Raw genomic sequence first — 57,671 nt, 5'->3', positions numbered from 1 at the left:
AATTTACGTGAGAAACAAAACACGGTTAAAGTCAAAGAAGCACAACTTGAAAAATTAAGCTTGCGTGCCCCTTTCTCTGGAACCTTAGGTTCGCGGCAAGTTAGCATTGGTCAGTATGTGAAGGTTGGCCAACCGCTTGTGCGCCTTGTTGCTAATCAAAAATTACGCGTTGAATATACTCTGCCAGAACGTTACCTGCCTCGTCTTCAAGAAGGACAACAAGTTGCAGTCATTTCTGATGCTTTTCCAAACAAAATATACAAGGGAATAGTTAATTATATTGACCCCGCTGTAGATAAAGAAACAAGAACCATTGCTGTGGAAGCCTTAATTGATAACTCAGAACATCTTTTGTCTGCAGGTTTATTTGTACGTGTCACCCATGAGTTTGGTGAGAAAACAAAGCGACTTCTCGTTCCCGAGGAAAGTTTAATTCCAACGATTAACGGTCAAAAAATCTTTGTCTTACGTAACGATAAGGCAGTGGCTGTGCGAGTAAAAATCGGTGCTCATCACGATGCAATGACAGAAATTCGTAGCGGCTTAAAAGCTGACGATATTGTCATCGTACGTGGACAACACAAGCTTAGGGAAGGCAGTCGCGTTATCGATATTCACCATGGATAGGAAAGTATTGTGATTTTTTCAGAACACTGTATCAAGCGTCCCGTTTTTACCATCGTTTTATCCCTGCTTTTGGTCATTTCAGGGTTCCTACATTACAAAAAGCTCGGGGTAAGACTTCTACCCAATATCGACAAACCGATTGTCCACATTGCCACAGATTATCAAGGCGCAAGCCCCGAACTTGTAGAGAAAGAAATAACCATTCCCATAGAGAATGCATTATCTGGAATTTCAGGTATTGACAGCATACGCTCCACTAGCACATTGGGCAAGAGTCGCATCAATATTGATTTTCAGCTCGGTGTCGATATTAATGACACCATTAGTGATATCCGTAATAAATTATCAACCATTCAGGCAAAATTACCTCAGGATAGTCGTCCACCCACGGTCAGCAAAAATGATGCCGATAGCAACCCTGTCGTTATGCTAGGGTTTCACGATGACAGCAAAACTCCCCTTCAGATCACAGATTACGTCGATCGCTTCATCAAACCTGTTTTACAAGAAATAAAGGGGGTTGGAGAAGTCGTTGACCATGGTGCTCGTAACTACGCAGTTAAAATAGCCCTGGATCCTATCAAAATGGCTGCCTATCAGGTCACTGTAGCGCAGGTAAAGCGCGCCCTTACGCAACAAAATATTGATGTACCTAGCGGTCAAATTAAAAGTAGCAATCGTTCTTATACCGTGGTGACACATGCGCGTTTACGGGATGCCAAACGCTTTGCTGATCTGGTTATTGCCCAACATAGTAATCAACCAGTTCATTTAGGTGAAATTGCTGCGGTAACTGTGGGTAGTGAAAATGAAGATAATTTACTGCGTATCAATGGCAAACCCGCTGTTGGGCTTGCCATCCTAGCACAATCAACAGCAAATCCAGTGGACGTTGCTAAGGAAGTAAAAAAAACCATAGCTAGTTTGCAGCCAACGTTACCTCCACATTTCGATATCCAGGTGGTTTTTGATTCAACGCTCTTTATTAAACAATCGATTCATGAAGTTTATAAGAGTTTTCTTGAAGCGGTGCTGTTTGTCGCTATTGTTGTTTTTTTATTTTTAGGCAATTTACGTGCTGCCATCATCCCTATTATTACCATCCCTATTTGTCTCATTAGTGCATTTTGGCCTATGTATTTATTAGGTTTCGAGCTTAATACGATTACATTGTTGGCCATGGTTCTGGCAATCGGTTTAGTTGTTGATGATGCCATTGTTGTTTTGGAAAATTGCCACCGACATATGCAAAGTGGTCTAAATGCAAAAGAAGCGGCAGTTAGAGGGAGCAAAGAAATTGTTTTTGTTGTCCTAGCCATGACCATTACCTTAGCAGCAGTTTATGCGCCTATGGGTTTTGTTTCCGGTTTTACTGGTAAACTATTCCTCCAATTTGGGATCACTCTCGCCATCTGCGTTCTCATCTCTGGTCTTATTGCATTAACATTATCACCAATGATGTGCTCTTCACTACTAAGAGACGGGAATGGTCGCTATAGTGCATGGTTGAACAAGCAATTTGAGAAACTGGGAGGCTATTATTTTTATAGTTTAAAACATGTGCTTACACACCCTGTTAAGCTGGCTGTGGTGTTATTAAGTACTTGTTTGCTTGGCGTTTTTAGCTATCAACAGTTAGGCGCCGAATTAGCTCCCGTTGAAGATCAAGGTTATATCATCGGTGCTCTCTCAGCACCGACGAATTCAAGTCTTCATTATACTGATCAATACACGCGTGAGCTTGAGTCGATCTATGAAGCTATTCCTGAAAAAGGAATCTATCTGGCTTCTGTAAAGCCAGCTTCTGCCTTTACCGTGTTGCGACTTAAGCCCTGGGAAGATCGGCAACGTAAACAGAAGGACATCAGTAACGAACTCAGTGAAAAAATGCAACGAATCACGGGTGTAAATGTTTTTCCTGTAAGTCCCAATCCTTTGGGTCAACGTGTAGGTAATAGTCAATTCAGCTTAGCTCTTTTAGGTAATACATCTTATTTAAGGCTTAATGAAATGAGTAGCGAAATTATCAAAATTTTGGACGATTACCCGGGACTTAGACATCTAAAAAGTACATTAACCCTAGACAGTGAACAAATTGAAATAGAAATTGATCGCCAATTGGCAGCCGATCTGCAAGTGAATCTGGCTGATGTTGCAGAGTTATTATCCACAATGCTTGGGGGTAGTAATCCTGCTAATTTCACCTATGAAGGCCAAGCGTATAAAATAATTCTACAAGTACAACAGGCAGAGCGTCGCGATGTTGCCGTATTGAATAAACTTTATGTGCAAAGTGGACGCGGTAGAATGATTCCTTTGTCAAGTTTAATCCGAGTGCATAATACGATAGGGCCAGATAGTTTGCCGCATTTAAACCGCATGCGCAGCGCCAATATCACTGCTGAACTTGGACCTAACGCTCATTTTGATGAAGTGATCAGGGATGTAAAACATTTGTTACACGAAAAGCTCCCGGATGATATCCAATATCGGTTTACAGGGGTAGCAAAAGACTATATCGAATCTGCTGGGAGTAGCCTCTATGCTTTTTACCTTGCTTTATTATTTATTTACTTAGTGTTGGCGGCGCAATTTGAAAGTTTTATTGATCCCTTCATCGTGCTCCTTAGTGTGCCTTTAAGTTTAGTCGGAGCCGTCTTAAGTCTCTATATTTTTAATGAAAGTTTATCTATCTATAGCAATATTGCCATGATAACCCTCATTGGGTTAGTGACTAAACATGGCATTATGATCACTGAATTCGCAAACCAGCAACTTAAACTCGGGCAAAGCAAACTCAATGCTGTTCTTAAAGCAGCTCATATTCGCCTTCGTCCGATATTGATGACCACCTTGGCGATGATTCTTGGTGCACTTCCGCTAGCTATCGCCGTGGGGGCGGGAAGCGAGGGTCGTCAACAGCTAGGCTTAGTTATTATTGGCGGTATGTTAGTGGGTACATTGTTCTCGTTATATATTGTACCTTTTGCTTATTTAATCATTTCTAAGCGTAAAGTCGCATTACCGTCAGAAATGTCTCAGGCCTCTACTATATCTGGGGAAGTACAAACGACCTGAATGTCTTGTTTGCCTCTCACCCGCCGCGCTATGCGCGTCGACCTCTCCCACAGGGGAGGCATTTTCCCTCACTTTAGCTTAGTGGATTGACCAGTTGCAACGAGCAGGTTCATCAGTACTATTGAATAGCAGAAGGAGCTGGGGAGTTTTCTGTGCATGAAAAAATTCGATTCTATCCCATGGCAAGGCGTTCTGCGACAGAAAACATCATTTTCATTGGTAAATCATAGCTAGTTCGGTAACGCAAGCGTTCACGGTTAGGTCAACTTCCATGTTTTCATGCGTAGGCCCTGCCTGTGCCTTCCTTAGATAAATTTGCTTTTTCCACAAAAGATCGGTATCTTATGCCTTTCGTTTTAGCTTGATGGTTTATCCATATGCAAGAAACGCCTAAGTCCTTCGATTTCTCTGGACTCTCGCCAGAAGAGATCGGCCGCCTGCTCCAGCAATATCATCTTCGCTTAACTGTTAATGAAGCACTGACCATCCAAAATCAATTGTTAAAACGCCCTCCAACATATGCAGAATGTGTATTATGGTCCATCCAAGGATCGGAACATTGTTCTTACAAAAGTAGTCGCAAACATTTACAGCGCTTCAACACCCAAGCCCCTCACGTCATCCTTGGCCCCAAAGAAGATGCAGGCATTGTTGCCGTGGCACGTGATCATGAAAACAGACGCTACGGTATTGTTGTTAGTCATGAATCCCATAACCATCCCTCACAGTTAGTTCCTTATGAAGGTGCTGCAACAGGTGTTGGCGGCAATGTACGTGACGTCTGCTGTATGGGTGCGGAAGTCATTGCTGTAGCCGATTCCCTACGATTTGGTGATATTAACCGCAATAAAACAAAATGGATTCAAGATGGAGTCGTTCAAGGTATTGCAGGCTATGCAAATCCCCTTGGTGTTCCTAATATCGCCGGGGATACATATTATGATGAAGCTTACAATGAGAATTGCCTCGTCACGCTAGTTACTTTAGGTGTGATCAGGGAAGATGAGATCATTCATTCCTATGCCCCTCCTCATGCGATTGACTATAAATTTGTCTTGATAGGTAAGCCCACAGATAATAGTGGCTTTGGTGGCGCTGCTTTTGCCTCTGCCACCTTAAGTGAAGAACAACAAGAACAAAATAAAGGTGCAGTCCAAGAACCCAATGCATTCTTACAGCGCCATTTACTGAAAGCTAACTACGCTTTCTTTGAATTGCTTCGCAAAAAGAATCTCATTAGTCGCGTTGGCTTCAAAGATCTGGGCGCCGGTGGCATTGCCTGTGCAAGTGTAGAATTGGCCGAGGCGGGAGGATATGGTGCCGAACTTGATCTCGAGCTTGTACCTACCAGCATGAACAATTTACCTCCTGCGGTTATTCTATGCTCTGAAACGCAAGAACGTTTCATGTGGATAGTCCCTGATGACCTCGTTGATTGCTTGCTAGCCCATTATAACGAACGCTTTGCATTGCCAGACATCTGTGAAGGCGCACGTGCCACGGTGATTGGTAAATTAAGAGATGATGGTATGTATGTGGTTAGATACCATGGTGAAGAAATTGTTTCAGCAAAAGCCCAGGACATTACACGGGGTATCCTTTATGAACGGCCATATCATGCAAAAAAACAGCCCCATGAAGAACCACCACCCTTTTATACGAATGACCTAAATAATATTCTGCTTAGGCTTTTAGCCCACGAGAATATTGCCTGCCGTTCCCCCATCTATGAGAGCTATGATAAACAAGTCCAAGGACGAAGTGTCATCGAACCGGGGTGGGCTGATGCTGGCGTTATGGCACCGTTTAATGAAGAGAAATATCCCTTAGAAATTCGTGAAACAGGAATCGCGCTCTCTCTGGATCAGAACCCTCGTTACTGCAAAATTGACCCTTACTGGGGAGCTGTTAATGCAGTTATTGAAGCAGTGCGCAATGTCGTGGCTGCTGGAGCCTGGCCCTTGTCTTTATCGGATTGCCTCTGTTTTGGTAACCCTGAAAATCCTGAGCAAATGGCCGAGTTTGTCGAAGCTGTATCAGGAATTGTTGATGCCTGCGCAGCAGTGCGCATGATAAACGATCGTAAGGTGAGTTTACCTATCATTTCCGGCAATGTTTCATTTTATAATGAATCAATACAAGGCGCTATTCCACCAAGTCCTATCATCAGCTGTCTTGGTGCGATGACCGATGTCACCAAAGCTATAACGTACGATTTTAAAAAAGCGCATTCAGTTCTGTTATTGATTGGTGAGCGCAAAGATGAATGTGGAGGGAGCATTTACTATCAACTCCATGGTCACCTGGGCAATCGCTTACCCAGACCGGATTTAACTTCATTTTCTGATGAGATCGCGGGCGTATTCAGCGCCATCCAGGAAGGTGTGGTTCTCTCTGCGCACGATATCTCAGAAGGCGGCATCGCGGTAACCCTGGCTGAGATGAGCTTCAAAAACAACATTGGTGTGAATGTTTTTATACCCGGGAAGTTAGCAGAAGATAAAAAATTATTTTCTGAAACTGGGGGCTTTGTTCTTGAAATTTCTCCTGAAAATTTAAAACAGGCAAAAGAGATCCTGAGAGCACATTCTGTTTCTTTTATTCCTATTGGAGAAACAACAGCAGATCCTGTGCTTGTAATGAATGGGCTAATTAATTTACCTATCAGTATGGCCCGTGCCGCATGGGAAAATGGTTTACGTGGGAGACTAGTATAAAATGTCAAGCATTGATTATAAGGCGGCAGGCGTGGATGTTGATGCCGGTATGGAGGCTGTGAACCGCATCAAAAAATCAGTAGAAAGCACCTTTTCTCCCCATGTTCTTACACCGATTGGCAGTTTCGGTGCAATGTATGATCTTAAGCCGCTTATGCAGACTTATCAGCATCCAGTATTAGTGCAAAGTATTGATGGCGTGGGTACTAAAATAATGGTAGCCAAAATGATGCAGAAGTTTGACACCATTGGTATTGATCTGGTCAGTGCGACAACGAACGATATCGTTGTCATGGGTGCCAAACCCCTCACACTACTTGATTACATCGCCAACGATAAATTAAGACCTGAAATTGTGGAACAAATTGTAAAAGGGATTGCTGTCGGCTGCCGGGAAAATGGTATATCGCTCATTGGTGGTGAAACAGCAGAGATGCCAGGCACTTATCTTTCTGGAGAGCATGATTTGGTTGGGGTCATCACCGGTGTTGTTGAAAAGGATAAAGCTATCCTGGGTCATGATATTACATCTGGAGATATTGTTGCTGCTTTTCCATCAAGTGGTTTACATACCAATGGCTACTCCCTTGCCAGAAAATTACTCTTTGATGTTGCAGGCTTTGACGTGGGCTCACGATTTCAGGATTTTTCTCACACCATCGGTGAAGAGCTTTTATTACCCCACATTAACTACACTCGTCCTATTTTAGAATTATTGGATAAGAACATCGCCATTAAAGGTATGGCACATATTACCGGCGGCGGTCTTCTGGAGAATTTACCACGAATTTTACCAGCCGGATGCGCCATAGAAATTCAAAAAAGACAAATCCCCGAACGTCCGATTTTTAATTTGCTACGCAAACTTGGCAACTTAGATGATCACCAGATGTACCGCACGTTTAATATGGGAGCAGGCTTGGTTTTGTGTTTCTCACCAGAGGAATTTTCTGCTATTCGTGAGGTATTACGTGACTTCGAAGCCTTCCCGCTTTATGAAATTGGCCGAGTGGTAAGCGGTACCAGAGAGGTGAAGTTACTATGATAAGAATTGGTTTAATCCAATTTCCCGGATCCAATTGTGAGCGTGAGACAGCACTCGCGGTAAAGCGCGCGGGAATGGAACCAATTGAATTTTTGTGGAATGAAGATTTACAAAAACTTCATACGCTTGATGGCTACATTCTAGTCGGTGGCTTTTCATATGAGGATCGTTCGCGTGCAGGGATCATTGCCGCTCTCGACCCCGTGATAAAGGAAATCAAGGCGCAAAGTGCTACCGGCAAACCCGTTTTGGGCATTTGTAATGGGGCACAAATTCTTGTGGAATCAGGAATGGTACCTGGCCTCAATCAGGCAGACATGACCATTGCCCTTGCAGAAAATAAACGCGTATCAGAGGGAAAAATCCTAGGTAAAGGTTTCTATAATGCTTGGGTCAACATGCGCTTAAACAACCATGGTCAACCTAATGCGTTCACTCGCCATTTAACTCCTCAGGATATCATCAATCTACCTGTGGCTCATGGAGAAGGCCGTTTTGTCATGCCGGAGGCCTTATTCAAAATGATTACAGAGCAAGATTTGAATCTTTTTCAATACTGCGATTCGCAAGGAGAAATTGTCGAGAACTTTCCTATTAATCCTAATGGGTCTATGGGTAATATCGCTGCCATCATCAATAAGGCTGGTAATGTGCTTTCCATGATGCCGCACCCAGAGCGAACGATGAGCGGTGATCCTATCTTTGCTTCCATGCGTGATTATATTGTTGAAAAAAAGAATATCAATATTCAGTCCACGCAGGTCTCTATACCATCGCATAAACCGGTCTCGTCCCTATATATATCGCCGACTTCCCGCGGCTTGACCGCGGGATCCAGCGAGCTTGCCAGATCCATGGAGCCCGCGGTCAAGCCGTGGGAAGTCGGGAGTAAGCGAATAATTACTCAAAAAGACAGCAATATCCATGAGTGCGTGGTCAAACTCATTATCACCGATAATCACGCTCTAACCGTTGAAAAAACATTAAGAAAACTGGGCTTCCCGGTCACTGTAAGCCGGTTTAAGCATTGGGAGATTAGCTGTGATTCGGCAGAGACTGTACAAGAGGCCAAAAAAAGTGGGGTGTTGTATTGTGAAAGGAAAGAACGGGAAATTTTAGTATCTGAGCTTGGATTAGACCACGGATTGACTTATCTGGTTCGTGCCAAAGACGATTTGCCTGGACAACAAGCGTTACAAACACTTAAAACTCATTACTCTCTGTCACAAATTCAAAAAATTACTGCCGGGATTTTATGGCAATTTAAAAGTGACAAAGAAGATATCCACAAACTAATGAACGATATTCTGTCAACGAACATCTTGAGGAATCAATATGCACACGCATGCTATCACTACAGCTAAATATCATCGGGAAATCGAAGCAGCCATCCCATTTTGTCTCGCACAAACGAACTTACCTATCAACCAAAGAACTCAGGGCAAGGTCAGAGATTTTTACGATCTGGGTGAGCACGTCATGCTAGTTACCACGGACAGATTAACTGCATTTGATAGAGAGCTTGCGCTTATACCTTACAAAGGGCAGGTGTTAAATTTAACCAGTGCGTGGTGGTTTGAACAGACAGCAAACATTGTACCCAATCACATCATTGCCGTGCCTGATCCCAATGTTATCATTGCCAAAAAATGCACTGTGTTTCCCATTGAGTTTGTGGTTAGAGGGTATATCACTGGTACGACAAGTACTTCTTTATGGACCCAGTACAATCAGGGAGTGCGCGAATATTGTGGGGTGACCTTTCCCGAAGGTCTTAAGAAAAACCAAAAGCTCTCTCAAGCCGTATTAACCCCCACAACCAAAGAAAAAATTCATGATCGCCCCATTTCTCCGAGTGAAATCATTGCCGAACAGTGGATGACTGAAGAAGACTGGTTAGAGGCAAGTGCTTTGGCACTCAAACTATATGAAGCAGGTGTAGAAATCGCTAAAAAGCATGGATTGATTTTAGTGGATACCAAGTATGAATTTGGCCGTGATAGCAAAGGAAATATCATGGTTGTTGATGAAATTCATACGCCGGATTCCAGTCGTTACTGGCTGGCAGACAGCTATGAATCCAGAATTGCAGCGAACCTGGAACCAGAAAATATTGATAAAGAATTTTTACGTTTATGGTTTGCCAAAAACTGTGATCCGTACAAAGATGAAGTACTACCTGCTGCACCCCAGGAACTCATCGTTCAATTGGCCTCTCGCTATATTCAATTGTATGAAATGATTACTGGAACGAATTTCCGTTTTGCAGAATCTGAGGAAAGCGCACAAGAGCGTATTCTGCGAAACATAGCCACTTATTTAAGGTAGTAGGCATGTGTGGGATTGTCGGCATTTTCAGTCACCAACTTGTTGCTCCTGAGCTTTATGATAGCCTTATCCATTTGCAACACCGTGGTCAGGATGCAGCCGGGATCTTAACTTGCAATGAACGTTTTTATACCAAGCATGGCTTAGGTTTGGTCCAGGAAATTTTCACACCCGAGAATATTACAGCCCTTAAAGGAAATATAGGCATTGGACACACGCGTTATCCTACTGCAGGGGGGTACACAGAATCTGATATTCAGCCACTGTGGATAGGAAGTCCCCGAGGCATTGCACTTGCTCACAATGGCAATCTGTCCAATTATCAGGAATTAGCTGATGAAATCCGTACCAAACAGCATCGACATCTAAATTCCTCCCTGGACTCAGAAGCACTATTATTGATCTTTGCTGATCACTTATCAGTCTCTTCCTCTAAGGATGATAGTGATGAGCATTTTTTCGAGCAACTTTGTCAGAGTGTAGGCCATGTTTTTCAGCAAATCGAAGGCGCTTATTCGATTGTTAGTGTGGTCATTGGTAAAGGGTTAGTGGCATTTCGTGATCCACATGGTATACGACCTCTTGTTTGGGGAAACCGGGAAAATGCTGATGGCACGGTAGACATCATTTTTGCTTCCGAAACCACACCCTTCTATGCCCTCGGTTTTCAACCGCAAGGAGATATTCAACCCGGTGAAGTCGCTTATGTGAGTCAATCTGGGAAGCTTTTTCGTCGGGTAATAAAGAAAGCAGAATTCAGACCTTGTGTTTTTGAGTACGTCTACTTTGCTCGTCCTGATGCCACACTAAATAATGTAAGCGTCTATAGAGCAAGACTTCGAATGGGACAAAATCTTGCTCGTGCCTGGAAACAAAAATATCCCGACCGACGTCCAGATGTGGTTATCCCAGCTCCATTCACCGCGAATACCGCAGCCCTTTCTTTTGCCCATGAATTAGGTGTTCGTTATTCAGAAGGTTTGTATAAAAATCCATTTATTGGCCGCACCTTCATCATGCCCAATCAAAACGCACGCAAACGCAACATCCGTTATAAATTAACTCCCCAACGAACAGAAATTCAAAACAAAATTGTTTTAATCGTAGACGATAGTATCGTACGAGGTACAACATCACGTGAAATTGTCAAAATGATCAGGGAATTTGGCGCAAAAGAAATTTATTTTGTTTCCACGTCTCCAGCGATTAAACACCCCTGTTTTAACGGCATCGACATCCCTTCTCATAAAGAACTCATTGCTGCTAATCAAAGTGAAGAAGAGATTAGCCGTTTTCTTGGGGTAGATATACTGATGTATCAGACGCAGGCAGACCTGATTGAAGCTGTGACTCGTCGTGGCAAACATGAGATTACCAGACCATGTATGTCTTGCATGGACGGTAATTATTTTTGTAATAACCTTACAGCCGAAAAAATGACGAAGCTAGAAAAAGAACGGCAAATTCATCGGCTTATAAGCAGTGAAGTCACTTAGAGAGGAGCGAGTGGATGAGAATACTTGTTATTGGTTCGGGAGCTCGCGAACATGCCATCATAAAAGCCCTGCAACGCTCACCGCAAAAGACTGAACTGTACTGCTGTGGTCCTTTTAGCAATCCTGGAATAAAGCAATACACTGCTGGCTACCATTTAGTGGACGTTACTGATTGTGAGGATATCGTTACAAAAGCAAAGCAGTGGGAAGTTGATCTAGCCATCATAGGTCCAGAAGCTTCTCTTGAGAAAGGTTTGGCTGATCGCTTGTGGCAAGAAAATATTCCCACAATCGGCCCCAAAAAAGAATTGGCACGTGTTGAAACAAGCAAAGAGTTCGCGCGCACGTTAATGCAAAAGTACCGTATCCCCGGTTCTCCTCTATGGCGAAAATTTAATAATCTTGCAGGTGTAGAGCAATTTTTAAATGAATTAGGGGCAGGAAACTATGTCATTAAGGCCAATGGCCTAATGAGTGGCAAGGGAGTGAAGGTTGCCGGTGAGCACTTGCATTCAATGGAGGAAGCAAAAGCGTTCTGCGAAGAGATTCTGAGTAAAAATCAAACCTTCATCATTGAAGAGAAGTTAGAGGGGCAGGAATTTTCTTTCATGTGTTTTGCTGACGGAAAGCGCCTCCTGCCCATGCCTTTGGTGCAAGATCATAAGCGCGCTTACAATGGTGACAAGGGACCAAATACCGGAGGTATGGGAAGTTACAGTGATAGCAATCATCGTTTGCCCTTTCTAACTGAAGGTGATGTGCGTACGGCCTTAACCATCAACAACGCTGTTTTTCAAGCATTAACCACCGAATGTCAGCAAAAATACATTGGCATTTTATATGGCAGTTTTATAGCTACGAAAAAAGGTATTTATGTTATTGAATTTAATGCCCGCTTTGGTGATCCTGAAGCTTTAAATGTATTGGCTATCTTAGAATCAGATTTTGTGGATATCTGCAAAACCATGATAACAGGCAATTTAAGTGCTGGACTTGCCAAATTCAAAGCCATGGCCACGGTTTGTAAATACGTGGTACCGGAAGGATACCCTGATAAGCCCACCAAAGATTTTCCTGTTGATTTCAGCAAAATCATTGATGAGAGAAACCTATATCTGGCTTCTGTGAATCATCATGAAGACAAAATTCTTGCAACTGGAGCACGCACTGCCGCTTATGTGGGGATAGCAGAGAACATTTTTTCTGCAGAACAACATGCAGAAAGAGAAATATCGTTGATTGATGGTCCTTTATATCATCGGGAAGATATTGGCACGCCCTCTCTCATTCAGCACCGCATTGATGCCATGTCGAGGATACGAAATTCATGATCCGAATAGGTATATTAGGTTCAACTCGAGGTTCAAATCTGAACGCTATTGTTGATGCGATTAATCATCAAGAATTAGCAGCAACTATTGAAGTCGTTATTAGTAATAAAATTGATGCTCCGATTTTAGAAAGAGCAACAAATTTTGGCATTAAGTCCGTTTTCGCAAATCCGGAGGGATTAAGCCGACAAGCGTTCGATTTCTATTTATCAAATTTACTTAAAGAGCATCGAGTTGAACTCGTTGTTTTAATTGGCTACATGCGAATTTTAACGCCCCATTTTGTGGCTAATTGGCAAAATAGGGTTATCAATGTTCATCCATCGCTGTTGCCAGCGTTTTCCGGTTTAATGGATCTTGCTGTACATCAAGCGGTTTTAGAATCTAAGGCAATGGTAACAGGATGCTCTGTCCACTACGTCACTGAGATTGTCGATGGTGGTCCATTGCTCGTTCAGAAGAAATGTCCAGTTCTACAGGAAGATACTCCTGAGAGTTTAAAATTGCGGGTACAGCAATTGGAAGGAAAGGCATTAGTGGAAGCAATTCACAAATGTGCAGAAATAGAAATTAACGTATAGGGTATATAATTATGTCTAAAGCATTAGTATCTGTGTTAATGGGTTCAAAATCAGATTGGTCAATCATGGAAGCAGCCAGTCTTGTTCTTGAAGAACTGTCTATCCCACATCAAGTACGCGCTTTGTCAGCTCACCGTACTCCTGATGCTTTATTTGAATACTTAACCGTTGCTCAGGAATCTGGTGTAGAGGTATTCATTGCAGCAGCGGGCGGTGCCGCGCACTTACCAGGGATTGTTGCAGCGAAAACATTGCTGCCTGTTCTGGGCGTCCCTATGCCCTCTTCAACCTTTACGGATGGCCTTGATGCTCTACTCTCCATTGTACAGATGCCTGCTGGGATTCCTGTTGGCACTTTGGCCGTTGGCAAAGCAGGCGCTATTAATGCGGCTATTCTGGCAGCCACCATTCTTGGCAATAAATATCCAGAATATCGTCAAGCTGTACAGCATTATCGTGAAAAGCAGGCTAAGAAAGTATTAGAGAATGCAGAAATAAAAGGATAATTTCCTAAAATTACATTTTTCGTAATACACTAAACGCATGACATAGCATAAGGGACTATCTATGCGTTCTTTGGTTTTTTCTATTCTTATTGTTACGACAACGCTGTGCTTGGCACAAGTTCGTGAAATTGCGATCACTCTTGATGACCTGCCACTTGTTGGCGCACCAATGAATACTGCCACTAATCAGCAAAGAGCAAGTGAACAATTCGACAAGCTCATCCAGGCGCTTTTAGAAAATGGGGCCCCTGCCACGGGCTTTGTTATTGCCGGCGCAATGGTAAAAGGTCACATGCCTTTTCTTCAGAAGTTTCGCGAAGCTGGATTTATGCTTGGTAACCACACCTATTCTCACTACAATTTACATAATATAAGTGCTGAGAAGTATATTGCTGATATTGCTCGTGCTGATAAAAAACTTGCTCCCCTTCTAACGGAGCCAAAATATTTTCGCTATCCCTATCTCGCCGAAGGGAGTGGTCAAAAAAAGCAGAAAGTTATCAATTATCTTCTAGAAAATGGCTACACCGTCGCCCCTGTTACCGTGGATAGTCTTGATTTCAGATTCAACAAACGTATCTATAAAGTTCCCTATCGTGAAAGGGAGAAGTTTATTGAGAAGATCAAACCAGAATACTTGGCTTTTATCTGGAAACAAACCCTGCGGGCGGAGAAAAGAGCCAACGGAGACGATGTGAAACAAATTTTATTGGTTCACGCGAACGTTCTTAATAGTTATTTACTTGGTGACATTTTAAAAATGTACAAAGAACATGGTTATACATTCATTAGCTTGCCTGAAGCACTCAAAAACCCAGGTCCCACCATCATCTATTCTCCCCCGAAGGGCGTGACTTATGCCAGCCAGTAAAGTCGCATCTTAAAAGCACTGTGCCACCACACCGAGGCATTTTCCCTACCTCTGGGAGAGGAGCAAGTAGCCTGGGTTTCAGCCTTTCGGGCTTCTACCCAGGCTACTTTGCTAGCAAAAATTATAGATAACAGCCAATACCATCAAAACCGATAATCTCACAGCGTTTAAACCTCGTGTCATCCAGGCGATATGACATAACCCCATAATCAGCAATAATTTGCCCAGTTTTCGTTGTTAACTGAACTGGCTTAACAATCACGTCGCCACCACAAAATGTTTTGCTAGTTATCCAACGCACTTCTTGGCCAGCTTGCTCGACTGTTATGACGGACTGCGCTCCCTTTTGGCGACAAGGCTCTTTCGGAAGCTGTGTTATTCGAGGAGCTGAGATGATCAAATCATAATCTGCCATTGTGGCTTTTATGGCATTTTCAGCATCCAAAATGCCATGACCACAAGGCTTTTTCCCAACACAGGATTTGTTTTCATCCGCCGTTTTGCCAAAAGCATGCGTCGTTGCATAAAGAATTTGCTCAACTGACTCAGGACTTATTCGACCATCTCTTACCGCAAAAATGAGTCCTGCCACACCTGCTACATGAGGTGAAGCCATACTTGTACCTTGATAAAAATCAAAACCTGAATTTAGGTAGCCCCCTCCAGGGTTAACTGTGGAAAGAATGCCTCCTTTTCTGCCATAACGTAAATCTCCTCCAGGTGCGGCAAAACTTACTGTGGGACCATAATTTGAATAGTAAGCCCTTAATCCTGCAGGACCTGTAGATGCCACCTTAATGGTGCCATTGCAAACAGCCGGTGCATTGTAATGTTCCCAACGATTATCATTGCCTGCTGCCACTGCGATGACCGCTCCTTGCTCACGAGCATAAAAAAGTGCTTCTTGTAAAGCCTCATCACAATGATCAATTTCCTTACCAGGCCGCTCATCGACACCAAAACTCATATTTAAGACCTTTGCAGGATAAGGATTATTCGGAACGCCAGGAACTTCCCCCCCAACTGACCAGTATATTGCATTGATCACCTGACTTTCATAAAACATCCCAGAGCCATCAGGAATTTTAACTGGCAAAATCTTCAAATCTTCGCCAACCCCGAGCATGACATCACCGTAACCTGCGATTGTCCCTGCGACATGTGTACCATGATAGGACGCCGTTTCATCACTGATATCTCTATTATTGGCAGCAAAATTCCATCCCCAAACATTATCTTGCTTATCTTTGACGAGGTTATTTACTAAACTGTCATTTAATGCCACGCCCGTATCGAGAACAGCAATAACAATAGGTTTTGCTGATTTACCTGTTGTATGAGCCCAAGCTCCATCATGGCGGTAAGGAGCGGATTCGAGCATGATACCTCCTGGTGCTGCAAACTCATCCCATTGCGTATCGTGTGAAAGAAGTTTGTCTGCAAGGTCCTCTATTTTTAATGTCGGTAAAGGCTGAATGCGTCCAACTCTATCTTCCACGGCATACGCAACATGCTCATTCTTGCGTAAATCCTGAAGCACACTATCCAAAGTAGATACTCCATTCTTGCTTTGTTGTGCACCTCGAATGGAAAAGCTAACTACATAGGCCCCACCTGCCATTGGAGTTAAAGCCTGAATGGCCAAATGCGTGGATTTACTTAACTGAGTCTGTAGAGCAGTTAAGGTGGATACGGGCTCTTTATATTTGACGATAACGCGTATTGTATCGTCATTGGCCATAGCGGCTTGTCCGAGGATCAGAAAGGTTAAACCTACAACTCCCGATTTACAGTGCATACATGCTCTCCTTGCAATAGTTTCAGTGAATAGTATGCAAAATAAACGTGAGCGCTAAAAGTGTATTTTGTATTCGGCATTAAATCCTCATCAACAAGATCTAAAATGTAGCATTTGCTTTTAAAATAGGAAATAATGAATTTATTTTTTACAAGGACTTATCGGATTAAGAACTATGATTCTATCTTCTCTTTACGTACTTCATGTTTATGACTATCAAAAACGAGAGGGTGCTCAATGCCCCATACAGAGATTAATCAAAGAAGTTAATCCTGTGGTTTTATCCACTTGCATGCGCCATATCTATGTCTTTTCGGAGCAGCAGGTAGCAGAAAAAAAAGAATTGTTGCCTGAAATTGTTAGAACGCTACAAACTCCCGTTCTCCATCAAAAAACACCTCATTGTGAATTACTCCAAGGCAATGAGGCATACCAATTTCTTCTTTTCTGGATAATTGCAGGTTTAAACTCTAAAAAACCCTTTGCCGACGAACGTATTCTTGCAGATGTCAGAAAAAAATGTAGATCCTATGAATCAACCACTTCACAACAAAAAATAAACGCCTGGTCTGTAAACAAAATAGTCATGTTGGCTTTGTTAACTGATGGCAAACACTTATTGAATGTGACAAAAAAGTTAGATGAAGAACAACATAAGGTGAAAGAAAGACAATTACGGTCAGCCTGTGAAAATTGCACTTGGGCACGAGAAAAAGGCTTTATGCCTTTGTTGTCAACAATTGATTATAAGGTTTTTCCTGAGCGCGAAAAAATGCTTACTCATTTACAAGAAATACTTATGCTTAAAGAAACTAAAATCCGGCAGAAATTAGAATCTCTTACCAAAGACAAGACTGTTCTAAGTTGTCTTTTTTCTAAAAAGCCACTTAAATTTAGACTACAACAAGATCTTGAGACTATTCAGAAAATGCAGAAAATCCTGGCGAGCGAAACTTTGGCGTTAGAAGCCACAGGGACCTCATTTCAGGTTTAGGTTATGTATACCCACTCACCCCTTACCCTTTCTGCATTAAGTTAAGCGATATCGAATCCCCGCGGCATCGACCCCGGGGTCCCACATCATGTCTAGACATAGATACCGCGGTAAAGCCGCGGTAATTCGAGAATCTTTAACTTAGGGCAAATGCACCTACCCCTCTTCCACAAGGGAGAGGTAAAGCTATATCTCAATAACGATAGTGCTCGGGTTTATACGGACCATTCACTGACACGCCAATGTAGTCAGCTTGTTGTTGTGTCAACCTCGTTAATTTTGCTCCGATACGCGCCAAATGCAATCTCGCAACTTTTTCATCCAAATGCTTAGGAAGCACATAAACTTGGTTCTCATAGTTTTCACTATGCTGAAACAACTCAATTTGCGCCAAAACCTGGTTAGCAAAGGATGTGGACATAACAAAGCTCGGATGTCCCATGGCACAGCCTAAATTAACCAGACGACCTTCAGCAAGAATGATTATGCGTTTACCATTTGGGAAGATCACATGATCGACTTGGGGTTTAATGTTCTCCCAAGTATATTTTCGCAAACTTTGGATATCGATTTCGGAATCGAAGTGACCAATATTACATAAGATAGCCTGATTTCTCATTCGCAACATATGTTCATGAGTTACTACATGATAATTACCCGTAGCAGTTACAAGAATATCCACTTGCTCAGCAACATCATCTAATGTCACCACACGATAACCTTCCATAGCAGCCTGAAGGGCGCAAATCGGGTCAATCTCACTAATCCAAACTGTTGCTCCCTGACCTCGTAAGGCTTGAGCACAACCCTTACCCACATCACCATAACCCAGTATCAACGCTACTTTCCCAGCTATCATGACATCAGTAGCACGCTTTAAACCGTCTAAAAGGGATTCGCGACAACCGTAGAGATTATCGAATTTCGATTTGGTAACAGAATTATTAACATTAATAGCAGGAATCTTTAATTGTTCTTTTCTTGCCATTTCGTAGAGTCTTGCCACACCGGTGGTCGTTTCCTCCGAAACTCCTTTCATCTCGGCAAACATTTCAGGATATTTCTGATGGATAAGTAGGGTTAGATCACCACCATCATCCAATAATAAATTGGGCTTCCAACCATTTGGGCCATGCACTGTTTGTTCAACACACCACCAATACTCTTCTTCTGTCTCACCTTTCCAGGCAAACACAGGTACACCAGCCGCAGCCATTGCGGCAGCAGCATGATCTTGAGTAGAAAAAATATTACAGGATGACCAACGTACTTCTGCACCTAAGAATTGCAAGGTTTCTATTAATACAGCGGTTTGAATGGTCATATGTAAACAACCTGCAATACGTGCTCCTTTGAGTGGTTTTACGCTTGCAAACTCTTCCCGTAAAGCCATTAAACCTGGCATTTCAGTTTCAGCAATTGCAATTTCCTTACGCCCCCAAGCAGCAAGCGAAAGATCTGCAACCTTATAATCCGCCTCGATATGGCTTTGCTTCACTGCAATTTCCCCATGTTTCATATATCACCTCTGAATTTAATTATAAGGCACGTCTTAGAGCATCTACTTTATCAAGTCGTTCCCATGGGAACTCTTCTCGTCCATAGTGACCATAAGAAGCTGTTGATCGATAAATGGGTCTTAACAAATCATGATGATCAATAATTCCTTGAGGAGTGAGATCAAAATGGGTTCCAATCAGCTCAATAATTTCTGAATCATGCAAGCGACTAGTATTAAACGTATTAACGCTAATTGAGGTAGGTTCGGCAACACCAATGGCATAAGACACTTGAATCTCACATTTATCTGCAATACCTGCAGCAACGATATTTTTGGCTACATGACGAGCAGCATAGGCGCCAGAGCGATCTACTTTTGAAGGATCTTTGCCTGAGAAACAGCCACCGCCATGGCGCGCCATGCCTCCATAAGTATCCACAATGATTTTTCTTCCTGTCAAACCACAATCACCAAGAGGTCCACCAATGACAAAGCGTCCCGTAGGATTGATATAATAGCGAGTAGTAGCAGATAACCATTCTACTGGAAGAACAGCTTTAATAATCTCTTCGCGCACAGCTTCTATTAATTCTTTGTGTTCAATCTCAGGTGAGTGTTGGGTAGAAAACACCACAGTGTCAATAGCCACGGGGTTGCCATTTTCGTACCTTAAAGTGAGTTGGCATTTCGCGTCTGGACGCAGCCACGGCAATTTGTTCTCTTTTCTTAATAGAGCTTGTCTTTCCATGAGACGATGCGCATAGGCAATCGGCGCAGGCATATAGACATCCGTTTCCCGTGTAGCATAACCAAACATCAACCCTTGATCACCTGCACCAAGAATTTTTGTTTCATCATTATCAACACCTCGGGCTATATCTGGTGACTGTTTGCCAATCGCACTTAAGACAGCACAAGAGGCCCAATCAAACCCCATTTCTGAGCTGTTATAGCCAATATCCTTTATAACCTCACGAACAATGGCTTCAACATCAACCCAGGCCGTAGTAGTGATTTCCCCACCGACCAAGACCATACCGGTTTTCACAAATGTTTCACAAGCTACCCTTGCCCTAAAATCCTCTGCTAAGATGGCATCAAGAACAGCGTCAGAAATTTGATCGGCTATCTTGTCAGGATGTCCTTCTGAAACCGATTCTGAAGTAAAAACACGAAATTCACTCACTTTGCATCCTTATTTAATTGATTTGTTTTTATTAGGGAAATAAATTGTTCAAAAATAATTTCAATGTCATGTGGGCCAGGACTTGCTTCCGGATGACCTTGAAAACCCAAAGCTGGTTTATCTCTATGGCGAATCCCTTGCAAGCTATTATCAAAGAGTGAACGGTGTGTTACTTGCAGGCAATCAGGAAGAGAAGACTCTTCAATAGCAAAACCATGATTTTGACTCGTGATAAAAACCCGCCGTGGCTCGTCTGTCTCTACCACGGGATGGTTAGCACCATGATGTCCAAATTTCATTTTAACGGATTTAGCTCCACAAGCTAAACCTAATATTTGAAAGCCAAGGCAAATTCCAAATACGGGTATTCCTTCTTCAAGAAATTGACGTGTCGCGGTAATTGCATAGTCGCAGGCTAAGGGGTCTCCAGGACCATTTGACAAAAAGATCCCATCAGGATTAAGTGCCATTGCCTCTGCTGCCGAGGTTTTTGCAGGAACAATGGTAATATGGCAACCTTTGTCATGCAGGATCCGCAAAATATTATGTTTAACACCAAAATCATAAGCCACGACATGAAATTGATTGGGCTTCGAGCCCTCTCCCCAAGGACCTCTTCCTTCATGCCAGCGTTCAATGGTTTGTCGTGATACCTCACAAGCCAAATCCATCCCTTCTAGGCCAGCAAAGCTCTTAGCCTTTGCCAAAGCTTCCTCTTGTTGATAGACATTCGTACTGATGCAGGCAGCGATAGCGCCCTTTTCACGCAGTCTGAGGGTTAATTCTCGGGTATCTAAACCCGCTATAGCCACCACTCCTTGCTTTTTTAACCAATCAGGCAGAGACTGGTGGGCACGATAATTACTCTGATGCAAAGCGCATTCACGAATCACTAATCCTGCAGCCCAAACCCGAGAGGACTCCATATCGTCTGGATTGCAACCTGTATTACCAACATGAGCTGTAGTTAGTGTAATAATTTGTTTGGCATAGGAGGGATCGGTTAACATTTCTTGATAACCGGTCATGGCTGTATTAAAAACCAGCTCACCTACGCAGTCTCCACTTGCACCAATGGATATGCCTTCAAAAACAGTCCCATCAGAGAGAACTAAAATCGCTGGTTTATTAAACATACGACACTCTTAACTGCTCGCAGAGCAATGTGGTTAGTAGTAATTTAACGAACATCGCTCGTGCATAAAAAATACTAAATTGTACAGCAGCTTTGTTAAAATTTCATGTCTTCGAAAAATTTTTTTACGCCATCAAACCACGAACTTGATCGGGGAGAATGTGTATTTTTACTGCTTTCTAAAGATTCTTGAAATTTGGTAAGCAACTCTTTCTGTTCTCGGGATAGATTAACTGGCGTCTCCACGACAACCCTACAAAGCAAATCACCCATACCATGTCCACGCACTGATTTCATCCCTTTGCCGCGTAAACGGAATGTTTTCCCAGTTTGCGTTTCACTGGGAATTTTTAACGTAACACGGCCTTCCAAGGTGGGTACCTCGATAGTACCACCCAGTGCCGCGGTGATAAAACTGATGGGAACTTCACAGTAAAGATCACTTTCGTGACGTTCGAAGATCGCATGTGCTTTAATGTTGACCTGCACATATAAATCTCCCGGAGGTCCGCCATGGATACCCGCCTCTCCTTCACCACTTAGCCGTACGCGATCACCATTATCAACACCTGCTGGAATCTTGACGGTTAACTTCTTACTTTCTCTAACCCGCCCTTGGCCATGGCAAGCTGTGCAGGGATCGGTTATGACTTTACCTTCGCCGTGACAATGAGGACAGGTTTGTTGTATTGAAAAAAAACCTTGCTGAATACGAACTTGGCCAATACCATTGCAGGTTTCACAATTTTTAGGGCTACTGCCTTTTCTCGCCCCTGAGCCATTACAACTTTGACAGGTTACATGCCTGGGGACAGTAATTTCGATTTGCTTGCCAAGAGCAGCTTCTTCTAAGGTAAGTTGCACATTAAACTGCAAGTCAGCGCCACGCTGTGCTCGGGATCCTCGAGCATGCCCACGACCACCGGAGAAAATGTTTTCAAAAATATCTTCGAAAACATCACCAAAACCGCCAAAGCCACCAAATCCCCCACCACCCATAGAAGGATCCACACCTGCATGACCAAAGCGATCATAAGCAGCACGCTTTTGAGGGTCTGCGAGCACAGCATAAGCCTTTTGTATTTCCTTGAATTTTTCTTCAGCTTCTTTGTTGTTAGAGTTACGATCGGGATGGTATTTCATGGCCAATTTGCGATAGGCTTTCTTTATTTCCGCCTCATCGGCACTGCGGCTTACACCCAGAAGTTCATAATAATCCTGCTGTTCCATAACTCTAACACCACTTTAAATTTAAATATCTTACCATTATAGAAGCTCAAAAAAGAAACGGGATGTATAATACACTATATCAACCTTGATCAAGAGCCCAGCGTCATCCCCGCGGAGGCGGGGATCCATCCTGATTAAAACCTCACAACATTCCAAAATGGATTCCCGCCTCCGCGGGAATGACCACGGCTTACAAACAGTCCTGGAAAGCTTTAACTTTGATGAAGCAAGAGCACATCAAGGTCATCACCCCTGGACAATATTATTTTTTATCATCCTGTACTTCTTCAAACTCCGCATCAACCACACCTTCATCAGCAGATTTTGTGGTTTCTTCTGTTGTTTTAGCCTCAGGAGGAGGTGTCTCCGTTTGACTTTCTGCTGCCTTTTTCGCGTAGATACGCTCGGCCATCCTACCAGAAACATTCGTTAAGACTTTTAACTTATCTTCAATCTGGGCTTTATCATTGCCTTTAACAGCTTCTTTTAATTCAGCAATGGCCGTTTCTATGCTACTTTTCTCTTCTGCCGATAATTCACCTTCCAGATCTCGCATGGACTTCTCACTACTATGAATGAGGCTATCTGCCTGATTGCGGATATCGGCCATTTCCTTAAATTTCTTGTCTTCCTCTGCGTGAGATTGGGCGTCTTTAACCATTGCTTCCACTTCTTCATCACTTAAACCACTTGACGCCTTGATCACGATGGATTGTGCTTTGCCCGTTGCTTTGTCTTTGGCTGACACATTCAAGATACCATTAGCATCAATATCAAAGGTCACTTCAATTTGAGGAACCCCACGTGGTGCAGGTGGGATGTCAGTTAAATCAAAACGGCCTAACGATTTATTTGCAGACGCTTGCTCACGTTCACCTTGTAGGACATGGACAGTTACTGCAGTCTGGTTATCATCGGCAGTTGAAAACACTTGATTTGCTTTCGTTGGAATCGTGGTATTTTTCTCGATAAGCTTTGTCATAACACCACCTAAGGTTTCAATACCCAACGATAGTGGGGTCACATCAAGTAACAAGATGTCTTTGACTTCCCCAGATAAAACAGCAGCTTGAATTGCAGCACCTACTGCCACAGCTTCATCAGGGTTTACGTCTTTACGAGGTTCTTTACCAAAGAAGTCTTGAACTTTCTTTTGCACCATGGGCATACGTGTTTGTCCACCAACCAGGATGACTTCATTAATTTGGGAAACATTCAATCCCGCATCTTTTAATGCAATTTTACAAGGTTCAATGGAGCGCTCAATCAAATGTTCAACCAAAGATTCCAACTTGGCTCGTGTTAATTTGATGTTTAAATGTTTGGGTCCTGAAGCATCTGCGGTAATGTAGGGCAAATTCACATCCGTTTGTTGCGCAGAAGATAATTCAATTTTTGCTTTTTCTGCCGCGTCTTTTAACCGTTGTAAAGCCAGAGGATCCTTATGTAAATCAATACCAGTATCTTTTTTAAACTCGGCAGCAAGATACTCAATTAAAGCCAAGTCAAAATCTTCACCACCTAAGAAAGTATCACCATTGGTAGCCAATACCTCAAATTGATGCTCACCATCCACTTCAGCAATTTCGATGATAGAAATATCGAACGTACCACCACCGAGGTCATAAACGGCAATAACTGAGTCACCACGCTTCTTATCCATTCCATAGGCAAGAGCAGCAGCAGTCGGTTCATTAATAATACGTTTGACTTCAAGACCGGCAATACGACCTGCATCTTTTGTTGCTTGACGTTGAGAGTCATTGAAGTAAGCAGGAACGGTAATGACTGCTTCTTTCACTTCTTCACCAAGATAATCTTCAGCCGTTTTCTTCATCTTACGTAAGACTTCAGCAGAAATTTGCGGAGGCGCTTTGTCTTGCCCTTTAACGCGGACCCAAGCATCGCCATTGTCAGCTTTGATAATTTTGTAGGGCACCATTTTAATATCTTTTTGTACGATTGGATCATCAAAACGGCGACCAATAAGGCGCTTAACCGCAAACAGCGTGTTGTCAGGGTTGGTAACCGCCTGACGCTTTGCAGCTTGCCCAACCAATACTTCATTGTCATCGGTATAAGCAACGATCGAAGGTGTTGTACGATGACCTTCACTATTTTCGATTACGCGTGGTTTATCACCTTCCATTATCGCTACGCAGGAGTTTGTGGTACCTAGGTCGATTCCGATAATTTTTGCCATTTTGTTCTTGCTCCAATAATTTTATATTTGCAATGTTTTTTCATATGGGGTGGAATTTACGAATTTCAAGTTGGCCAAGTTCACAACACTAGGCTTTATTCATTTTTTGCCTTCGCCACTACTACTCGGGCTGGACGAATGACTCTATCATGTAATTTATAGCCTTTTTGGAACACAGCAAGAACCGTATTAGGCGCGGCATCTGCTGTCTCTTGCATAGACATGGCTTCATGCTCTTGTGGATTAAAAGGTTCACCTTGAGGGTCAAGCTCCTCTACACCATTCTTTTGCAAGACATCCAGGAATAACTTTCTTGTTAGCTCCAAGCCCTTATGCATGCTCTTATTTTCCTCTTTTTCCGAAAGTTGCAGTGCCTGCTCAAGGCTATCAGCTACGGGTAACAACGCTGTTAGTAATTTTTCCACACCATAACGGTGAGCATTCGCAACGTCTCGTTCTGACCGTCGACGAACGTTCTCTAATTCTGCCACTGCTCTCACCGCCTTTTCCCAATTTTCATGGGCCTTTTGCTCAGCAGCTGTCAATTGTTCCTCAAGGACTGCATAGCTTGGATGTTCTAAAGCAGGTTCCTTGTTGCCTGTACCCTCACCCTCTCCTTCCTCTTCATCCACTTCCTCTGAAGCTTCTATTTCCAATTCATGTTCTTCTTTTAGCTTGCGCCAATTTTTTTTGTTCTCTTCACTCATGTAAACCACTCCGCATTAACTTGATGGCAATAATTGGGGGCTTTTCTTAAAAAATCAAGTCCTAGAAACCCCATTTGTCTTTATTAATATGACCATTTAATTAAGTATAACTTGCGAGAAGTGTTCATTCATCGCATACTCGGTATTATAGATAATCAAGAGGTTCATTTTTATGCATGAGTGGTCGCCAGTGTCTTGGCAACAATTTTCTTATGAACAAGCAGCCAGCTATCCAGATGAAAACCAATTAATGAAAGTTGTGGAGCAATTAAGCCAGCTCCCTCCTCTTGTGACGAGTGGGGAAATAAAAAATCTTAAAGAAGCAATTGCTAAAGCTGGACGAAAAGAAGCTTTTATTCTGCAAGGCGGAGACTGTGCAGAATCTTTTAATGATTGTCGGTCCGACATCATCAGCAACAAACTCAAGATTTTGTTGCAAATGAGCCTTATTTTACTGCATGGTATGCGCAAACCAATCATACGCATAGGTCGTATTGCGGGGCAATATGCTAAGCCACGCTCGTCCGATTATGAAACAATTGGAGGCGTGACCTTGCCAAGTTATCGCGGTGACCTGGTTAATTCGCAACAATTTGATGCAGATTCAAGAGCACCCAACCCCAAATTAATGCTCCAGGGTTATAGTTGTGCAGCCATGACCTTAAACTTCATTCGCGCTTTATTAGATGGGGGATTTGCTGATTTAAGCTATCCTCAACGCTGGGATCTACGCTTTGTTGAACATTCTCCACAAGCTGATGAGTACCATGCTATTGTTCACTCACTTTCCGATGCTCTGGCATTTATTGAGACCATTGGAGGCTTACGCGACAGTACTCTAACCAAAGTGGACTTTTTTACATCGCACGAAGCACTACATCTTCACTATGAACAAGCACTAACGCGACGTTTACACGATGGTTTATGGTATAACCTATCAACCCATCTGCCTTGGATAGGTATGCGCACTGCCAAACTGGATAGTGCTCACCTTGAGTTCATGCGCGGTGTGCAAAACCCCATAGGGCTAAAAATAGGTCCGGCTGCAACAAAAGAATGGTTAAAAGAAGTGATTACCATCCTTAATCCCAACCATGAAGAAGGCCGCCTACTTCTGATAACGCGCTTAGGAGCCAAAGGAATTGAGAAACTCTTGCCTTCACTTATCGAAGCAGTAAAGGAAACGGGCTCTCCTGTAACTTGGTCATGTGACCCGATGCACGGTAATACTGAAACCACTCCTGATGGTATTAAAACACGGCATTTTGATAATATTTTATCAGAGCTGCGTCAAGCGGTTAGTATTCACCGTGAAATGGATAGTTATTTGGGCGGAGTCCATTTTGAACTAACCGGGGACAATGTTACCGAGTGTATCGGCGGAGCACGAGGCTTGAATGAAGAAGATCTCAAACGTGCCTACCACAGCCTGGTCGATCCGCGGTTAAATTACGAACAGTCCTTAGAGATGGCCTTCCAGTTAGCCCGGGAATTTAAAATGCGTTAATCAAAAACAGACTTTAAGAAATTTGGAATGCGCTCCTCCAACCAATAAACGGGCACTCCGGGAATATTGCCAGTGATAAAGCCCACATGCCCACCAGAGGAGCTGAGTTCTAAAATAATATCCTGCGATAGCTCATCTTCAGTCGGTACCACATCAGGTGTCATAAAAGGATCATCTAGCGCATGAATAATCAACGTTGGCGTAACAATATTCCGTAAATAATGACGCGAACTAGCCTCGCGATAGTAAGCATGCACATTCGGGAACCCATGCAAAGGAGCCGTTACAAACTCATCAAAGGTCCAAAAACATTGCCATTTATGCATATCGCGCAAAGGTTCGGGGAGATCATCAGAATAAGTATTTCTCTTTTGTTCAAATACAGCCTTTAAGCGCTTTAATAGATACCCTTGATAAATACGAGAAAAACCCCGGCTGATGCGATCGGCAACCAAACGTAGTTGAAAAGGAACAGAAACTGCAATGGCTGTATCTATTAGTTTTTGTGATCCTTTCTCACCCAGCCATTTAAGCAAAACATTACCCCCTAAAGACACCCCAATAGCTGCCTTTTTTGTATAAGGCTCACGGTTATGTAAACATTGTAGTAAGTAATCAAAATCTGCTGTATCACCAGAATGATAAGCACGTGGCAAGCGATTTGGTTCTTTGCTCGCGCCCCTAAAATGCATAAGAACAACGCGCCAACCACAACGATTTAAACTCTGCATAAAACCTGCGACATAAGAGGATTCGACACTACCACCTAATCCATGTAACAAGATAACCAGAGGGGACTCCCGCGATAAGCCATTCTCTGCCCAGGCCAAATCAATAAAATCACCATCAGGTAATTCAATGCGCTCAGTGGCATCAACGGGTGCCTGCATACGACGAGTCAATGTTGGAAAGACAGTTTGTGCATGAGAATTTGACAGCCACCAAGCGGGCTTAAAGTCACTGTCAATGATCATCTGTCAACCTCCATGATATTCAGGACTAAATTTATGTACTGCTTCAATCATAGCACTAACATGTTCAGGAGGCACATCAGGGGTAATTCCATGACCAAGGTTGAATACATGACCCTCACCATGCCCAAAGGAGGATAAGACTTGTCTAACTTGATGGCGTATGCAATCAGGATTAGAAAGTAGGACAGCGGGATCAAGATTCCCTTGCAAAGCAACTTTATCGCCTACTTGCGAACGAGCGAAACCAAGATCAGTAGTCCAATCGATGCCAATAGCGTTACATCCTGTTGCAGCCATTTGCTTAAGCCATTGACCACCCCCTTTGGTGAACAAAATCGTTGGAACATGCGGGTGCTTTTCTTGCAATGATTGGATAATCTCAGCCATGTAATTAAGCGAGAACACTTGATAGTTTGCTGGGGTTAACATTCCACCCCAAGTGTCAAACAACATCACCGCATTCGCACCTGCGTTTATTTGCTGATCAAGATAGGCTGTCACCGCTTGCTTGAGCTTTGACAACAACAAATGGACTGTTTGCGGTTCTACATAGAGCAAACGCAATATTTGTTTAAAGTCCCGGCTACTTCCTCCTTCGACCATGTAGCACGCTAAAGTCCACGGACTGCCTGCAAAACCAAGAAGGGGGATATCCTTAGGTATTTCCTGGCGAATTAATCCGACTGCCTCCATGACATAGCTCAATTCCGTTGACTTTGGCACAGCCAAATCATTGATGGCATCAAATGTGCGTACGGGTTTGCGAAATGCGGGCCCTTCACCTTCTGTAAAATACAATTCCAATCCCATGGCATCCGGGATAGTTAAAATGTCAGAAAACAAAATGGCTGCATCCAACGAAAAGCGCCGCAATGGTTGCAAAGCCACCTCACAAGCCAAAGTGGGGTTCTTACACAAGCCCATAAAATTACCGGCCTGTTTACGAATGAGACGATACTCAGGCAAATAACGGCCTGCTTGACGCATGAACCACACGGGCGTTCGTGGCACTGGTTGACGCTTCAATGCACGAATAAATAATGATTCTTGAATGTTTGTGTCCATAACTTGTTATCGCTCTGTAATAAGGAGGGTAGGATTTTAACATTGTCGGTAACAAAAGACAGATTAAAGGTCTTGCCTAGCAGGACAAACTCATCTAATTTTTGAGCATAAAAAGCCTCTTTTTTGCCTACTTGCCGTGCTTTATGCACGGCATCCATACAAGCTTGTACCAAGAGCAGAGCTGGATTTCGCGCATAAAGCGCGGAACGTAGACATTTTGGTTTCATATAGTGCTATTAGATGCGTTTACCCTGTCTTGTCTAGTGAAGACGATACCCATAACTCAAACCCTCTAGCACTGCATCAAACTTAAAGTGGAGGTAGTTCCCTTGGGGCTTGACTCCATGCTAAGTTTACGTTGAATAAATTCCAGCCGCCTTGCCAAAGAACCATCCGGATTATATTGTGGATGCTTTTTGGCATAGCTATCCAATTCTTGTAATACTTCAGCGGCTGCAGTACCTGTTTGCATTTTTCTTATAGCGATACGGATTTGCTCATGGTGATGTCGACGCCAATGGCCAGTGAGAAATAAACCCAACGAAGGGAAATGCCAATCTTCTTTATTGTAATCTTTCAATAGGGATAAAATATTCTCTTCCGATGATTTATGCTCATTCCACAAATGCCTATAACGTAACTGTTTTAAAGCTTCCTTTGCGCCAATCTTTTCTAAAAACTGATTTTGTTCCTTAGTGAAATTAAACCAGAAAGGATAGCGCAAGTATTGCACTAGTTTATTTTCTGCTGCCTCAAGATAGTTCTTCGGCTGTGTTTTTAAAAAATTCTTTATATCATCATCTTCTAAATGGGCTAATTGACTTAAGGCAATAAGAATAGCCAGAAAATTTTCTGCTTTGCTGCTTGTAGCGAGGGAATTTGAAATCGCGATTTTATAACGAGTCACTGGACAAACAATTTCATTGGTCGTTAGAGTCACCTCGTTATGTAACAATTTCCCATGATGCATGGCAGTAAGTCTTGTTTGTTCTGCAAATAAAGCGCTGTGGAAAAGACATAACCCTTCCAATGTTTTTTCAAAGCCTGCAGACTCCGCCATGACCTTAAATTCATGCAAATAAACATCAATGCTCCTATGAAGTAATCCATGAATTTCAAATAAAATTGGCTGCAGAGACTTGGAGAAATGAGCAAGTTTAACGATTTGCGCAAGCTCATTCAAAATGGCCATCATTTCCTCACCGGTTAAGTGTTTCATTTTTAAAAGAAACGCTTTATATTTTTTTTCTGCTTCGGATAAATTTTGAGCTTGCATTAGAGCTATCAAGATGCCGGTCTTGTCTTCTTTTAATTCCTGCAGTATTTTGCGTGAAGTATCATTCTGCCGTTGATATTCCAGGACAGAAGCTTTTGAAAACAAACGCACCACCGTAGTTGTAGCATCGGTATAGTGCAGAAATATTGGATCTACGGGAATATTTCTAGAAGCTGGATCGATGAGTAACGTTAGCCTTTCTTTAATTTCTTGTTGATATTCGCTCAAATTAATATCAGAGAGTAGATGCATGGCCAAATCCTTATGGTTTTTACTTTAAGAAAAATAATAACCAGCGTGTTTTTTGTTTGTACCGTTATCCTATCCAGGTACAAAATAGAGAATAACTTTTGATGAAAAACTAATCAAGTAACTTCTGGGTGGGGTGCACTTGAAAGGCAGGTTTAAAGGCTACTCTTAATGCCGACGTACCGCGGCTTGTCCGCGGTATCCATTTGGTAGGAGTAATGAACTTCGAACTTATGGATGCCGCGGACAAGCCGCGGCACGTCGAGCTTTCAGGGGGTATCAAGAAAAACTTAAGGTCAATCGGAAGGTCAAACCGCGGGAAGTCGACCTACACTTCTAATTACATCCTGCATAACCCCGCTTATTGTGCTTACAACACCGCGTTGCTATGCTATGTGATTTATTTTGGTGTGCTCATGGATACTCTTTCTATCAAAAACCTAACAGTGAATACTCGAATTGGTGTGCATGATTGGGAACAACAAATATTACAGCGTTTAGTTATCGACATTTCGATACCGATTGATTCAACCGTTTGTCATGACGAACTTGCCAATACCATTGACTATGACAAACTTTGTCAACTCGCGACAACTTACCTTGAGGGAAACGCGTTTCGTCTCATCGAAACTGTGGCTAATAAGCTGGCAGAATTGATTAAAGATGAATTTAAAGTACCACAGTTAACGATCAGCGTTAGTAAACCCTATGCAATTAAAAATGCGGGAGATATCCGCATCACTGTCACCCGTTAAAACGTATAGGCTTTTACGGCATCAACGCCAACACTTATCTCGAGGTTATTTGGTCGCTGTTTAAAAAGTGACTCACTGTACTCGACATCTACAGGACGGACTTCTTTATCTAAGGAGCTAGACTTTTCAACGTTAAAGAGTCTATCAAAACAACCATAAGATTCCTTGTATTCTTTAATATCTTGCACAGACAACTGTTGCAAATGCTCCGGTTCCTGGGCTTTAAAGCGATAAGCATTTAACAATATCAGACAAGTCTGCAGAATCATTAAGGCAACACCAACTGCAGGATTTAAGGTCAACCCAATGGCTACGAGTAATCCTCCGGCGAGAAGCACCGAAGCCATATTGTAGGCCAAACTAAACCCTAGATTTTGTTTAATATTAGCCACAGTTTGACGAGCAATAGCAAAGGTATTGGCAACGGGTAATAAAGAATCGCTCTGCACTACGGCACTAGCCTGTTGTTGTGCGACCTCATCTCCAGATTTTGATTTAATCGCTATGCCAAAGGTTTGCGCTAAAGCAGCCGCATCGTTACCAGCGTCACCTACCATAGCGACATAAAAGCCTTGAGCCTGTAATTTTTTTATAAAAGCCGGCTTAGAGTTATCATCAGAATCTTCGGAAATACCAACGCAGGCAAAAGCGATATCTTCTTCAGGAATATCTAATAACCTTGCATAACGCAGCGCTGTAGCCTGGTCTGCTCCAGTACAAATAAAAACCCTTATCCCCATTTGTTTTAGTGCTGCAACCGTTTCGCGAACGCCTGATCGTAAGGGATCAATTAAAACCATATACCCTAAGAGTTGTTTATTGCGAGCAAGATAAACAACAGACTGCCCCTCCTTTAAATCAATTTTCCTATGAGCAGCTGACACATCAATACCACACTCTTGCATCATGGTTTGATTGCCAATGATAACCTCTTCTTCCAACGCCATCTCTCCCTTTTCCAGCATTGGAGTTTCTCTTGTAATCTGAGCCTTAATCCCTGAATGATTTGATTGATCAAAGGTTTTAACAGTCAGTGGCTCTAACGTTTTATCTTTAACAAAATGGGCAATGGCTTTAGCAATAGGATGCTGTGATTTCTCTTCCAAGGCAGCGAAGTAACTAAATATCTCCTCTTCACTACTAAGCGCTGCATTATAAGCATAATGACTAACTTCAGGTGCCCCGGTAGTGATGGTCCCATGTACGTCGAGAACAACAGCATCAATACGATCCGCGGCTTGTAAATCTTTTGCACTTTTAAATTGCACGCCATGCTCAGCCGCTTTATTGATACCTATCTTTATCGCAAGCGGCGTAATCAAACCTAGGGTACAAGGGCATGCAGCAACCAATACAGATACAGCGCATTGAATAGCAAGCGCTGGCGAGAAAAATAAACTAACTATCACACCTGAGATTATCGCAAGAACAATGATTGAGGGAATGAAATATTGCAAAATCTGGGTTGTTGCTTCTTCAATAGGAGCTTTCTTAAATTGCGCTTGTTCATTGCTGTGATCCAATCGATGAAGATAAGAATAATTGGCGACAGCTGTTATTTGTAATTTAGCGCAAGAAGCCAGGCGCGTCCCAACCAATAACGGTTGACCTTTCTCAACAAGACGTGGTTCATTGGATTCTTCATCATAAATTATGCAATTTTCACAGCATATACCATCGACAGGAACCGTGTCGTCTTTTTCCAAGGATAAAGTAATGGGAGATATCTTCAATTGTAAGGAAGGAGCATCTTCAACCAAACGCATACCTGCTAATACCTTTTCTCCTCGCTTGATAAGACGAGGTAAAACCGAGCCTGTGACAATGGTGTCATAAATGACACAGTCATCAAGGGCTTCACCGTCAATAGGAATGAGATCCCCTCCTCTCAACAAAATCACCTCGCCTGGTTGGAGTGTAGCCAATTTTCGTCTTTTCAATTCCATGGTTTCGGCCATGCATACGTCAACTTCAACAGGCAAGCGGTCTTTGAACTTTTTTTCTAAAATAAATTTTTCAGAGATACTTTTCTCAATGGCAAGACCAAGATGACGAAAACCAAAAATCAATAAACCAGCCTCAAACATCATGGGCAGCCAAGGTAGAACGAAAGCTGCAACAGAAACGATGAGCACTGTAACGGTACTTACTGTAAATAAAGTATCCATTGTCATTGTGCGGGAAGCCAGGAATTTTTTTGCGGCTTGATAATAAAATGGTGCCCCTAAGAGCACCGTTAGCAGGGTACTTATGGTCGCGATAGTGATCATTAAAGGAAGAGAGAGACCTCCCGTGACCATTAATGAGAGAATCAATAAAGCAACACCTGTTCCCGTACCAAGACTACCAAGAAACAGATGAGAATTTAAAAATCCTTTATTGGAGGCTTTGACTGTAGTAGCTGCAGAAGTAATATCAGCGCAATCAAATCCTAATTCCATAATGGTTTGGTAAAGGATTTTTTTTATATCTGCAGGCTTTTTATTAAGAGAGTTTACTTTTATCTTCAGTATCTTCTCATTGTGATTCAAGTAATGTGACTCAATCTCTAACCCTGTTTTGCTAGAGAAATCCTCAGCTTGAAACGCGCTTAGGATGCTTGCCACACAAGATGAGCAGGTAATATTGGGAATATAAAATTCGTACAATATGGACATAAGGAGATCTCAACGCTAAAGCCATTCCCTTGACTCAAAATTATTATTCTTAACTACAAGACCAGAGGGACTCATATCTTGATCAAGCATTTGCCTTGCGTATTATGCCTTTAATGTGCTCACTACGAGCAACAGCAATTTGGACTTTTTCCGCTTCTGTCTTTGAAGGGTAAGGTCCAAGTATTACTCTAAACCAACCGCCTTGCTGCGGAGGAGCTGCAACGATAGTCACTTCAAATCCTTTTAAAGTCAGTAAAGCCTTTAGACGTTCAGCTTCTTGCTTACTTTTAAATGAGGCCATTTGCACAAGATAGCTTTCTTTGTTGCGATTAGGTAACGCTACGGGCTTAGCCTCTGACACGGGGGCTTGTGCCAACCCAGGAGAAGAGTTATTAGCAGCGGCTATCACTGGCGCTATAGGTGGCTTCACTTGTGGGTTTTGTGGGGGCAAACCCGGTTTTGCTGGTGTTGCCAAAGTAGGTCTAGCTCCAGAGGGAGAGGGACCATGATCTTTGGCGAGTAAGGTATAGAATTCAAATTTGGGTTTTGGTAGCTCTTCCTTCTTAGCTACCAATTTTGTTTGCACAGCAGGCTCATCCTCCGCCAGAATATTCTTGTGCACCCAGCTACTTAAACTGGTAAAATCAAACACAGTTGCCGTAAGATAACCACATAAAAATGAGGCCAGTACCCAAAGAAACTGTTTGGGTCCACTGTTCTTCTGCCTACCTTGTTGTCTTCCTCTTCCGTAATCCCTTGCCATCACATACTCTCTGGAGCTGATACACCAAGAATTTGCAACCCATTTCTTAAAACTTGCCTTACAGCGGCTAACAGACAAAGACGTGCACTTCGCAGTGTGTCTTGTTCACACAATAATTGTATTGCATTGTAATAACTATGTAACCCATTAGCTAGCTCACGAAGATAATAAGCAAGTTGATGAGGTTCACAGGCTTTGGCAGATACCTCAATCACTTCTGGGTAACGACTAAGCAAGGAGATTAAGATAGACTCTTGCTGCTCTTTTAATAGCTCAACATTGGCCAATCCCAACGCCTCATCCCAACTTAAATGACGTTCTTTTAATTGCCTTAACACAGAACTAATACGAGCATGTGCATACTGAACATAATACACCGGGTTATCACTTGATTCCGATTTAGCGAGATCCAAGTCAAAGTCCATGTGCTGTTCCGGTTTACGCATGACATAAAAGAAACGTGCAGCATCATTCCCGACTTCTTCACGCAATTCACGCAACGTTACAAAGGAACCACTGCGTGTGGACATTTGCACGCGCTCACCGCCACGGTAGAGAATAGCAAATTGCACCAGCAAGACGTCAACTGCACTTTCATCATGTCCCAAAGCTTTCACAGCCGCCTTAACGCGAGTCACATAGCCATGATGATCCGCACCAAAAATATCAATCACACGATCGAAACCACGATTGTATTTATTCCAGTGATAGGCCACATCAGAGGCAAAATACGTTGTGTGACCATTTGCACGCACGAGCACTCTATCTTTCTCATCAGCAAAATCAGTAGCCCGAAACCACAATGCTCCTTCCTTCTCGTAGGTATGACCACCATCTTTTAAGGCTTTAATTCCTTTACCAATCGCTCCGCCATCAAGCAGTGATTGTTCGGAAAACCAACAGTCAAATTCAACACCAAATTCGCTCAAATCCTCTTTAATATCAGCCAGCACGGAATCTAAAGCATGCTTATGGAATAATTTGAAACCCTCTTCACCAAGAAGTGCCTTTGCTCGTACAATCAATGCATCAATGTATACTTCTTTATCTCCTCCAGCTGGTTCATCTGCTGGCAAACCTTCGGTAATCACAGACCAAGCTCTGACAAAATGATTACCATGGTGGTCAAGGATTTCCTGAGCAATCGCCATCACATAATCACCCCGATAGCCGTTAGCCGGGAAAATGATGTCTTCACCTGTCAGGATCAAATAACGTAGCCAAACACTCGCTGCGAGAATATTCATTTGTCGACCGGCATCATTCACGTAGTACTCGCGACTAACGTCAAAACCGGCTACTGCAAGAAGATTAGCAAGGGTAGCACCAAAAGCAGCACCTCGGCCATGCCCCACGTGCAAAGGCCCAGTAGGGTTAGCCGAAACAAATTCTAAAATAACCTTCTGCCCTCTACCGAGCGTATTGCAACCAAATTGCTCCCCTTTCTTTAGAATGTCTGCAATGACTTGGGAACGTGCTTCATGGTGCATAAAAAAATTGATAAATCCCGGACCAGCAATTTCAACGCGATCAACCTCCGGATGAGGAGGTAACGATTGCAGAATTAATTCCGCCAATTTACGAGGTGGTTGACCACAAGGTTTGGCAAGTGTCATGGCTAAATTCGTTGCAAAATCACCATGATTGCTATCTTTAGCGCGTTCAACCTTAATATCAACAGCAAGATCTTGTGGAACCACTTGAGCTTGTTTAAGAGTCTCAAGAGCTTGAGCAAGTAGTTGGTCAACGGTCTGTTTCATAGCACACTGGTTATCGTCAAAAAACAGCTATTATGCGCTTTTTCATATCAGATGCAAAGCAATAATCTATACTCATGATAGGATAAAAACCAAGGGATGGTATGAAACAAACAGGCATAGTTCTTCAAGGTGGGGGAGCCCTAGGTGCCTATGAGCTAGGCGTGTTAAAACGGTTGTATGAAAACAAGTTTTCTCCCGATATAATCGCTGGGGTTTCCATCGGTGCCATTAATGCAGTGGCACTCATTGGTGCGAAAACCGATCCCATTGAAACGCTGGAAGCGATGTGGGAAGAATTTACCTTATTTTCCACACCTCTGGGTGAGCATATTGAATCTTATCTAGCATTGTTTGGTAATGCCTCCTTTTATAGTCCGCGTACTGATTACTGGACCTTGCCTTATTGGACGAGCTTTTATTTAACCCAACCCCTGCAACAACTATTAGTAAAATACATTGATTTCGAGAAAATAAATCATTCTCCTATCCACTTAATTCTCACTGCTACTGATATTGAGACAGGAAAAGTAAACGTTTTTGAGAACAAAGGGAAGAACCGTACCCTGATCACTCCCGCACATGTTTTGGCCAGTGGGAGTCTACCTCCCGGTTTTCCAATTACTTGTATTGACAATAAAAGTTATTGGGATGGAGGCTTATTCGAGAATACTCCGCTTTCCCCGGTATTAGAAAGACTGGATCCGGATCCCAAAATTGAAAAACAAATTATTGTCGTAAATCTCTTTCCTAGCCAAGGAAAAATACCAACAAATATGGTGGAGGTTTTTGATCGTGTTTTTGAAATCATTTTCTCAAACAAAATTCGTTTTAATATGGAGTTAACTGAAAGGGTAAATGACTTTATAGAAGTGATGAATGAAATTGAGAAATTAATCCCTAATAATAGTCCGATAAAAAAGTTACCTGGTTATCAAAGACTAATTAAATATAAATACATAAAAAACATCGTCTATATTGAAAATTTAGACGAAGAAAATGTCACAGGACCCCTCGATTTTTCACGAAAAACCATTCAAAGACGCATTGAAGCGGGCTATAGAGACGCAGGGAGTACATTATTATAGGTCTATCAACATTTCAAGTGAGTGAAATATCAACAGCTCTTTTATTATTCTATTGGGCTCTTTTTAAATGTTCTAACTACTTCTTGTGTTTGATTATCAATAACTTCTCCATGAGTTCCACAGCCATGTCCATTATTATAAGTTAACATCCATATATAGAGTTCTTCTAAGTCATCTCCGGTTTTTTGTGCGACCTCTGCATCCTCAGAATAAACTTTTGCAGTATATTGGTGGTTCATGGCCTGTCCTAAAATCATTTTGGACTCACAATAAAGATAGTATTTAACAAGCTCTTCATCAACAAAATTCAACAATTTTTTTAAAAAAATGGCTCTCATCCATATACTATAATTTAAATAAAAAATGGAAGAAAAAGGAGGGTTAATTATGCATGTTTCATCAATTGAGTCATCAGTACATAAGACTTATGAATGGTTACATGAACTTAAGGATTTTGGCGATTTTAAAGATGAAGCTCAATGCTATTCTATTCTGCGTGTGATACTTCATTCTTTACGCGATAAATTACCAACTGAATTGGCTGCAAGTTTAGCTTCACAACTACCTTTAATCCTAAAGGGAGTTTATTATGATGGTTGGAATCCCTCTCATCCTCTTAATAAAGCAAGAGGATTCGAAGAGTTTATTGAACCGATAGCCAGTGAGCTAAGCAGAATAAATGTTGATGCCAAGGAAGCTATTATTTCTGCGATTAAATTTATTAATCATAAGTTAGAACCAGATTTGGCCGAAAAGATATTGAACGCATTGCCTGAGCATATTCGTAACCATTTTAATGCCTGCTGAGCTACATCTATCTTTGCAAATGGATGAATGTTCGATGTAGTCTGAGAGAAACGAAGTGAAATCCGGGTCTTTGGAGTATGCTTACTTTTTATTTATTTCCTTTATTTTTGTTATAATTCATACTTACTCGTCTTATAGGATTAATTGATGACTTCTTTACCCAAATGTCCGCAGTGTAATTCAGAGTTTACTTATGAAGATGGCGTTCTCTTTGTTTGCCCTGAGTGCACGCATGAATGGCCGAAAGACACCGTGGAACAAAATAATAATGACCGCGTTATTAAAGATGCCCACGGTAACAGGCTACAAGATGGTGATACTGTCACAGTGATAAAAGATTTAAAAGTGAAGGGTTCTTCATCGGTTGTGAAGGTTGGAACCAAAGTCAAAAACATTAGACTAGTTGAAGGTGATCATGATATTGATTGCAAAATTGATGGCATTGGTGCCATGAAACTGAAATCTCAATTTGTAAAAAAAGTATAGAAAATCCGTCACATCCCCACGTAGAAATTAGAATTTATATGAACATTCCCTCCTGGGAAGAGAGTGTATACTCAACTGTGTCATTCCCGCGAAAGCGGGAATCCATTCTGGGGTGACACAAGGCTTTAATCAGGATTGATCCCCGCTTTCGCGGGGATGACACAGTTTTGGTAAACACTCTCAATAATTTAAGTTAAATCGCGCCTTTTTTCCATTTCCGGATCAATCGCGATTGATGGGTGGGTAATTCATATAATCTACTTTGTCCATCCTTGGGCAGATAACCCCATTGGGACTCTTCTTCAAGTATTTTTTGTACATCTGCATAGCCTACTTCTATCCGCCTTTTGACAACTGGTAGCCCAAAATTGTAATCCTTCGATGGTGCTTTAACGATTCTAGCGGTATAAATTAAATGAACCAAAGTACAATGATGAGGGGTACCAATATCCAATAGATGTTGTGCGTATTTCTTTTTTTGCTCTGCAGTCAAAACTTGGCCCAACTCTAATGTAGAATTCCGCATTTTTTGTCGATGCAAATAATTATAAATGGAGCGTTGTGCATGGGTGGAGTATGTAATATCTTTCATTCGTTCTTCGATTTCATTCATGGTTTGCGGTATGAATGACAGTCCACCATAGCAGTCAACGAGGAAGCATAATGTATCCTGTGCAGGAATTGCCTCTAAAATAACTTCTAAGGGCGTGTTCGAGTGCACAGCACCATCCCAATATAACTCACCATTAATATTAACCGCTGGAAAACCGGGTGGGAGAGCAGCGCTAGCCATAACATGCTCCACTTCAATGCGGTAATTAATGTTATTGAAATAAATCAAGTGACCGTTACTGATTTGTACAGCGCCGAGACTTAGACGAATAGGGCAAGAATTAAGTCGATCGAAATCGATAAGCTCAAGCAGTGTGTCTCTAAGCGGAGTTGTATCGTAATAGCTAAGCGTGGTTAGATCACCCCATAAAGGGAATGTACCTGTGCACCAACGGGGATAAAAAAAATGTGGCTGACCGAATAATAACGTAAACAAAGCGCTCATATTATTATAAAATTCCAAGGTGGCACCCGATTCACCTAGAAAATCAAATAACTTACTTGGTGCAACTTTCTGCCAAAATTGCTCTAGTTTTTCAATGCGTTTTTCAGGAGGGTTACCCACCAGGATTGCAGCTTGAATAGCACCGATCGAAGTCGCCGCAATCCAATCAGGCTCATACCCAGCTTCTAACAATCCCTTAACAACGCCAAATTGATAAGCACCTAGGGCCCCACCCCCCTGTAGCACATAAGCAACACGCGGGAAGCGATCTTTATCTTTAGCAGGCAGATTATCAAAACGATTTGCAAGAGGGTTGTTACCGCGAGGTTTATCATCCCCAGCAGATCCTATTTTCGAGCTCATAAAGGCCTCCTTTCATTTAATCATAGAACGAAATAGACCACATCGTAAATTTACCCTAAACTGGGCAAACGAATCATTACTAACTTATAATTACATTGCCAAATACAAAACAGGATAGGGATGAAATGATTAAATCTGTTGATGTAGTTGTCGTGCGGATTTATGTCCTCGAATCATCAAAATTAATAAAACAGATATTCGAGCATTTGGAAAAACAAGTGAAAATCCGTGGCATCAGTTTGTTTCGCGGTTTAAGAGGATTTGGTGAAGAAGGAGAACATAGTTGCTCGTTAGCTGATACTCACTGGAATCTACCAGTCGTTATCGAATTTTTTGATAGTAAGGATAAAGTGAAAATGGCTTTAGACTATTTGAATACGTTGATTAAACCTGAACATATCGTGTTCTGGGAGGCGCAGGCAAATGCTGGCGTTTAAAGCAAATTTTACATTATTATACTTGAATAAAGTATTGGTCTTAAAAAAATGACTTCACGTGTGTTTTTTGCAATTGGTTTTCCCAATAATATTCGAAAAAAACTTGAAGAAATACTATCCATTTTACAATGCTCCCTTCCACAAGAATGTATTAAGTGGACTTCTACACAAAACTTGCACATTACCTTGGCTTTTCTAGGTAACATCCAGCAGGAACATATCCCTCGATTGATTGAGCGCAGTAGCTATGAATTACAAAATAGTAAAGCCTTCTCATTGCAATTATATAGATTGCAACTATTTCCTACAGCTAAAAAGCCACGAATTATTTCTTTAGAGGCAGGACCAGATCATGTTTTAAGTCAAATAGCCAATCATCTTCGTCAAGCCATCTTAGACAGCAATTATTCCACAGAAACACGATCTTTTCGCGGACATCTAACGCTAGGTCGCTTGCGAAATCCCCACATCGCAGCTGATGCATTGCATGAAATAAAATTACCAACCATTCCCACTATACCTATCACGGAAATTCATTTATTTGAAAGCAAGCCGGGTAAAGACCAATCCTATTATATTCCTTTGGCTCGATTTCCTTTAAAATAGCAATTTTCTTAATCCTGTCCTATCTTTTGTGAGGTTTAATCCATACAAGGGATGACAACCTCCTTTTTGTTGTTTTCTCCTAGGAAATAGGACATTTATAGAGCAGATGATGAAAGTACGTACCACAACTTATGAATATCACCACATGGGCATACCAACAGATATTGTCAGGGAAGGAGAGAGGTATAGTTCCACTTTTAAAATGTATACCAGTGGTGGTAAAGACAGCGAATACCGTATCCAATATCATCGCTTTGAAGCGGATTCACCACTCCATCCTCTAATAAAAACCATGCCGCACGTTGCCTTCAAAGTGAATAACCTTGAAGAAGCTATTAAAGGAAAAGAAGTTATTCTAGGTCCTTATGAACCTTTCTCTGGATTTAAAGTTGCGATGATCGCTGAGGGTGGAACACCGATTGAATTCATTGAAACAACGTTAAGTGAAGATGAAATCTGGTATGGCGATCACAAGAATTCTGTGATTTATCCGGAACGCTGATTTTATATTCGGATATTAAGATAGAGCGAAAACTGGATACCGCGGACAAGCCGCGGTACGTTGAGATATAATGAACAAAATTTTTAAGAAATTATCTTTAGTTAAAATTAAATTCCTTAGTGGGTGTGGATACTCCCTCTGTTTTTCCTAGTGTAAATACACCCAAAGCCGTCAATGCCTCACTGTTTTTAGGAATACGCTTCTGTAATTCATTAATTTTTTGATTAATCTGTAATGCTATTTTCTCACTAAGCGCTTCTTTGTGTGTCTTCATTAACAGCTGAGCTTGTTGGTGACAAGAGGAGGCCTTATCATTTTTGCTTGTGGCCAAGAACTCCTCTCCTTGAGCACATAAGGTTTTGATTAAATTAAACACCAGTTTTTCATACAATGCCGCTGGTCGATCCGCTCCAGTGTACTGTTGATAAACGTCCAAAGCCATTTGTGCGGTCACAATAGCTTCGTTATACATTTTGGCATTGCTATAAGCAATAACCAAGTTAGAATGGATAGGCAACTCTTGTAAGCTTTGTGTTCCTTGAATAGTTGGTAAGTTGTAAATATCTATCGCCTTTTTATAAGCTTCGATTGCATCCTGCAATCTGCCTTTCTTATATAACTCATTACCTACATCTTTCCAACTGGTAGCTAGATGAAGCAATAAATCTTTGGCGTCTTTCCTCTCAACCCCAAAGGAGGCTGGCAAATCACTATATGCTTTTAATAGATCAATATGTATGAGATTGAGCTTTGCAACCAAGGTATCAACGGAATAAATAGCTAATTTAACTTTGTTTGCACTGTGACATTCAGCAAACAGTTTACTGCCTTTCGCATAACTTTGACGCGCTTCAATTTCAGTTAGAATCTTGGTAAACGTAGATTTTTCGCTAACATCAGAAGTCAGGATCAAGGCTTGCTTGAAGTGTAGTCTTGCCAGTTCCAGAGCATCCGCAAAAGCTTTCCTTTGTTCGTTAGCCTCTTCGATGACTTGTTGTTTATGTTCGCGTAGGAGATTCTGAATTTCTGCCAGATAGTCTCCCTCGTTAAAATAATAAATTTTGCCATCGAAAATCTCCATGGTATCAAATAAAGCGTCAATGCGGGACATACCATTCCTGATACCATGTGCCAAATAATAATTCGGATCGATTTGTGCATCACCTAGTGCAATAACTTCGGGCAAATTTTTTCCTTTATACGAGACTTGCTCCAAGGCTTGAGCACTGACTGGAAATGCTACAAATCGTGGCTTGTGACTATATTTTTTTGAAGGCGGTAGATGTTGATAACCAACCGGTGTGATGTGACACTCCAAAACAGTTTGTACCCATCTGTCATGATCGGTTTTTGCTAAGTTATCAGGGGTTTGTAAATATAAGCACGATTTTCCTTTACCGAAGTAAACACCGTAGCACCGTGGAGTGGTGAATTCCTTCCAGCCGAGTTCTCTTAACTTAACTATTGATCGTGCAAAAGATAAGGAATCAAGAGTTCTCAGAGGTTCTAACTCATGAGCTTCATTAATGCGATCTAATTGATCCTCGCTCAGCTTCACGTAAGCAAGAAAATGATTTTTTACTGGAACGTCAGTCACGTCTTTCAGTTTCAAAGGAGACTCGGGACAGAGAGCATTTACTTCTTTAATGACGTCACGACGCGAACCAGTACAATCAAAAACATAATCTGCAGGAACAAATTCATCATTTGTTCCATCATTAACAATAACACCAGGGTTTTTGCTGTCTTCACGAAGGCCTACGAAACGCTTTTTTTCTATTTTTATCCCTAATTTTAAAGCCTCTTCGTAGAGTGCTCTCTCAAAATCTTTGATATGACCAAATCTACCTTGCCAAAATTTTTTACCAATGCCGTCCTCAGCTTTTCTAAATGCATTTTCGTTCAGATGCCCCGGACGAGTATATTCGCCAGCGCGAGGATCATAGATAACGACATCCTTAATACCTGCTTTTCTTAATTTAATAGCAGCATATAAGCCTGCTGGACCTGCACCGATAATTACTTTCATTTGTTTCTTCACCTGATCAGAATAGATTCAGAATGACAATTTTATAAAATAAACATTAAGGGAATATGAATAAATTATTAACGCAATATTAAGAACCAATCCATATAGGACAATTTTTTATTCGACAAAACCGCTAATGCCGTCATTGTGAACAAGGTGAAGCAATAACAGATTTTTATCTGGATAGAGTATTAATTTACTGGATAAATACGTCGTTTTGACAGTTTTTTACGTTCTATTTTCTGCTATATTCCCGCTCAACAAACTCTTGCGGAAAGAACGATGTCAAAGTCATTTATTGGTGCAGATAAATGGGCCTTAGATACGCCTTGTCTAGTTATTGATAGAGAAAAACTAGCATATAACCTGGATCGCATGCGTCAACACAGTCTACAACATCATGTAAATATCAGACCCCACTGTAAAACGCATAAATGTACAACGTTAGCTAAGCTTCAGCTTGAGTATGGTGCAATTGGTATTAGTGCCGCCAAAGTCTCTGAAGCTAAAGTATTAATTAATCAAGGGGTTACCGGGGTATTGATCACTTCACCCATTGTGACTTCTTTTAAGATTGAAAGACTCTTTCATTGTCTTAAAAAAGCTCCCGATACCCTTATTGTGGCAGACAATAGAGACAATTTACTTCATTTGGAAAAAGCAGCAGCATTTCATAAGCAACCAATCAATGTATTAGTGGATCTCGATCCCGGTTTGGGTAGGACTGGTGTAGCACCACAGCACGCTCTCGACTTTGCTAAGCAAATTCACCAATCCAAGTGGTTAAATCTTGCAGGAATTCAATGCTATGCAGGAAACCTGCAGCATATTTCATCTTATGAGGAACGCAAACTCAGATCATTAAAAACGATGCAACTGGCAAGCGACGTTGTCAATGAATTTAAGAAACATGGCTTACCTTGTCCGATTTTAACGGGTAGTGGCACAGGAACCTACGACATTGATATCCAAGCATCAGAAGTCACTGAAATCCAACCAGGTTCCTATACGGTGATGGATATTGAATATGCGGCAATTGGTTCGAGAGAAAATAAAGAACATTTTACTCATTTCAAGCATTCACTAACGCTACTTACAACAGTGATTAGCAGTAATCGCTCTGACCATGTAACCGTCGATGCAGGCACAAAATCAATCTATGTGGATAAGAACCATCGACCGAAAGTAATAAGCCATGATTATCTCGAATATGATTGGGGCGGTTTCGGTGATGAGCATGGTAAGTTAACCTCCGCCAATGGCAATTTACCTGTCAATGGCGAAGTGATTGAACTGATCGTACCGCACTGTGACCCAACCATTAATTTGTTTGATAAATTTTATATCACGAGTAATAACCGGGTGGTTGATGTTTGGGAGATTGATATGAGAGGCGCCTCACAATAAGAGCCCCCTCACCCTACCCTCCCACAAAGGAAGATACCTCTCCCCTTGTGGGAGAGGTCGACGCGCGTAGCGCGGCGGGTGAGAGGATACACCGTCTGGTAAACATTCTCCAATCACTACAACGCCTCGTACGCTTTTTTTATGTAGCCATCTTGTGATAGCAAGATAGCTATCGGTCGTGTTGCATCAAAATGAGCAAAGATAATCATCATCATGACCGTAATCGGTACAGATAAAAACATACCTAAGATACCCCAAATCGCGCCCCAGAACGCCAAGGCAATTAAAATAACAAAAGGGCTGACGTTTAAGGACTTACCGAGAAAACGAGGCTCCACGAGATTTCCTATGATAAATTGTATGGTTACAATCCCTATGGTAATGACCAGAAAAGGTACCCAGCTTTGAAATTGAATCAGAGCCAATAGCATTGGAAACGCCGTTGCTAATATCGCACCGATGTTCGGAATGAAATTCAGAAAAAAGATTAACAGTGCCCAGAACTCTGCAAAATCAAGGCCTACTGACTTCATGACAATCCAACTGCCAACCGCTGTCACGAGACTAAGCATTGTTTTTATTCCCAAGTATGTTTGCGTATCTTTAACGATATGGGTGAGGATGTTATTGACCAACTGGCGATGTCCCATTTGTGGGACAAGCGCATCAAGTTTTTGTCTAAAAAAATGTTGCTCAACAAAAAGAAAAACAACATATAAGACAATCAAGACAGCCGAACCAGTTATCGTGGTAAATACCCCATAAATATTCACTAAAATGCGTTGCACACTTAAATCTTGCAGGAAATTATCAACATTGTCCATCGCCTTGATATGAAATCGACGATCCATAGTATTAAAAATATGGGTTAAGTTCTCTTGGTAGCGCGGAGAGGCTGCAATCACATCGCTGACATTATTGGTGATAATGTCAATCAAGATTTTTACTAACAGAACCACAACCGCCAATGCCAGCACCATGCTAAGCCAATTGGGTAATTTGGCTCCAATGAAAGGCGTTCGCTGCACTGAATTATTGATCGTGTTTAGTAAATGCCAAATAAAAATAGCGATAACCAAAGGAATTAATAAGCTTCGTCCGGCAATCAGCAAATAACCAATCAGTGATACAAGAATTAAACCTGCCGTAAAGCTAAGAACAGGACTCTTACCCTTGATTTCTGAGTTTTTATTCATGGTAAGTCAACTCTGAGTTATTTTCCTGCTATTATCAGTGTTTTTTCAACCACATAATACCGTGTTGCAACAAACTTGTGAAATGTTAGCTGGAGTAGGTCCGACATTGGCGGCTAAACTTGCCAAATGCGGCATCTATACCGTGGCCGATCTACTATTTCATCTTCCTTATCGTTACCAGGATCGCACTCGCATCACAGCCATAGGTGATTTGCGTGCTAATGATTGGTCTGTTATCGCTGGACGGGTTTGTAAGACAGAAATTAAGTATGGCAAACGGATGATGCTTTACTGCTATGTAGAAGATAAAAGTGGTGTTTTAAAACTCCGCTTCTTTCATTTTAATAAGCAACAAATAAAAGCGTTGAATGAAAGCGCTCGCATCCGCGCTTTTGGAGAAGTTCGTGAATTCTCTAATAGCTTGGAGATGATTCATCCTGAGTATCAATTATTAGCAGATGATGAAGAATTTAGTGTCGAAGAAACATTAACCCCAATTTATTCCACAACACAAGGACTTAGCCAAACTCGTTTACGCCAACTGGTAAAAATAGCTCTCAGCACCTGCCGCGAACACTTACTCGATATGGAATGGATGACACCTGAGGAACTAGGAGAGAATTGCTTTTATCCTCTTCCCGAAGCGATGCAACTACTCCACAACCCACCGCCCGAGATTTCTCTGCAAACATTAGAAGAAGGTAGTCACCCAGCTTTACAACGCCTTGCCTTCGATGAATTGCTAGCGCAACGTTTAAGTATGCAATTCGCGCGTCAACATCGACACAACTTATCAGCACCATCGATGACAGTAGATACGATCCTACGTGAGCAATTTATTAAACAATTACCCTTTGCTTTAACTAAGGCACAATGGCGTGTCAGTGAAGAAGTGGCCAATGATCTAAACCAAAATAAGCCAATGCTACGTCTGGTTCAAGGTGATGTGGGGTCCGGAAAAACCGTTGTTGCTGCAATGGCCGCTTTGCAAGCGATTGCTAACGGCTATCAAATTGCGCTTATGGCTCCTACGGAATTACTAAGCGAACAGCATGCTACTAATCTTCAGCGTTGGTTTTCTCCGTTAGGACTAAATTGCCGCCGCCTGAGCGGGAAGATGAAAGCGAGTGAAAGGAAAGAAACACTAACCATGCTCCAAAGTGGAGCATGCCACATGCTGGTTGGGACTCATGCTTTATTCCAAGAGGGAGTAAATTTTGCCAATCTTGGTTTGGTTATCATCGATGAACAACATCGTTTTGGGGTAGAACAACGTCTCTTATTGCAGCAAAAAGGACAACATGGTGAACTTATTCCTCATCAGTTGTTAATGACAGCAACTCCTATCCCAAGAACACTAGCCATGACGCAATTTGCCCATCTCGATGTATCGATCATTGATGAATTGCCTCCGGGTCGAACGCCAGTTGTTACAGCAGTCTTGAGCCAGGAAAAAAGAGAACCCATCATCCAACGATTGCAAGCAGCTATAGCCGGTGGTCGTCAGACTTATTGGGTTTGTACATTAATTGAGGAATCAGAGAAACTGCAATGTATGGCAGCAACTGCCACCGCTGACAACCTCCAACAACAACTGCCTAATGCTCGCGTAGGCTTGGTCCATGGGCGTATGAAAGCTACAGAAAAAGAAGCGACGATGTTGGCTTTTAAAGAAGGTGAGATTGATCTTTTAGTGGCCACAACCGTCATCGAAGTCGGCGTTGATGTTCCTAATGCAAGCTTGATGATTATTGAAAATGCAGATCGCCTGGGTTTGTCGCAATTGCATCAATTACGTGGCAGAGTGGGCCGAGGAAATCAGCAAGCCCATTGTTTGTTGCTTTACCAAGCCCCTCTTTCACCATTTAGCGCCGAGCGTTTACGCGTTATGCGTTCAACCAATGACGGTTTTATCATTGCTGAAAAAGATCTACAACTGAGAGGACCTGGCGAAGTCTTAGGTACGCGCCAAACAGGCTATCGTCAATTTAAGATAGCAAATTTACAGCGTGATCAGGCCCTTTTACCTGCAATAGCGCAGGTGGCAAAAAAATTAGCAACCGAGAACAAAGCATTGGCCCGGACAATTGCCGAACGTTGGTTAGGAGAGTTTGAACAATTTTTCCAAGGCTAATTTATGGAGCTCTCCCCCGCCGTACGCACGTCGACCTCTCCCACAATGGGTGAGGTATTTTTCCCTCCCCTCTTGTGGGAGAGAGTATGGTGAGGAGTAAGATAAAAAATTATTTGAAAATCGTAATGTCAAGACTGTTTTTTCACTTTTTCTTTGCTAAGATAGTCTAACTCATTTCTCTATTCCTTTATTCACAGCCCTGTGGATAACTTTTTTATCTTCTTGTTCCTCAATAACCTGCGAATCACAAAATTTTCGCGATAGTCCTTGATACATCTGCATCTTTGGCATTGCCCTATGTAGTAACTCTTTTCCAATTATCCACAAAATCTGTGGATAATTCTGTGTACAGGCTGAAAAATCCTTTGAAAATAAAGCTCATAATCAGCTGCTCCACAAATTATCAACCTGCCCCAGCGACCATTTTGATTTTTAAGGGAACGTCCCTAATGTTTTTTACTCCCGGAATTCTCCTTCAAAGCATACAGCAAGAGCAAAATGGCAATGTAAATAAAAACAGGTTTAATTAAAAAGTTGATGATGACAATGAAGCGTAAAAAAACGTCATTGGTAGACCAGAGAATCTTAAAGAGCGAAAAAAGAGTGAGCTTTTGCGGCTGCGCGGGTAGATATAAGAGTTCAGTGATGCTTTTGATGAGGTAAAGTCCAACTAACATGGCAAATAAAGCAATTAAATGGCGTATCCTATAGAAGATAGAAATTAAGCGAAGCTTCATTAGTGCTCCCATTATTGGCACAGTTTAACTTGACCAAGTCCATAGAAAGGTTAAAATATTGGCCATTTTATTATCAGGTTTTCTCATGACCGTCAAACGTAAAGCAGTTGCCTTAATCTCAGGTGGCTTGGACTCCATGCTTGCCGTTAAACTGATTCAGCAACAAGGCATCGAGGTCGAAGGAATCAATTTTTATACTGGCTTTTGCCATTCGGGTCATACTTCAGCTATCCGCAACCGCAAAAGTGACAAACCTTTACGCAATGATGCACTTTGGGTGGCAGAGCAACTGGGTATTAAGCTGCACATCATTGATATTGTCGAGCCCTATAAAGATATTTTGCTTAATCCTAAATATGGCTATGGCAAAAACATCAATCCTTGTTTAGATTGCAAGATATTCATGGTACGTGAAGCCTACCAGTGGATGCTGGAACACGGTTTTGATTTTATTATTACCGGCGAAGTCATAGGCCAACGTCCCAAATCTCAACGTAAGGGAACCATGCCCTTGATTGCAGACAAATCTGGAGCAGAAGATCGCTTACTGCGTCCCTTATGCGCAAAACGATTACCACCGACTTTGCCCGAACGCGAGGGTTGGGTTAACCGAGAAGCCTTATATGATTTTCAAGGACGCAATCGTAAACCACAACTAGGTCTTGCTGCATCCATGGCAATCTCAGAGTTTGCACAACCTGCAGGAGGATGTTGTGTGCTAACCGATGAGAACTACACTCGACGTTTACGCGATATGTGGGAGCATCGGCAAACGCGAGACTACGACATTGAGGATATCATTCTTTTAAAAGCAGGCAGGCATATCCGTCCTATGCCTCATTATAAAATGATCATCGCTCGCGATGAGGCTGAAAGTAATTTTTTAACCGGCTATCGTAAACAATTTACTCATATGCAAGTTCGCGATCATCGAGGACCGATGATTCTGATTGAAGGGCAATTAAGCTCTGCTGATTACATTACTTGTGCCCGCGTAGCAGCACGTTTTTGTTCCGGACGAAACGAACCCTCTGTTGACGTTGAGTTATTCCATACGAATGGGGAAACAGAAATCTTTAACGTTAAGCCTATGCATGCGGAAGATATTCCGCAACATTGGTACTTGTGAGGAAGATATGGCTCATTACGATTTAGATGCCCGAAGGCTTTTATGTCCTATGCCGGTGATTAAAACACAAAATATGGCGAAAAAACTTGCTCATGGTGATACATTAACGGTGCTAGCAACGGATCCCGGGGCAAAACACGATCTTCCTTGCTGGTGTCGTATAAATGGACACAAGCTTATTGAATGCAAAGATTTAGATGGGGAAATTCATATTACTCTAGAACTCATAAAGGACTAGGAATGACACAACAGGATCGGTATTCACAGGCCAAGAAAATCACGATAATTGGTGCTGTCGTCACTGCGATCCTGGGGGTCATAAAACTCTTCGGCGGTATTATTTACCATTCACATGCCTTAGTAGCCGATGGCGTACACTCATTTTCCGATCTCATTACTGATTTAATGGTTTTGTTTGCCTCCAAGTATGGTAGCCAAGATGCGGATGCAACGCATCCTTATGGCCATCAACGTATTGAAACTGCGGCAACCCTGATCCTTGCCCTCTTACTCATTCTTGCAGGAGCTGGAATTGCTTGGGATTCACTCAGCGAAGTCATTCAGGCCACCCATGACAAACCTGGATGGCTTGCTTTGCCCGTCGCGTTACTCTCAATTGTTGCCAATGAAATGCTATTTCATTACACCTACCATGTAGGACAAAAAATTCAGTCCTCTCTTGTTATAACCAATGCCTGGCACCATCGTTCCGATGCTGCCTCTTCAATTGTGGTAACGTTGGGTTTGGTAGGTACAATCTTGGGATTTATCTATTTGGATGCCATTGCTGCAATTATTGTAGGCCTTATGATCATTAAAATGGGTATGAGTTACGGCTGGGACAGTGTCAAGGAGTTAATTGACACAGCCGTAGAACCTGAAGTGCTAAAAAAAATAGAGGACATTATTGAGTCGGTGCCTGGTGTAGAAAAGATCCATCAATTACGTAGTCGACTAATGGGAGGAGATATTTTGGTGGATGTACATATTCTTGTCTCACCTTATATTTCTGTTTCTGAAGGACATTATATTGCTCAACATGTGCATCAAGCCCTTATGAATGAGCTTAAACGAGTTAAAGATGTCATTGTGCATGTGGATCCTGAAGATGATGAGTTGACTTGCCCCTCTCTTCATCTGCCCAACCGTGTCATCTTGCAAGAAGAGTTGCTTTCAGAATGGCAACAAGATTTCCCTGGGCTTGTAAATTGGACCATTCATTATCTGGATGGCAAAATGACCATCGATTTAATTTTCACCCCAAAAAAAGAGCTACCGCCGTCTTTTTACCAGCGAATCTATCAAGACCTTGATTCCTGTGATTATCCCTTAGAAATACGCGTATTTTTTCAACAGGACATGACTGATGATGAAAAAAATTAAGATCGTGGTTTTGGATTCTAAACCACTGCTTAATGATGGTTTATCCCTAGACCATCTTTATGAGTTAGGTGAAGTCGACATCTATGACAAAACGCCTGACGAACTCGTTATAGAACGTGCCCGAGAAGCGGATATTATTATCACCAACAAAGTAAAGCTAAATGCCTCACATTTTGCAAAGCTCCCAAAGCTTCGTTATATTGGAGAAACTGCGACAGGAGTTGATAACATCGATATTGCGGCCGCGAGCTCGCATCATATTGTCGTTACTAACGTACCAGACTATAGTACAGACAGTGTCGCACAACATGTGTTCGCTTTATTATTAGCGCATACAAATCACGTTGAAGCCCATAATGCATCCATTCAAAAAGGCGATTGGCAAGCACAGCCCTATTTTGCCTATTGGCTAAATCCTATCACTGAATTGGCAGGCCTGACTTTAGGCCTAATGGGCTATGGAAAAGTAGCGCAAAAAGTTGCGCTCATTGCAAGCCAATTAGGAATGAAAATTATTGCACATAAGCCAACACCATTTAGTAGTGATTTTGCAACTTGGGTTAATTGGCATGATCTCTTGCAACAAAGTGACGTCTTAAGTTTGCATTGCCCACTTAACAACATGACACAAAATATTATCAATAGCGCAACGCTGAAACAGATGAAAGCCACAAGCATTCTCATTAATACCGGGCGCGGCGGCTTGATTGATGAATATGCGTTGGCCAACGCTTTAAAGAATAGACAAATCAGCGCAGCTTATCTCGATGTGCTTAGTCAAGAACCCCCAGGGTTGGATAATCCTTTAATCGGTTTAGATAATTGTGTCATTACTCCTCATATTGCCTGGGCTTCTATCGAAGCAAGAAAACGCTTGCTAAATGTAGTCTGTGAAAATATTATTCACTTTCTCAATAAGCAGCCTATTAATGTAGTGCGTATTTCCTAAAGAGGGGTGTGTCTATGGCTACGACCACTTTAAAAATTGTTTTTACCATCAGTATTTTTATTGTTGTTCTCATGGCTGGATGGTATCCGTTTAAAAAAAGAATAAAAAGCGATGAGCATATTGACTTCCCTATTGGTGAGACCTTAGCTACTGGGATTTTTCTTGGTGCAGGGCTTCTTCATATGTTGCCTGATTCCAACACTCTATTCCAGGAGATGGGTTATGACTACCCTTTTGCCTTTATTATTACTGGAGCTGTATTTTTACTCTTTTTATGGTTTGAACATCTAGGCAAAGAAATCTATCATCATCATGATGCAACTCACCCAGCCTTTGCTATCCTGGCTTGGGGTATGCTTTCGGTTCATTCCATCATGCTTGGAGCAGCGCTTGGTCTAGCACAAAGCAATCCTATGATCATCATGATTTTTCTGGCAATTATCACTCATAAATGGGCGGAAAGCTTCGCTATTGCTGTTCAGCTTAATAAAAGTTCCCTCAGACGAGCTCAGAGCCTTGGTTTTTTCTTCACTTTCTGCCTGATGACCCCTTTAGGTATTTTTCTTGGTTGGTACTTCGGGCATGGAGTCGAGACGAATTCGTTGCTTGATCCAATTTTAATTGCGGCTTCTGCTGGTACTTTTCTTTATCTAGGTACGCTTCACGGCTTGGAACGCTGTGTTATGGTAGAACGATGTTGTAATCTGCGGGATTTTAGCTTTGTCATTATTGGTTTTCTATTAATGGCTTCGGTGGCAGTTTATGTCTAAGTTTTTTAGCCAACAACCTATTATTTTAGGATCGTCCTCACAAGCTCGAATTAAATTATTAGCTTCCTTAGGTCTAGATTTTGAAATCATCCCTGCGCTTTGTAATGAGGAAAAGCTAAAAGAAGATTTTGCTTCAGCATCGATGCTTAAATTAGCTAGCACGCTTGCTCGTTGTAAAGCCCTGGATGTGAGTCATCGCTACCCCTCACATTTTGTGATTGCAGCTGATCAATTGTGCATTTTTGAGAATAGACATTTAGGTAAACCTCTTGATCATGCCACTGCAGTATCTAACCTGCGTTTACTCAGAGGGAAAACCCATCAACAATTAGCTGCCTATTGCATTGTCAAAGGAGGTACTGTCTTATGGGAAGAGCATGATATAGCTACTCTCACAATGAATGCATTAAGTGATGACACGATAGAAGCTTATTTAAGGAGTGAGCAGCCTTATCAAAGTTGTGGGGCTTACAATTATGAAGGTGTAGCAAAATGGTTGTTCCAAGAGGTTCAAGGAGATGAGAGCACGATTCTGGGGTTACCATTAGTACCATTAACGCGTGCCTTAATTCGAATTAAGGCCGTATCTCTTTTGCCCCCTTATCAAGAAACTTAGTCTATGTCTTTTTATATTGAATAAAATAAAAAGTGATATATAAATATACATATAGTCATCAAAAAATTCACGCGGATGCCTGCTCCAACAAAAGAAGAGGTAAGGGAATTTATTAGGGTAAATGAATCTTTCTTTACAACGCCCATTAAAGATCAAAAGAAATTTCAGAGGGTTTATAATGAAATTGGTGCTACGGAAGATATAAGACAATATTCACAAGAACTGACCAGTTTATTATATCGCTGTACCCAAAGACTTAATAAGGAAAGTGTAACACCAGTCGTATATGCTTGGCGAAAAGGAAATTTTGAACCAGCATTAGAACATGAAGCTGTACGTCAGTTTCTCATAGATAAGAAAGATCATCCAGCTATTACCAAATGGAAGAAAGGCCTATTACTTGAAGAGTCAGAATTTAATAAAAATTTGCAACGACTCCAGGAAAAAGCTACTGGATTACAATCAAGAAAGTATCCAAACGAGGCTAAGGATGCACAAGATCTCTATGATACATTAGCTACCCAAAAAAAAAGATTTTATTCTGGAGAAATCAAGAAAGATGTTTTTGTGAGAAATTGTAATGACGCCATTGAGATAGCTCAAAAAAGTACATTAAAAAATCATCGGGGATTTTTGGGAAATATTTGGCACGGCTTAAAGGTCGCTTTGAATTTTATTACCAGAGGATATGTTGAAGTTACTCCAACTGACTCAATTAAGAAAACACAAGAACTGAAAGACTCTTTAAAAAGCATAACAGAGGCAGGGCAAGACAATATTAACGGTACGCTAAAATTATAATTTTCAAGATAGCTGAACGCCATTGACCTCAGAGCTACAATAATCTAGTAGCTACAACAGTTATAAAATATTTGTTGTATACTGTTGTTAACTACTAGGATTTGATTCGGAGTAGGTAATTATGGTGCAAAATAAAAAAGGGAAAAATGTCAAAAAACCAGCAACACACCACAAAAAAGCGCTCGGGTTGATTAACCAACCGGAGAAAGCCATCAATGTCAAACAAACTTATGAGCGTGTCGCTTGTGTGTTTCAAGGAGGAGGAGCCCTTGGAGCCTACCAAGTTGGCGCTTATCGTGCTATTCATGAACGGGGTTATCGCCCAAATTTTTTGGCTGGTGTATCCATTGGTTCAATTAATAGCGCAATTATCGCTGGTAATCCTCCCGAAAAACAGATTGAGCGATTACTTGAATTTTGGGATACCATTGCGCCAAAGTTATGGAGCGATTTATTCTATAGCGACCAATTGAATTTTGCTCACCATTTACATAATCGCTTTGGGGCATTATATTCGGTTTTTTTTGGTTTGGATGGTTTTTTCAAACCACGCCCTCTCCCACCCAATCCATTTACTCGTGATACACCCGATAAACTAAGTTTTTATGACACCAGTGAGCTACGTGGCACTTTAGAACGGTTAATTGATTTTGATCGCATCAATGATAAAAAAATTACCCTCTGTTTGGGTGCTGTTAATGTGACATCCGGTGAAATGGAGTTTTTTAATAATCAAATGATGACAATTACCGTTGACCATGTCATGGCAAGCGGGGCTTTGCCACCCGGCTTTCCAGCCATAAAGATTGGTAATGATTATTATTGGGACGGCGGAATTTATGCCAACACCCCGTTAGTTACGGTTTTGGATGCTCTGCCTGAGCAAGACACATTATGCTTTGTGGTAGACTGCTTTAGTTTAAAAGGTCCTTTACCACAAAATATGGATCAATTGGAAGAACGACAAAAGGATATTCGTTACGCAAGCCATTCAAGACGCTTAACTAACGTCTACACTAGCCGACAAAATTTACAGGCAGCAATCAATTATTTAAGCGATAAACTAACACCTGAAGCAAAAAAGGATCCAGAGGTACAAAAAATCTTGGAATTAGGTCATGAAAAAAGATTTAGCGTAGTTCACATTATTTTTAATGGCACTCCTTATGCTCACTCTTTCAAAGATTATAATTTTGTGCGCTCGGCAATCAATTTTCGCTTACATACTGGATATGAAAATGCAACTGCTGTTCTGAATCATCCCGAATGGGAAAAGAAATCCGACAAAAAATTAGCTTGTTCAATTTATGGCGTAAGCTCGGATTACTTTAATCAGCATTAATAATCCGTTGAGGCAATAGATAAGCTTTTAATTAGAAACGGAGAGCCATGAGCAGGATCTGCGGTTATAACCAAAGCTGTAAAGTCAACTTTATTACGTAATTCAGGGATAAGAAAAGCTTGATGTACATGCCAACAACTCGCTCCCTCACAATCCTCCGTCTGGATAATTACAGGAGGTGTAATGGGTTCAGGATGAAGCATAATCTCTTGCTTTCCGATCACTCTTAACTTTTCACGAAGAAACGATTGCATAGGAATCCAACCTAAGTGTAGGTAGCGTTTACGAACATTCGCTGCCTCAGAAACATCCTCATGGTAACCAGCAGTAAGAGTCGTCATAAGTGTTTGCTCCGTCCATTCGATCACTTGTTGAGCAGGATAGTTAGGCAAAACCATATGCACAACTCGTTGGCTATAGAGCAATGTAGGCAGCAATAGAAAACTGATGAGTAGGAGATGAGAGCAATGGATTTTTTTCATAATGATCCTTCCTTGAACCTCATTCTGAAACCTATCCGTTTATTCTTTCACTGAGTCTTCTCTGAAATATTGTAAAAAAAAGAGGCATTTTCAGTATAGCAAATTTGCTCTTAAAGCGAAGTATCTCCTGAGTCTTGGAAAGATAGCCTGCCCCACCAATCGGGCGGGGCAGAGTTCCTACTTATTTTTTAGGTCCTGGCATTTTGTCATTTTGTTGTTTAAAAATTGTTGCCGGATTTGTAGGCATTGTTGGTTTCGTTTCAGGTATCGTCACTTTCGTAACGGGAGTTGACATCTTCGCAGCAGTTAATGCTACATTGCTTCCAGGAAAGCTCCTGTTTTGAGCAAAAGATCCTTGAGAGCCCTGACTGGTGGCTTTAGGGGTTGATGTAGCCGGCTTATTTTCTGGCATGCTTTTTTTGCTTGGTGTTGCTGTTGCTACTTTTGTGGGTTGCGAGCTTGTGCTTTTTATTGCGGATTTTGTGGCTTTGCCTTTCGTCTTAGCTTTAGTCGCAACTTTCTTCGGCGCTGACTTCATTTTTGTAGCGGCAGAAGCTGCCTTAGACGTTTTTGCCGCAGTTTTCTTGGCTGGCGAAGCCTTTTTCTTTGATGACGCCAATTTGCTTGCGGGTTTTGCCGCTTTTGTAGACGAAGCCTTCTTTGTAGATGAAGTTTTCTTTGCAGACGCAGTCTTCTTTGTAGATGAAGCTTTCTTTGCAGATGAAGTTTTCTTTGTAGAAGAAGCTGATTTGCTTTTTGCTGTAACGCCTTGGATAGGTATTTCTATTCTTCCTGCTCCTTGACGCGTACTTTGTATTTCTTTGGAAATGGATGCAAAAGCACCTTCAAGAATCTGAAATGATTGTCGCATATAATCAAGCATTCGATGGCTATTTTCCATTGCCAGCTTCAGATGAGCATCAATCAATTTATTTGGTTGTTGCCAGCTAGAACTTTCTTCTGGTTTTAAATAATGCATATTTTGTAGTGTACGAATATTCAACTCCATCATT

Annotated in this window: 51 protein-coding genes (2 of these 51 only partly in view); 30 read left to right on the top strand and 21 right to left on the bottom strand. The window is 41.8% G+C overall.

Annotation, left to right across the window (positions count from 1 at the left end):
• From CKV79_RS02865 to CKV79_RS02815, 11 genes are all read left to right on the top strand, one after another.
• Window positions 1–627, top strand: the 3' portion of a protein-coding gene (locus tag CKV79_RS02865) for an efflux RND transporter periplasmic adaptor subunit (protein ID WP_051546042.1). Its footprint begins 423 nt before the window's first position; 627 of the gene's 1,050 nt are visible here — the last part of the coding sequence; its start codon lies off the left edge, out of view; it ends in the stop codon at window positions 625–627.
• A gap of 9 nt (window positions 628–636) precedes the next feature.
• Window positions 637–3,705, top strand: a complete 3,069-nt coding sequence (locus CKV79_RS02860; RefSeq protein WP_028372256.1) for an efflux RND transporter permease subunit — start codon at window positions 637–639, stop codon at window positions 3,703–3,705.
• Between the two features lie 377 nt (window positions 3,706–4,082).
• Window positions 4,083–6,422 carry a phosphoribosylformylglycinamidine synthase subunit PurL gene (gene purL, locus CKV79_RS02855; protein ID WP_028372255.1) on the top strand — a complete coding sequence of 780 codons (2,340 nt, stop codon included), beginning with the start codon at window positions 4,083–4,085 and terminating at the stop codon, window positions 6,420–6,422.
• Window position 6,423: 1 nt separating this feature from the next.
• Window positions 6,424–7,467 (top strand): phosphoribosylformylglycinamidine cyclo-ligase, encoded by a 1,044-nt coding sequence (gene purM / locus CKV79_RS02850; RefSeq protein ID WP_028372254.1) that lies wholly within the window; start codon window positions 6,424–6,426, stop codon window positions 7,465–7,467.
• A complete protein-coding gene (gene purQ / locus CKV79_RS14230; protein WP_035914768.1) occupies window positions 7,464–8,831 on the top strand; it encodes a phosphoribosylformylglycinamidine synthase I in 1,368 nt (455 codons plus the stop codon). The genes purM and purQ overlap by 4 nt, the downstream gene beginning before the upstream one ends.
• Window positions 8,803–9,795, top strand: coding sequence for a phosphoribosylaminoimidazolesuccinocarboxamide synthase (locus tag CKV79_RS02840; RefSeq protein WP_035914765.1), 993 nt, complete (start codon window positions 8,803–8,805; stop codon window positions 9,793–9,795). The genes purQ and CKV79_RS02840 overlap by 29 nt, the downstream gene beginning before the upstream one ends.
• Before the next feature lie 5 nt (window positions 9,796–9,800).
• A complete protein-coding gene (gene purF, locus CKV79_RS02835) occupies window positions 9,801–11,291 on the top strand; it encodes an amidophosphoribosyltransferase (protein ID WP_028372251.1) in 1,491 nt (496 codons plus the stop codon).
• A gap of 14 nt (window positions 11,292–11,305) precedes the next feature.
• Window positions 11,306–12,622 carry a phosphoribosylamine--glycine ligase gene (purD, locus tag CKV79_RS02830; RefSeq protein ID WP_028372250.1) on the top strand — a complete coding sequence of 439 codons (1,317 nt, stop codon included), beginning with the start codon at window positions 11,306–11,308 and terminating at the stop codon, window positions 12,620–12,622.
• The gene (purN, locus tag CKV79_RS02825; RefSeq protein WP_028372249.1) at window positions 12,619–13,203 is read left to right on the top strand and encodes a phosphoribosylglycinamide formyltransferase; all 585 of its coding nucleotides are present in this window, start codon (window positions 12,619–12,621) and stop codon (window positions 13,201–13,203) included. The genes purD and purN overlap by 4 nt, the downstream gene beginning before the upstream one ends.
• Window positions 13,204–13,214: 11 nt before the next feature.
• Complete coding sequence (purE, locus tag CKV79_RS02820) at window positions 13,215–13,709, top strand: 5-(carboxyamino)imidazole ribonucleotide mutase (protein ID WP_028372248.1); 495 nt, start codon at window positions 13,215–13,217, stop codon at window positions 13,707–13,709.
• 61 nt (window positions 13,710–13,770) lie between these two features.
• A complete protein-coding gene (locus CKV79_RS02815) occupies window positions 13,771–14,580 on the top strand; it encodes a polysaccharide deacetylase family protein (protein ID WP_051546041.1) in 810 nt (269 codons plus the stop codon).
• A gap of 121 nt (window positions 14,581–14,701) precedes the next feature.
• Here the strand turns inward: CKV79_RS02815 and CKV79_RS02810 are convergent, their stop codons facing one another.
• Window positions 14,702–16,378, bottom strand: a complete 1,677-nt coding sequence (locus CKV79_RS02810) for a S8 family serine peptidase (RefSeq protein WP_028372247.1) — start codon at window positions 16,376–16,378, stop codon at window positions 14,702–14,704.
• A gap of 175 nt (window positions 16,379–16,553) precedes the next feature.
• Between CKV79_RS02810 and CKV79_RS02805 the strand changes: the two genes are divergently transcribed.
• Window positions 16,554–17,372 (top strand): hypothetical protein, encoded by an 819-nt coding sequence (locus CKV79_RS02805; protein ID WP_028372246.1) that lies wholly within the window; start codon window positions 16,554–16,556, stop codon window positions 17,370–17,372.
• 193 nt (window positions 17,373–17,565) lie between these two features.
• On the opposite strand, the gene ahcY is transcribed toward CKV79_RS02805, so the two are convergent.
• The 6 genes from ahcY to grpE form a co-directional block, all read right to left on the bottom strand.
• Window positions 17,566–18,891 (bottom strand): adenosylhomocysteinase, encoded by a 1,326-nt coding sequence (ahcY, locus tag CKV79_RS02800; RefSeq protein WP_028372245.1) that lies wholly within the window; start codon window positions 18,889–18,891, stop codon window positions 17,566–17,568.
• A gap of 19 nt (window positions 18,892–18,910) precedes the next feature.
• Window positions 18,911–20,059, bottom strand: coding sequence for a methionine adenosyltransferase (gene metK, locus CKV79_RS02795; protein WP_028372244.1), 1,149 nt, complete (start codon window positions 20,057–20,059; stop codon window positions 18,911–18,913).
• Window positions 20,056–21,195: a glutamine-hydrolyzing carbamoyl-phosphate synthase small subunit gene (gene carA, locus CKV79_RS02790; protein WP_028372243.1), complete on the bottom strand. Its 1,140-nt coding sequence runs from the start codon at window positions 21,193–21,195 to the stop codon at window positions 20,056–20,058. The genes metK and carA overlap by 4 nt, the downstream gene beginning before the upstream one ends.
• Before the next feature lie 95 nt (window positions 21,196–21,290).
• Complete coding sequence (gene dnaJ / locus CKV79_RS02785; protein ID WP_028372242.1) at window positions 21,291–22,424, bottom strand: molecular chaperone DnaJ; 1,134 nt, start codon at window positions 22,422–22,424, stop codon at window positions 21,291–21,293.
• Window positions 22,425–22,686: 262 nt separating this feature from the next.
• Window positions 22,687–24,627, bottom strand: coding sequence for a molecular chaperone DnaK (gene dnaK, locus CKV79_RS02780; RefSeq protein WP_028372241.1), 1,941 nt, complete (start codon window positions 24,625–24,627; stop codon window positions 22,687–22,689).
• 95 nt (window positions 24,628–24,722) lie between these two features.
• Complete coding sequence (gene grpE / locus CKV79_RS02775; RefSeq protein ID WP_028372240.1) at window positions 24,723–25,334, bottom strand: nucleotide exchange factor GrpE; 612 nt, start codon at window positions 25,332–25,334, stop codon at window positions 24,723–24,725.
• A gap of 172 nt (window positions 25,335–25,506) precedes the next feature.
• Between grpE and CKV79_RS02770 the strand changes: the two genes are divergently transcribed.
• Window positions 25,507–26,841, top strand: coding sequence for a 3-deoxy-7-phosphoheptulonate synthase class II (locus tag CKV79_RS02770; protein WP_028372239.1), 1,335 nt, complete (start codon window positions 25,507–25,509; stop codon window positions 26,839–26,841).
• Here the strand turns inward: CKV79_RS02770 and CKV79_RS02765 are convergent.
• The 4 genes from CKV79_RS02765 to CKV79_RS02750 form a co-directional block, all read right to left on the bottom strand.
• On the bottom strand, window positions 26,838–27,815 hold the full coding sequence (locus CKV79_RS02765) for a hydrolase (protein WP_028372238.1): 978 nt from the start codon (window positions 27,813–27,815) through the stop codon (window positions 26,838–26,840). The genes CKV79_RS02770 and CKV79_RS02765 overlap by 4 nt on opposite strands.
• Window positions 27,816–27,818: 3 nt before the next feature.
• A complete protein-coding gene (gene hemE / locus CKV79_RS02760; RefSeq protein ID WP_028372237.1) occupies window positions 27,819–28,880 on the bottom strand; it encodes a uroporphyrinogen decarboxylase in 1,062 nt (353 codons plus the stop codon).
• Window positions 28,838–29,107, bottom strand: coding sequence for a hypothetical protein (locus CKV79_RS02755; RefSeq protein WP_028372236.1), 270 nt, complete (start codon window positions 29,105–29,107; stop codon window positions 28,838–28,840). Before CKV79_RS02755 ends, hemE begins: the two co-directional genes overlap by 43 nt.
• Before the next feature lie 65 nt (window positions 29,108–29,172).
• On the bottom strand, window positions 29,173–30,408 hold the full coding sequence (locus CKV79_RS02750) for a DUF5617 domain-containing protein (RefSeq protein ID WP_028372235.1): 1,236 nt from the start codon (window positions 30,406–30,408) through the stop codon (window positions 29,173–29,175).
• 215 nt (window positions 30,409–30,623) lie between these two features.
• On the opposite strand from CKV79_RS02750, the gene folB reads away from it, so the two are divergent.
• Window positions 30,624–31,160, top strand: coding sequence for a dihydroneopterin aldolase (gene folB / locus CKV79_RS14050; RefSeq protein ID WP_331712965.1), 537 nt, complete (start codon window positions 30,624–30,626; stop codon window positions 31,158–31,160).
• On the opposite strand, the gene CKV79_RS02740 is transcribed toward folB, so the two are convergent.
• The 3 genes from CKV79_RS02740 to argS form a co-directional block, all read right to left on the bottom strand.
• Window positions 31,157–33,817 carry a heavy metal translocating P-type ATPase gene (locus tag CKV79_RS02740; RefSeq protein WP_051546040.1) on the bottom strand — a complete coding sequence of 887 codons (2,661 nt, stop codon included), beginning with the start codon at window positions 33,815–33,817 and terminating at the stop codon, window positions 31,157–31,159. The two genes, folB and CKV79_RS02740, sit on opposite strands and share 4 nt — an antisense overlap.
• Before the next feature lie 82 nt (window positions 33,818–33,899).
• Complete coding sequence (locus CKV79_RS02735) at window positions 33,900–34,580, bottom strand: SPOR domain-containing protein (protein WP_028372233.1); 681 nt, start codon at window positions 34,578–34,580, stop codon at window positions 33,900–33,902.
• Window positions 34,580–36,340 carry an arginine--tRNA ligase gene (gene argS / locus CKV79_RS02730; RefSeq protein WP_028372232.1) on the bottom strand — a complete coding sequence of 587 codons (1,761 nt, stop codon included), beginning with the start codon at window positions 36,338–36,340 and terminating at the stop codon, window positions 34,580–34,582. Before argS ends, CKV79_RS02735 begins: the two co-directional genes overlap by 1 nt.
• A gap of 101 nt (window positions 36,341–36,441) precedes the next feature.
• Between argS and CKV79_RS02725 the strand changes: the two genes are divergently transcribed.
• The gene (locus CKV79_RS02725; protein WP_028372231.1) at window positions 36,442–37,425 is read left to right on the top strand and encodes a patatin-like phospholipase family protein; all 984 of its coding nucleotides are present in this window, start codon (window positions 36,442–36,444) and stop codon (window positions 37,423–37,425) included.
• 44 nt (window positions 37,426–37,469) lie between these two features.
• Here the strand turns inward: CKV79_RS02725 and CKV79_RS02720 are convergent, their stop codons facing one another.
• Complete coding sequence (locus tag CKV79_RS02720) at window positions 37,470–37,763, bottom strand: hypothetical protein (protein ID WP_331712964.1); 294 nt, start codon at window positions 37,761–37,763, stop codon at window positions 37,470–37,472.
• Window positions 37,764–37,812: 49 nt separating this feature from the next.
• On the opposite strand from CKV79_RS02720, the gene CKV79_RS02715 reads away from it, so the two are divergent.
• Window positions 37,813–38,232, top strand: a complete 420-nt coding sequence (locus CKV79_RS02715) for a DUF2267 domain-containing protein (protein WP_051546039.1) — start codon at window positions 37,813–37,815, stop codon at window positions 38,230–38,232.
• A 147-nt stretch (window positions 38,233–38,379) separates the two neighbouring features.
• Window positions 38,380–38,718 carry a zinc ribbon domain-containing protein YjdM gene (locus tag CKV79_RS02710; protein WP_028372229.1) on the top strand — a complete coding sequence of 113 codons (339 nt, stop codon included), beginning with the start codon at window positions 38,380–38,382 and terminating at the stop codon, window positions 38,716–38,718.
• 193 nt (window positions 38,719–38,911) lie between these two features.
• Here the strand turns inward: CKV79_RS02710 and CKV79_RS02705 are convergent, their stop codons facing one another.
• Window positions 38,912–40,138, bottom strand: a complete 1,227-nt coding sequence (locus CKV79_RS02705) for a patatin-like phospholipase family protein (RefSeq protein WP_028372228.1) — start codon at window positions 40,136–40,138, stop codon at window positions 38,912–38,914.
• Window positions 40,139–40,263: 125 nt separating this feature from the next.
• On the opposite strand from CKV79_RS02705, the gene CKV79_RS02700 reads away from it, so the two are divergent.
• The 3 genes from CKV79_RS02700 (at window position 40,264) to CKV79_RS02690 (ending at window position 41,683) form a co-directional block, all read left to right on the top strand.
• Window positions 40,264–40,575 carry a DUF190 domain-containing protein gene (locus CKV79_RS02700; protein WP_035914761.1) on the top strand — a complete coding sequence of 104 codons (312 nt, stop codon included), beginning with the start codon at window positions 40,264–40,266 and terminating at the stop codon, window positions 40,573–40,575.
• 48 nt (window positions 40,576–40,623) lie between these two features.
• The gene (gene thpR / locus CKV79_RS02695) at window positions 40,624–41,181 is read left to right on the top strand and encodes an RNA 2',3'-cyclic phosphodiesterase (protein ID WP_035914760.1); all 558 of its coding nucleotides are present in this window, start codon (window positions 40,624–40,626) and stop codon (window positions 41,179–41,181) included.
• 109 nt (window positions 41,182–41,290) lie between these two features.
• Window positions 41,291–41,683 carry a hypothetical protein gene (locus CKV79_RS02690; protein ID WP_028372225.1) on the top strand — a complete coding sequence of 131 codons (393 nt, stop codon included), beginning with the start codon at window positions 41,291–41,293 and terminating at the stop codon, window positions 41,681–41,683.
• A gap of 97 nt (window positions 41,684–41,780) precedes the next feature.
• Here CKV79_RS02690 and CKV79_RS02685 read toward each other — a convergent pair whose 3' ends face one another.
• Window positions 41,781–43,712, bottom strand: a complete 1,932-nt coding sequence (locus CKV79_RS02685) for an NAD(P)-binding protein (protein ID WP_028372224.1) — start codon at window positions 43,710–43,712, stop codon at window positions 41,781–41,783.
• 282 nt (window positions 43,713–43,994) lie between these two features.
• Here CKV79_RS02685 and CKV79_RS02680 point away from each other — a divergent pair, with 282 nt between their 5' ends.
• Window positions 43,995–45,119 carry a DSD1 family PLP-dependent enzyme gene (locus tag CKV79_RS02680; RefSeq protein ID WP_028372223.1) on the top strand — a complete coding sequence of 375 codons (1,125 nt, stop codon included), beginning with the start codon at window positions 43,995–43,997 and terminating at the stop codon, window positions 45,117–45,119.
• A 116-nt stretch (window positions 45,120–45,235) separates the two neighbouring features.
• Here CKV79_RS02680 and CKV79_RS02675 read toward each other — a convergent pair whose 3' ends face one another.
• Window positions 45,236–46,315 (bottom strand): AI-2E family transporter, encoded by a 1,080-nt coding sequence (locus tag CKV79_RS02675; protein WP_035914752.1) that lies wholly within the window; start codon window positions 46,313–46,315, stop codon window positions 45,236–45,238.
• Window positions 46,316–46,376: 61 nt separating this feature from the next.
• Between CKV79_RS02675 and recG the strand changes: the two genes are divergently transcribed.
• Window positions 46,377–48,449, top strand: coding sequence for an ATP-dependent DNA helicase RecG (gene recG, locus CKV79_RS02670; protein ID WP_028372221.1), 2,073 nt, complete (start codon window positions 46,377–46,379; stop codon window positions 48,447–48,449).
• 446 nt (window positions 48,450–48,895) lie between these two features.
• Here recG and CKV79_RS02665 read toward each other — a convergent pair whose 3' ends face one another.
• On the bottom strand, window positions 48,896–49,186 hold the full coding sequence (locus CKV79_RS02665; RefSeq protein ID WP_231950195.1) for a hypothetical protein: 291 nt from the start codon (window positions 49,184–49,186) through the stop codon (window positions 48,896–48,898).
• Between the two features lie 85 nt (window positions 49,187–49,271).
• Here CKV79_RS02665 and CKV79_RS02660 point away from each other — a divergent pair, with 85 nt between their 5' ends.
• The 8 genes from CKV79_RS02660 (at window position 49,272) to CKV79_RS02625 (ending at window position 56,176) form a co-directional block, all read left to right on the top strand.
• Entirely contained in the window at window positions 49,272–50,315 is a 1,044-nt protein-coding gene (locus CKV79_RS02660) for a tRNA (5-methylaminomethyl-2-thiouridylate)-methyltransferase (protein WP_028372219.1), read from the top strand.
• Window positions 50,281–50,553, top strand: coding sequence for a sulfurtransferase TusA family protein (locus tag CKV79_RS02655; protein WP_231950193.1), 273 nt, complete (start codon window positions 50,281–50,283; stop codon window positions 50,551–50,553). The genes CKV79_RS02660 and CKV79_RS02655 overlap by 35 nt, the downstream gene beginning before the upstream one ends.
• A 2-nt stretch (window positions 50,554–50,555) precedes the next feature.
• On the top strand, window positions 50,556–51,698 hold the full coding sequence (locus CKV79_RS02650) for a cation diffusion facilitator family transporter (protein WP_028372217.1): 1,143 nt from the start codon (window positions 50,556–50,558) through the stop codon (window positions 51,696–51,698).
• Window positions 51,682–52,647, top strand: a complete 966-nt coding sequence (locus CKV79_RS02645; protein WP_231950189.1) for a D-2-hydroxyacid dehydrogenase — start codon at window positions 51,682–51,684, stop codon at window positions 52,645–52,647. The genes CKV79_RS02650 and CKV79_RS02645 overlap by 17 nt, the downstream gene beginning before the upstream one ends.
• Before the next feature lie 14 nt (window positions 52,648–52,661).
• Window positions 52,662–53,417, top strand: coding sequence for a ZIP family metal transporter (locus tag CKV79_RS02640; RefSeq protein WP_028372215.1), 756 nt, complete (start codon window positions 52,662–52,664; stop codon window positions 53,415–53,417).
• The gene (locus CKV79_RS02635) at window positions 53,410–54,033 is read left to right on the top strand and encodes a Maf family protein (RefSeq protein ID WP_028372214.1); all 624 of its coding nucleotides are present in this window, start codon (window positions 53,410–53,412) and stop codon (window positions 54,031–54,033) included. The genes CKV79_RS02640 and CKV79_RS02635 overlap by 8 nt, the downstream gene beginning before the upstream one ends.
• 75 nt (window positions 54,034–54,108) lie before the next feature.
• The gene (locus CKV79_RS02630; protein ID WP_028372213.1) at window positions 54,109–54,834 is read left to right on the top strand and encodes a hypothetical protein; all 726 of its coding nucleotides are present in this window, start codon (window positions 54,109–54,111) and stop codon (window positions 54,832–54,834) included.
• 121 nt (window positions 54,835–54,955) lie between these two features.
• On the top strand, window positions 54,956–56,176 hold the full coding sequence (locus CKV79_RS02625; RefSeq protein ID WP_028372212.1) for a patatin-like phospholipase family protein: 1,221 nt from the start codon (window positions 54,956–54,958) through the stop codon (window positions 56,174–56,176).
• Here the strand turns inward: CKV79_RS02625 and CKV79_RS02620 are convergent.
• Together CKV79_RS02620 and CKV79_RS13895 are read right to left on the bottom strand one after the other, a co-directional pair.
• On the bottom strand, window positions 56,173–56,658 hold the full coding sequence (locus CKV79_RS02620; RefSeq protein WP_051546036.1) for a hypothetical protein: 486 nt from the start codon (window positions 56,656–56,658) through the stop codon (window positions 56,173–56,175). The two genes, CKV79_RS02625 and CKV79_RS02620, sit on opposite strands and share 4 nt — an antisense overlap.
• 181 nt (window positions 56,659–56,839) lie before the next feature.
• Window positions 56,840–57,671, bottom strand: the 3' portion of a protein-coding gene (locus CKV79_RS13895) for a hypothetical protein (protein WP_193787155.1). It continues 65 nt past the right edge of the window; the window shows 832 of its 897 coding nt (coding positions 66–897); the start codon falls outside the window, past its right edge — the gene reads right to left on this strand; the stop codon is at window positions 56,840–56,842.

This window comes from Legionella lansingensis, from assembly GCF_900187355.1.
Taxonomy (GTDB): Bacteria; Pseudomonadota; Gammaproteobacteria; order Legionellales; family Legionellaceae; genus Tatlockia; species Tatlockia lansingensis.
The sequence above is the reverse complement of the archived record's forward strand: the minus strand, read 5'-3'. Positions and strand labels throughout refer to the sequence as shown.

What these genes read in the sequence shown, in the direction of transcription:
- CKV79_RS02700 (WP_035914761.1), top strand. Translation starts at nt 40,264, where the DNA reads ATGATTAAATCTGTTGATGTAGTTGTCGTGCGGATTTATGTCCTCGAA.
- CKV79_RS02625 (WP_028372212.1), top strand. Translation starts at nt 54,956, where the DNA reads ATGGTGCAAAATAAAAAAGGGAAAAATGTCAAAAAACCAGCAACACAC.
- CKV79_RS02705 (WP_028372228.1), bottom strand. Translation starts at nt 40,138, where the DNA reads ATGAGCTCGAAAATAGGATCTGCTGGGGATGATAAACCTCGCGGTAAC.
- CKV79_RS02755 (WP_028372236.1), bottom strand. Translation starts at nt 29,107, where the DNA reads ATGAAACCAAAATGTCTACGTTCCGCGCTTTATGCGCGAAATCCAGCT.
- purE (WP_028372248.1), top strand. Translation starts at nt 13,215, where the DNA reads ATGTCTAAAGCATTAGTATCTGTGTTAATGGGTTCAAAATCAGATTGG.
- CKV79_RS02675 (WP_035914752.1), bottom strand. Translation starts at nt 46,315, where the DNA reads ATGAATAAAAACTCAGAAATCAAGGGTAAGAGTCCTGTTCTTAGCTTT.
- purF (WP_028372251.1), top strand. Translation starts at nt 9,801, where the DNA reads ATGTGTGGGATTGTCGGCATTTTCAGTCACCAACTTGTTGCTCCTGAG.
- CKV79_RS02770 (WP_028372239.1), top strand. Translation starts at nt 25,507, where the DNA reads ATGCATGAGTGGTCGCCAGTGTCTTGGCAACAATTTTCTTATGAACAA.
- CKV79_RS02655 (WP_231950193.1), top strand. Translation starts at nt 50,281, where the DNA reads ATGCGGAAGATATTCCGCAACATTGGTACTTGTGAGGAAGATATGGCT.
- purM (WP_028372254.1), top strand. Translation starts at nt 6,424, where the DNA reads ATGTCAAGCATTGATTATAAGGCGGCAGGCGTGGATGTTGATGCCGGT.
- thpR (WP_035914760.1), top strand. Translation starts at nt 40,624, where the DNA reads ATGACTTCACGTGTGTTTTTTGCAATTGGTTTTCCCAATAATATTCGA.
- CKV79_RS02650 (WP_028372217.1), top strand. Translation starts at nt 50,556, where the DNA reads ATGACACAACAGGATCGGTATTCACAGGCCAAGAAAATCACGATAATT.
- CKV79_RS02635 (WP_028372214.1), top strand. Translation starts at nt 53,410, where the DNA reads ATGTCTAAGTTTTTTAGCCAACAACCTATTATTTTAGGATCGTCCTCA.
- CKV79_RS02645 (WP_231950189.1), top strand. Translation starts at nt 51,682, where the DNA reads ATGATGAAAAAAATTAAGATCGTGGTTTTGGATTCTAAACCACTGCTT.
- purD (WP_028372250.1), top strand. Translation starts at nt 11,306, where the DNA reads ATGAGAATACTTGTTATTGGTTCGGGAGCTCGCGAACATGCCATCATA.
- dnaJ (WP_028372242.1), bottom strand. Translation starts at nt 22,424, where the DNA reads ATGGAACAGCAGGATTATTATGAACTTCTGGGTGTAAGCCGCAGTGCC.
- CKV79_RS02740 (WP_051546040.1), bottom strand. Translation starts at nt 33,817, where the DNA reads ATGTCCATATTGTACGAATTTTATATTCCCAATATTACCTGCTCATCT.
- purQ (WP_035914768.1), top strand. Translation starts at nt 7,464, where the DNA reads ATGATAAGAATTGGTTTAATCCAATTTCCCGGATCCAATTGTGAGCGT.
- CKV79_RS02690 (WP_028372225.1), top strand. Translation starts at nt 41,291, where the DNA reads ATGAAAGTACGTACCACAACTTATGAATATCACCACATGGGCATACCA.
- CKV79_RS02805 (WP_028372246.1), top strand. Translation starts at nt 16,554, where the DNA reads ATGATTCTATCTTCTCTTTACGTACTTCATGTTTATGACTATCAAAAA.
- CKV79_RS02685 (WP_028372224.1), bottom strand. Translation starts at nt 43,712, where the DNA reads ATGAAAGTAATTATCGGTGCAGGTCCAGCAGGCTTATATGCTGCTATT.
- CKV79_RS02725 (WP_028372231.1), top strand. Translation starts at nt 36,442, where the DNA reads ATGAAACAAACAGGCATAGTTCTTCAAGGTGGGGGAGCCCTAGGTGCC.
- grpE (WP_028372240.1), bottom strand. Translation starts at nt 25,334, where the DNA reads ATGAGTGAAGAGAACAAAAAAAATTGGCGCAAGCTAAAAGAAGAACAT.
- CKV79_RS02710 (WP_028372229.1), top strand. Translation starts at nt 38,380, where the DNA reads ATGACTTCTTTACCCAAATGTCCGCAGTGTAATTCAGAGTTTACTTAT.
- CKV79_RS02620 (WP_051546036.1), bottom strand. Translation starts at nt 56,658, where the DNA reads ATGAAAAAAATCCATTGCTCTCATCTCCTACTCATCAGTTTTCTATTG.
- CKV79_RS02665 (WP_231950195.1), bottom strand. Translation starts at nt 49,186, where the DNA reads ATGAAGCTTCGCTTAATTTCTATCTTCTATAGGATACGCCATTTAATT.
- CKV79_RS02720 (WP_331712964.1), bottom strand. Translation starts at nt 37,763, where the DNA reads ATGAGAGCCATTTTTTTAAAAAAATTGTTGAATTTTGTTGATGAAGAG.
- ahcY (WP_028372245.1), bottom strand. Translation starts at nt 18,891, where the DNA reads ATGAAACATGGGGAAATTGCAGTGAAGCAAAGCCATATCGAGGCGGAT.
- CKV79_RS02660 (WP_028372219.1), top strand. Translation starts at nt 49,272, where the DNA reads ATGACCGTCAAACGTAAAGCAGTTGCCTTAATCTCAGGTGGCTTGGAC.
- CKV79_RS02680 (WP_028372223.1), top strand. Translation starts at nt 43,995, where the DNA reads ATGTCAAAGTCATTTATTGGTGCAGATAAATGGGCCTTAGATACGCCT.
- purN (WP_028372249.1), top strand. Translation starts at nt 12,619, where the DNA reads ATGATCCGAATAGGTATATTAGGTTCAACTCGAGGTTCAAATCTGAAC.
- purL (WP_028372255.1), top strand. Translation starts at nt 4,083, where the DNA reads ATGCAAGAAACGCCTAAGTCCTTCGATTTCTCTGGACTCTCGCCAGAA.
- CKV79_RS02715 (WP_051546039.1), top strand. Translation starts at nt 37,813, where the DNA reads ATGCATGTTTCATCAATTGAGTCATCAGTACATAAGACTTATGAATGG.
- CKV79_RS02640 (WP_028372215.1), top strand. Translation starts at nt 52,662, where the DNA reads ATGGCTACGACCACTTTAAAAATTGTTTTTACCATCAGTATTTTTATT.
- CKV79_RS02765 (WP_028372238.1), bottom strand. Translation starts at nt 27,815, where the DNA reads ATGATCATTGACAGTGACTTTAAGCCCGCTTGGTGGCTGTCAAATTCT.
- hemE (WP_028372237.1), bottom strand. Translation starts at nt 28,880, where the DNA reads ATGGACACAAACATTCAAGAATCATTATTTATTCGTGCATTGAAGCGT.
- CKV79_RS02735 (WP_028372233.1), bottom strand. Translation starts at nt 34,580, where the DNA reads ATGGCAAGGGATTACGGAAGAGGAAGACAACAAGGTAGGCAGAAGAAC.
- carA (WP_028372243.1), bottom strand. Translation starts at nt 21,195, where the DNA reads ATGTTTAATAAACCAGCGATTTTAGTTCTCTCTGATGGGACTGTTTTT.
- folB (WP_331712965.1), top strand. Translation starts at nt 30,624, where the DNA reads ATGAACTTCGAACTTATGGATGCCGCGGACAAGCCGCGGCACGTCGAG.
- CKV79_RS02840 (WP_035914765.1), top strand. Translation starts at nt 8,803, where the DNA reads ATGCACACGCATGCTATCACTACAGCTAAATATCATCGGGAAATCGAA.
- CKV79_RS02630 (WP_028372213.1), top strand. Translation starts at nt 54,109, where the DNA reads ATGCCTGCTCCAACAAAAGAAGAGGTAAGGGAATTTATTAGGGTAAAT.
- CKV79_RS02815 (WP_051546041.1), top strand. Translation starts at nt 13,771, where the DNA reads ATGCGTTCTTTGGTTTTTTCTATTCTTATTGTTACGACAACGCTGTGC.
- CKV79_RS02810 (WP_028372247.1), bottom strand. Translation starts at nt 16,378, where the DNA reads ATGCACTGTAAATCGGGAGTTGTAGGTTTAACCTTTCTGATCCTCGGA.
- CKV79_RS02750 (WP_028372235.1), bottom strand. Translation starts at nt 30,408, where the DNA reads ATGCATCTACTCTCTGATATTAATTTGAGCGAATATCAACAAGAAATT.
- dnaK (WP_028372241.1), bottom strand. Translation starts at nt 24,627, where the DNA reads ATGGCAAAAATTATCGGAATCGACCTAGGTACCACAAACTCCTGCGTA.
- argS (WP_028372232.1), bottom strand. Translation starts at nt 36,340, where the DNA reads ATGAAACAGACCGTTGACCAACTACTTGCTCAAGCTCTTGAGACTCTT.